Source organism: Stenotrophomonas koreensis (assembly GCF_001431525.1).
GTDB classification, from domain to species: domain Bacteria; phylum Pseudomonadota; class Gammaproteobacteria; order Xanthomonadales; family Xanthomonadaceae; genus Stenotrophomonas; species Stenotrophomonas koreensis.
Genome location: NZ_LDJH01000016.1, coordinates 1 through 48,071, shown reverse-complemented (window position 1 = coordinate 48,071; position 48,071 = coordinate 1). Strand labels below are relative to the sequence as shown.

Annotated in this window: 56 protein-coding genes and 1 tRNA gene; 29 read left to right on the top strand and 28 right to left on the bottom strand. The window is 66.5% G+C overall.

Going from position 1 to position 48,071, the window contains the following annotated elements:
- From purM to ABB25_RS10040, 5 genes are all read left to right on the top strand, one after another.
- A partial coding sequence (purM, locus tag ABB25_RS10060) for a phosphoribosylformylglycinamidine cyclo-ligase (RefSeq protein WP_057666402.1) occupies positions 1–701 on the top strand: 701 nt, incomplete at its 5' end.
- 11 nt (positions 702–712) lie between these two features.
- A complete protein-coding gene (locus ABB25_RS10055; protein WP_057666401.1) occupies positions 713–1,321 on the top strand; it encodes a DUF2238 domain-containing protein in 609 nt (202 codons plus the stop codon).
- A complete protein-coding gene (purN, locus tag ABB25_RS10050) occupies positions 1,318–1,977 on the top strand; it encodes a phosphoribosylglycinamide formyltransferase (RefSeq protein WP_057666398.1) in 660 nt (219 codons plus the stop codon). Before ABB25_RS10055 ends, purN begins: the two co-directional genes overlap by 4 nt.
- Before the next feature lie 33 nt (positions 1,978–2,010).
- On the top strand, positions 2,011–2,769 hold the full coding sequence (locus ABB25_RS10045; RefSeq protein WP_057666397.1) for a DUF3108 domain-containing protein: 759 nt from the start codon (positions 2,011–2,013) through the stop codon (positions 2,767–2,769).
- Between the two features lie 2 nt (positions 2,770–2,771).
- Complete coding sequence (locus tag ABB25_RS10040) at positions 2,772–3,455, top strand: DUF3108 domain-containing protein (protein WP_057666395.1); 684 nt, start codon at positions 2,772–2,774, stop codon at positions 3,453–3,455.
- Positions 3,456–3,517: 62 nt separating this feature from the next.
- On the opposite strand, the gene ABB25_RS10035 is transcribed toward ABB25_RS10040, so the two are convergent.
- Genes ABB25_RS10035 through ABB25_RS10025 form a run of 3 tightly spaced genes read right to left on the bottom strand, consistent with a single transcriptional unit; the run spans position 3,518 to position 5,358 of the window.
- Complete coding sequence (locus tag ABB25_RS10035; RefSeq protein ID WP_057666393.1) at positions 3,518–3,820, bottom strand: hypothetical protein; 303 nt, start codon at positions 3,818–3,820, stop codon at positions 3,518–3,520.
- Positions 3,820–5,094 (bottom strand): UDP-N-acetylglucosamine 1-carboxyvinyltransferase, encoded by a 1,275-nt coding sequence (gene murA / locus ABB25_RS10030; RefSeq protein ID WP_057666391.1) that lies wholly within the window; start codon positions 5,092–5,094, stop codon positions 3,820–3,822. Before murA ends, ABB25_RS10035 begins: the two co-directional genes overlap by 1 nt.
- 33 nt (positions 5,095–5,127) lie before the next feature.
- Complete coding sequence (locus ABB25_RS10025) at positions 5,128–5,358, bottom strand: BolA family protein (RefSeq protein ID WP_057666388.1); 231 nt, start codon at positions 5,356–5,358, stop codon at positions 5,128–5,130.
- Positions 5,359–5,410: 52 nt separating this feature from the next.
- Between ABB25_RS10025 and ABB25_RS10020 the strand changes: the two genes are divergently transcribed.
- The 14 genes from ABB25_RS10020 (at position 5,411) to ABB25_RS09955 (ending at position 16,797) form a co-directional block, all read left to right on the top strand.
- Positions 5,411–6,412 carry a KpsF/GutQ family sugar-phosphate isomerase gene (locus ABB25_RS10020; RefSeq protein ID WP_057666386.1) on the top strand — a complete coding sequence of 334 codons (1,002 nt, stop codon included), beginning with the start codon at positions 5,411–5,413 and terminating at the stop codon, positions 6,410–6,412.
- Positions 6,413–6,449: 37 nt separating this feature from the next.
- Positions 6,450–6,998: a KdsC family phosphatase gene (locus ABB25_RS10015; protein WP_057666384.1), complete on the top strand. Its 549-nt coding sequence runs from the start codon at positions 6,450–6,452 to the stop codon at positions 6,996–6,998.
- Complete coding sequence (gene lptC / locus ABB25_RS10010) at positions 6,995–7,558, top strand: LPS export ABC transporter periplasmic protein LptC (RefSeq protein WP_057666382.1); 564 nt, start codon at positions 6,995–6,997, stop codon at positions 7,556–7,558. Before ABB25_RS10015 ends, lptC begins: the two co-directional genes overlap by 4 nt.
- Positions 7,536–8,045 (top strand): lipopolysaccharide transport periplasmic protein LptA, encoded by a 510-nt coding sequence (gene lptA, locus ABB25_RS10005; protein WP_057666380.1) that lies wholly within the window; start codon positions 7,536–7,538, stop codon positions 8,043–8,045. Before lptC ends, lptA begins: the two co-directional genes overlap by 23 nt.
- A complete protein-coding gene (gene lptB / locus ABB25_RS10000; protein WP_057666378.1) occupies positions 8,045–8,764 on the top strand; it encodes an LPS export ABC transporter ATP-binding protein in 720 nt (239 codons plus the stop codon). Before lptA ends, lptB begins: the two co-directional genes overlap by 1 nt.
- 36 nt (positions 8,765–8,800) lie before the next feature.
- Positions 8,801–10,234, top strand: coding sequence for an RNA polymerase factor sigma-54 (locus ABB25_RS09995; RefSeq protein WP_057666410.1), 1,434 nt, complete (start codon positions 8,801–8,803; stop codon positions 10,232–10,234).
- A gap of 58 nt (positions 10,235–10,292) precedes the next feature.
- Positions 10,293–10,610, top strand: a complete 318-nt coding sequence (hpf, locus tag ABB25_RS09990) for a ribosome hibernation-promoting factor, HPF/YfiA family (RefSeq protein WP_057666376.1) — start codon at positions 10,293–10,295, stop codon at positions 10,608–10,610.
- 97 nt (positions 10,611–10,707) lie between these two features.
- Positions 10,708–11,658, top strand: a complete 951-nt coding sequence (hprK, locus tag ABB25_RS09985) for an HPr(Ser) kinase/phosphatase (RefSeq protein WP_057666374.1) — start codon at positions 10,708–10,710, stop codon at positions 11,656–11,658.
- Positions 11,655–12,527 (top strand): RNase adapter RapZ, encoded by an 873-nt coding sequence (gene rapZ, locus ABB25_RS09980; protein WP_057666373.1) that lies wholly within the window; start codon positions 11,655–11,657, stop codon positions 12,525–12,527. The genes hprK and rapZ overlap by 4 nt, the downstream gene beginning before the upstream one ends.
- Before the next feature lie 75 nt (positions 12,528–12,602).
- Positions 12,603–13,001, top strand: a complete 399-nt coding sequence (locus ABB25_RS09975; RefSeq protein WP_057666371.1) for a PTS sugar transporter subunit IIA — start codon at positions 12,603–12,605, stop codon at positions 12,999–13,001.
- Positions 12,994–13,260, top strand: coding sequence for an HPr family phosphocarrier protein (locus tag ABB25_RS09970; RefSeq protein ID WP_057666369.1), 267 nt, complete (start codon positions 12,994–12,996; stop codon positions 13,258–13,260). Before ABB25_RS09975 ends, ABB25_RS09970 begins: the two co-directional genes overlap by 8 nt.
- Before the next feature lie 55 nt (positions 13,261–13,315).
- Complete coding sequence (ptsP, locus tag ABB25_RS09965; protein ID WP_057666366.1) at positions 13,316–15,049, top strand: phosphoenolpyruvate--protein phosphotransferase; 1,734 nt, start codon at positions 13,316–13,318, stop codon at positions 15,047–15,049.
- A gap of 114 nt (positions 15,050–15,163) precedes the next feature.
- A complete protein-coding gene (gene mgtE, locus ABB25_RS09960) occupies positions 15,164–16,525 on the top strand; it encodes a magnesium transporter (RefSeq protein ID WP_057666365.1) in 1,362 nt (453 codons plus the stop codon).
- 5 nt (positions 16,526–16,530) lie between these two features.
- Entirely contained in the window at positions 16,531–16,797 is a 267-nt protein-coding gene (locus tag ABB25_RS09955) for a hypothetical protein (RefSeq protein ID WP_057666363.1), read from the top strand.
- 72 nt (positions 16,798–16,869) lie between these two features.
- Here the strand turns inward: ABB25_RS09955 and ABB25_RS09950 are convergent, their stop codons facing one another.
- The 3 genes from ABB25_RS09950 to ABB25_RS09940 are packed head-to-tail and all read right to left on the bottom strand — an operon-like array spanning position 16,870 to position 18,874.
- Positions 16,870–17,826, bottom strand: a complete 957-nt coding sequence (locus tag ABB25_RS09950) for an aspartate carbamoyltransferase catalytic subunit (protein WP_057666361.1) — start codon at positions 17,824–17,826, stop codon at positions 16,870–16,872.
- Positions 17,823–18,302 carry a Holliday junction resolvase RuvX gene (gene ruvX / locus ABB25_RS09945; protein ID WP_057666359.1) on the bottom strand — a complete coding sequence of 160 codons (480 nt, stop codon included), beginning with the start codon at positions 18,300–18,302 and terminating at the stop codon, positions 17,823–17,825. Before ruvX ends, ABB25_RS09950 begins: the two co-directional genes overlap by 4 nt.
- Positions 18,303–18,307: 5 nt before the next feature.
- On the bottom strand, positions 18,308–18,874 hold the full coding sequence (locus ABB25_RS09940) for a YqgE/AlgH family protein (protein ID WP_057666357.1): 567 nt from the start codon (positions 18,872–18,874) through the stop codon (positions 18,308–18,310).
- Between the two features lie 56 nt (positions 18,875–18,930).
- Between ABB25_RS09940 and ABB25_RS09935 the strand changes: the two genes are divergently transcribed.
- Positions 18,931–19,503, top strand: a complete 573-nt coding sequence (locus ABB25_RS09935) for a DNA-3-methyladenine glycosylase I (RefSeq protein WP_057666354.1) — start codon at positions 18,931–18,933, stop codon at positions 19,501–19,503.
- Here the strand turns inward: ABB25_RS09935 and ABB25_RS09930 are convergent.
- From ABB25_RS09930 to ABB25_RS09920, 3 genes are all read right to left on the bottom strand, one after another.
- The gene (locus tag ABB25_RS09930; RefSeq protein WP_083488238.1) at positions 19,466–20,140 is read right to left on the bottom strand and encodes a YitT family protein; all 675 of its coding nucleotides are present in this window, start codon (positions 20,138–20,140) and stop codon (positions 19,466–19,468) included. The two genes, ABB25_RS09935 and ABB25_RS09930, sit on opposite strands and share 38 nt — an antisense overlap.
- A 438-nt stretch (positions 20,141–20,578) precedes the next feature.
- Positions 20,579–21,709, bottom strand: coding sequence for a PilT/PilU family type 4a pilus ATPase (locus ABB25_RS09925; RefSeq protein WP_057666351.1), 1,131 nt, complete (start codon positions 21,707–21,709; stop codon positions 20,579–20,581).
- Positions 21,710–21,787: 78 nt separating this feature from the next.
- A complete protein-coding gene (locus tag ABB25_RS09920; protein WP_057666350.1) occupies positions 21,788–22,825 on the bottom strand; it encodes a type IV pilus twitching motility protein PilT in 1,038 nt (345 codons plus the stop codon).
- Positions 22,826–22,863: 38 nt separating this feature from the next.
- On the opposite strand from ABB25_RS09920, the gene ABB25_RS09915 reads away from it, so the two are divergent.
- The 4 genes from ABB25_RS09915 to ABB25_RS09900 all read left to right on the top strand — a co-directional run bounded on the left by ABB25_RS09915 (position 22,864) and on the right by ABB25_RS09900 (position 26,552).
- A complete protein-coding gene (locus ABB25_RS09915) occupies positions 22,864–23,601 on the top strand; it encodes a YggS family pyridoxal phosphate-dependent enzyme (protein WP_083488236.1) in 738 nt (245 codons plus the stop codon).
- 27 nt (positions 23,602–23,628) lie between these two features.
- On the top strand, positions 23,629–24,447 hold the full coding sequence (gene proC / locus ABB25_RS09910) for a pyrroline-5-carboxylate reductase (RefSeq protein ID WP_057666347.1): 819 nt from the start codon (positions 23,629–23,631) through the stop codon (positions 24,445–24,447).
- A gap of 180 nt (positions 24,448–24,627) precedes the next feature.
- Positions 24,628–26,103 carry a phosphatase domain-containing putative toxin gene (locus tag ABB25_RS09905; protein WP_057666345.1) on the top strand — a complete coding sequence of 492 codons (1,476 nt, stop codon included), beginning with the start codon at positions 24,628–24,630 and terminating at the stop codon, positions 26,101–26,103.
- Between the two features lie 41 nt (positions 26,104–26,144).
- Positions 26,145–26,552, top strand: coding sequence for a hypothetical protein (locus ABB25_RS09900; protein ID WP_057666344.1), 408 nt, complete (start codon positions 26,145–26,147; stop codon positions 26,550–26,552).
- 43 nt (positions 26,553–26,595) lie between these two features.
- Here ABB25_RS09900 and ABB25_RS09895 read toward each other — a convergent pair whose 3' ends face one another.
- The 14 genes from ABB25_RS09895 to ABB25_RS09830 all read right to left on the bottom strand — a co-directional run bounded on the left by ABB25_RS09895 (position 26,596) and on the right by ABB25_RS09830 (position 38,974).
- Positions 26,596–28,596, bottom strand: a complete 2,001-nt coding sequence (locus ABB25_RS09895; protein WP_057666342.1) for an esterase/lipase family protein — start codon at positions 28,594–28,596, stop codon at positions 26,596–26,598.
- The gene (locus tag ABB25_RS09890; protein WP_244477800.1) at positions 28,589–29,617 is read right to left on the bottom strand and encodes an Lnb N-terminal periplasmic domain-containing protein; all 1,029 of its coding nucleotides are present in this window, start codon (positions 29,615–29,617) and stop codon (positions 28,589–28,591) included. Before ABB25_RS09890 ends, ABB25_RS09895 begins: the two co-directional genes overlap by 8 nt.
- Positions 29,618–30,147: 530 nt before the next feature.
- A tRNA-Val gene (locus ABB25_RS09885) sits at positions 30,148–30,222 on the bottom strand.
- A gap of 64 nt (positions 30,223–30,286) precedes the next feature.
- The gene (locus tag ABB25_RS09880; RefSeq protein ID WP_057666340.1) at positions 30,287–30,640 is read right to left on the bottom strand and encodes a PilZ domain-containing protein; all 354 of its coding nucleotides are present in this window, start codon (positions 30,638–30,640) and stop codon (positions 30,287–30,289) included.
- Positions 30,637–31,593, bottom strand: coding sequence for a DNA polymerase III subunit delta' (locus ABB25_RS09875; RefSeq protein ID WP_057666338.1), 957 nt, complete (start codon positions 31,591–31,593; stop codon positions 30,637–30,639). The genes ABB25_RS09880 and ABB25_RS09875 overlap by 4 nt, the downstream gene beginning before the upstream one ends.
- Complete coding sequence (tmk, locus tag ABB25_RS09870) at positions 31,590–32,255, bottom strand: dTMP kinase (RefSeq protein ID WP_057666336.1); 666 nt, start codon at positions 32,253–32,255, stop codon at positions 31,590–31,592. The genes ABB25_RS09875 and tmk overlap by 4 nt, the downstream gene beginning before the upstream one ends.
- Positions 32,252–33,316 carry an endolytic transglycosylase MltG gene (mltG, locus tag ABB25_RS09865; protein ID WP_057666334.1) on the bottom strand — a complete coding sequence of 355 codons (1,065 nt, stop codon included), beginning with the start codon at positions 33,314–33,316 and terminating at the stop codon, positions 32,252–32,254. The genes tmk and mltG overlap by 4 nt, the downstream gene beginning before the upstream one ends.
- A 132-nt stretch (positions 33,317–33,448) precedes the next feature.
- The gene (gene fabF, locus ABB25_RS09860; protein WP_057666405.1) at positions 33,449–34,681 is read right to left on the bottom strand and encodes a beta-ketoacyl-ACP synthase II; all 1,233 of its coding nucleotides are present in this window, start codon (positions 34,679–34,681) and stop codon (positions 33,449–33,451) included.
- Positions 34,682–34,812: 131 nt separating this feature from the next.
- Positions 34,813–35,052, bottom strand: a complete 240-nt coding sequence (gene acpP, locus ABB25_RS09855) for an acyl carrier protein (protein WP_057636567.1) — start codon at positions 35,050–35,052, stop codon at positions 34,813–34,815.
- 146 nt (positions 35,053–35,198) lie between these two features.
- Entirely contained in the window at positions 35,199–35,942 is a 744-nt protein-coding gene (fabG, locus tag ABB25_RS09850; RefSeq protein ID WP_057666332.1) for a 3-oxoacyl-ACP reductase FabG, read from the bottom strand.
- A 52-nt stretch (positions 35,943–35,994) separates the two neighbouring features.
- Positions 35,995–36,942 carry an ACP S-malonyltransferase gene (gene fabD, locus ABB25_RS09845; protein WP_057666331.1) on the bottom strand — a complete coding sequence of 316 codons (948 nt, stop codon included), beginning with the start codon at positions 36,940–36,942 and terminating at the stop codon, positions 35,995–35,997.
- Positions 36,943–37,090: 148 nt separating this feature from the next.
- Positions 37,091–38,068, bottom strand: coding sequence for a beta-ketoacyl-ACP synthase III (locus ABB25_RS09840; protein WP_057666329.1), 978 nt, complete (start codon positions 38,066–38,068; stop codon positions 37,091–37,093).
- 93 nt (positions 38,069–38,161) lie between these two features.
- Complete coding sequence (gene rpmF, locus ABB25_RS09835) at positions 38,162–38,356, bottom strand: 50S ribosomal protein L32 (protein ID WP_057666327.1); 195 nt, start codon at positions 38,354–38,356, stop codon at positions 38,162–38,164.
- 108 nt (positions 38,357–38,464) lie between these two features.
- Positions 38,465–38,974, bottom strand: coding sequence for a YceD family protein (locus ABB25_RS09830; protein ID WP_057666325.1), 510 nt, complete (start codon positions 38,972–38,974; stop codon positions 38,465–38,467).
- A gap of 125 nt (positions 38,975–39,099) precedes the next feature.
- Between ABB25_RS09830 and ABB25_RS09825 the strand changes: the two genes are divergently transcribed.
- On the top strand, positions 39,100–39,672 hold the full coding sequence (locus ABB25_RS09825) for a Maf family protein (RefSeq protein ID WP_057666404.1): 573 nt from the start codon (positions 39,100–39,102) through the stop codon (positions 39,670–39,672).
- A 34-nt stretch (positions 39,673–39,706) separates the two neighbouring features.
- On the opposite strand, the gene ABB25_RS09820 is transcribed toward ABB25_RS09825, so the two are convergent.
- Positions 39,707–41,590: an ArnT family glycosyltransferase gene (locus ABB25_RS09820; protein WP_057666323.1), complete on the bottom strand. Its 1,884-nt coding sequence runs from the start codon at positions 41,588–41,590 to the stop codon at positions 39,707–39,709.
- Between ABB25_RS09820 and ABB25_RS09815 the strand changes: the two genes are divergently transcribed.
- The 4 genes from ABB25_RS09815 to ABB25_RS09800 all read left to right on the top strand — a co-directional run bounded on the left by ABB25_RS09815 (position 41,589) and on the right by ABB25_RS09800 (position 46,061).
- On the top strand, positions 41,589–42,542 hold the full coding sequence (locus ABB25_RS09815) for an AAA family ATPase (RefSeq protein WP_057666322.1): 954 nt from the start codon (positions 41,589–41,591) through the stop codon (positions 42,540–42,542). The two genes, ABB25_RS09820 and ABB25_RS09815, sit on opposite strands and share 2 nt — an antisense overlap.
- Before the next feature lie 14 nt (positions 42,543–42,556).
- Complete coding sequence (locus ABB25_RS09810) at positions 42,557–43,510, top strand: DUF58 domain-containing protein (RefSeq protein WP_057666321.1); 954 nt, start codon at positions 42,557–42,559, stop codon at positions 43,508–43,510.
- Complete coding sequence (locus tag ABB25_RS09805; protein WP_057666319.1) at positions 43,500–45,443, top strand: transglutaminase TgpA family protein; 1,944 nt, start codon at positions 43,500–43,502, stop codon at positions 45,441–45,443. The genes ABB25_RS09810 and ABB25_RS09805 overlap by 11 nt, the downstream gene beginning before the upstream one ends.
- A gap of 93 nt (positions 45,444–45,536) precedes the next feature.
- Positions 45,537–46,061 (top strand): Slp family lipoprotein, encoded by a 525-nt coding sequence (locus tag ABB25_RS09800; protein WP_057666317.1) that lies wholly within the window; start codon positions 45,537–45,539, stop codon positions 46,059–46,061.
- A 78-nt stretch (positions 46,062–46,139) separates the two neighbouring features.
- Here ABB25_RS09800 and ABB25_RS09795 read toward each other — a convergent pair whose 3' ends face one another.
- The 4 genes from ABB25_RS09795 to ABB25_RS09780 are packed head-to-tail and all read right to left on the bottom strand — an operon-like array spanning position 46,140 to position 47,931.
- The gene (locus ABB25_RS09795; RefSeq protein ID WP_057666315.1) at positions 46,140–46,490 is read right to left on the bottom strand and encodes a histidine triad nucleotide-binding protein; all 351 of its coding nucleotides are present in this window, start codon (positions 46,488–46,490) and stop codon (positions 46,140–46,142) included.
- Between the two features lie 44 nt (positions 46,491–46,534).
- On the bottom strand, positions 46,535–47,134 hold the full coding sequence (gene recR / locus ABB25_RS09790) for a recombination mediator RecR (RefSeq protein ID WP_057666313.1): 600 nt from the start codon (positions 47,132–47,134) through the stop codon (positions 46,535–46,537).
- Positions 47,135–47,188: 54 nt separating this feature from the next.
- Positions 47,189–47,509: a YbaB/EbfC family nucleoid-associated protein gene (locus ABB25_RS09785; RefSeq protein ID WP_057666312.1), complete on the bottom strand. Its 321-nt coding sequence runs from the start codon at positions 47,507–47,509 to the stop codon at positions 47,189–47,191.
- Positions 47,510–47,514: 5 nt separating this feature from the next.
- A complete protein-coding gene (locus tag ABB25_RS09780) occupies positions 47,515–47,931 on the bottom strand; it encodes a DNA polymerase III subunit gamma/tau C-terminal domain-containing protein (RefSeq protein WP_244477798.1) in 417 nt (138 codons plus the stop codon).
- Positions 47,932–48,071: the final 140 nt, after the last annotated feature.

Genomic DNA, 48,071 nt, shown 5'->3' with positions numbered 1-48,071 from the left:
TGGACACCGCCGCGGCGGTGGTCGGCGGTATCGCCGAGGGCTGCGTGCAGTCCGGCTGTGCGCTGATCGGCGGCGAGACGGCGGAAATGCCGGACATGTATGGCCCGGGCGAGTATGACCTGGCCGGTTTCACCGTGGCGGCGGTGGAGAAGTCCGAGCTGCTGGACGGCTCGGCCGTGGCCGAGGGCGACGTGCTGATCGGCATCGCCTCCTCCGGCCCGCATTCCAACGGCTACTCGCTGATCCGCAAGATCTACGAGCGCGCCGGCTCGCCGACCGATGTGGTACTGGAAGACGGCACCGCACTGGTCGATGCGCTGATGGCCCCGACCCGGCTGTACGTCAAGCCGGTGCTGTCGCTGCTGGCTTCCAACCGCAGCGACATCCACGGCATGGCCCACATCACCGGTGGCGGCCTGACCGAGAACATCATCCGCGTGGTTCCCGAGGGCCTGGGCCTGGCCATTGACGCGGCCAGCATCGTGCTGCCGCCGGTGTTTGCCTGGCTCAAGGACAACGGCAACGTCGCCGACGCCGAGATGTGGCGCACCTTCAACTGCGGCATTGGCTTCGTGCTGATCGTGCCGGAAGCGCGGGCCGCTGCGGTGGCTGCCGCCATCGACGCGCTGGGCCTGGCGCACCGCCAGATCGGCCGCGTCGTCGCCGACGCCGGCCAGGGTGAGCGCGTGCATATCGGGTGAAACACCCCGCGATGAGTGCTCCCAAGCGGCTGGCGTATGCAGCGGTACTGGCCGGGTTCGTGCTGAGCTGGCTGCAGCCGCTGTGGCCGCTGGAACAGGCCCTGCACAGCAGCCTGACGGTGCTCGGCCTGGCCCTGCTGTGGTGGGTGGACCGGCGCTGGCCACTGGGCAACGGCGCCTTTGTGCTGATCTGCGGCTTCATCGCCCTGCACTGCGTCGGCGCCCGCTGGCTGTATTCGGCCGTGCCCTACGAACAGTGGGCACAGCAGTGGCTGGAGTGGTCGCCCGGGGCCGCCTTCGGCTGGCAGCGCAACCATTTCGACCGCCTGATCCATCTGCTGTATGGCCTGTGCCTGACCCCGGCCCTGCTGCAGCTGGCGCGCCACGCCTGGCCTGCGCTGCGGCCCGGCCAGGCCTTCGCACTGGCGGTAATGGCGGTTATGTGTTCCAGCCTGGTCTATGAGTGGCTGGAATGGGGCATCGCCCTGCTGCTCTCGCCCGAAGCAGCCGAGGCCTACAACGGCCAGCAGGGCGATATCTGGGATGCCCACGCGGACATGGCCCTGGCCACGGCCGGCGCCCTGCTGCTTTGGCCACTGGCCAGGAAAATCAGTCAATGAATCAAGCCACGCGTATTGCCGTACTGGCCTCCGGGCGCGGCAGCAACCTGCAATGCCTGCTCGATGCGATTGCCCGCGGGCAACTGCCGGCGCAGATCGTCGGCGTCTTTTCCGACAAGCCCGATGCCCCGGCGCTGGAGAAAGTGCCGCCCCACCTGCGCTGGGCACGCTCGCCGAAGGACTTCGCCAACCGCGAGGCGTTCGATCTGGCCCTGGCCGAGGCGGTGAGTAGTTGCCAGCCGGACTGGGTGGTCTGCGCCGGTTACATGCGCATTCTCGGTGCCGGTTTTGTTGCCCGCTTCGACGGCCGCCTGATCAACATCCATCCGTCGCTGCTGCCCCTGCACAAGGGCCTGCACACCCATGCCCGCGCCATCGAGGCCGGGGATCGCGAACACGGCGCCAGTGTCCATTTCGTCGTGCCCGCACTGGATGCCGGCGCCGTACTGGCCCAGGCACGGGTACCGGTGCTGGCCGGGGACAGCGCCGACACCCTGGCCGCGCGGGTGCTGCAGGTCGAACACCCGCTGTTGCTGGCCAGTGTCCAGCTGCTGTGCAGCGGCCGGGTAACTGAACAGAAAGGGCAGATCCTGGTCGATGGTCACACCCTGTTTAAGCCGCTCACTCTAGATTCCGCCGGTCGGCTTGATGTGTGAAAAGCGCCGGCATTTTCCTTCTTCCTGCTGGCCATGACCCTGACCCGACTCCTGCTCATCGTGTGTTTGATCCTGCCGACGTGGCCTGCGCTGGCCGCTGCGGCCGCCGTCGAGCCGGCGCCGGATTGGCAGCCGATAACCAGCCTGACCCCGTTTGAAGGTACCTATCAGGCCTTCTACAAGGGCCGGCTGGCCGGTGATGCCACCCTGGCACTGGCCCGTGCCGGTGCCAACCGCTGGCAGGTGAGCCTGGAAGTGCGCGGCAAGCGCGGGTTTGCCGGCGTGCTGGGGCTGAACCTGCTGCAGACCACACTGTTCGAGCAGCACAACGGGCAATTGCGGCCGTTGACCCAGCACACCGAACGGCGCGGCCTGTTCCTGGGCAAGAAGGTCGAAGGCAGCTACGACTGGAACAACGGCACGGCGCAGTGGCGCGGGGATATCGACCGCCGCCGGCGCGCGCCGGTGGCCCTGCAGGCAGGCGATCTCAGCGCGCTGCTGATCAACCTGGCGATCATGCGCGATGCCGTTCCCGGGGCACAGATGCAGTACCGCTTTGCCGACCTGGGCCGCGTACGCCTGCACCAGTACCAGGCGGCAGCGCGCACCGAGATCACCGAAGTGGGCGAACTCAGCTACGACGCGTTGCGGGTCTGGCGCAGCAACAACAGCCCCGGTGATGCGATGGTGCTGTGGCTGGCCAATGGCGTCCCCACCCCGATCCGGATTGCCCAGCAGGAAGATGGCCAGGACACCATCGACCTGCAGCTGATCCAATACCAAGGAGAGTGAGCATGAACACCCTACGTCGCTTCATCCGCCCGCTTGCAGCACTGTTGCTGACTGCCGCCAGCCTGCCGGCACTGGCCATTGCACCGTTCAAGGCCGATTACCGCGCCAGCTACATGGGCCTGCAGGCCGATGGGGTGATGCAGCTGGAACGCCAGCAGGGCAACCGCTGGCGCTACAGCCTGCAGGTGCGCAACCAGATGGCCGACCTGCGCCAGAGCACGGTGTTTGACATCCACAACGGCCATTTGCGCCCACTGAGCAGCGAAGACAGTGCCAACCTGCTGATCAAGCGCCGCTCGATCCAGGCCGATTACGACTGGGCAGAGCGCCAGGCGGTGTGGCGTGGTGACCTGCGCGCCGACCGCCGCGGCCCGGTGGCCCTGCGCGAGGGCGACATGGATGCGCTGCTGATCAACCTGGCCATCGCCCGCGACCTGGCTGCCGGCAAGCCGCTGTCCTACCGCATGGTGGATGAGGGCCGCATCAAGCAGATGCGCTATACCATCGCCGGCAAGGAAACCCTGCAGCTGGATGGCCGCCAGGTCGAGGTGACCCGGGTTTCACGGGTGGATGGCAACAAGGAGCAGATCGCCTGGATCTCACCGGAGTATCCGGTGCCGCTGCGGCTGCTGCAGCGCAAGGACGGCCGCGACGAGCTGGACCTGACCGTCAAATCCGTTCACTGACAGGCGCTTGCCGCTGCCAGAAAAAAGCCCCCGCAATGCGGGGGCTTTTCATTGGCCGGTGCTCACGGCGCCGGCTGCAGCTGGGTACGGCAATCGACGCGGATGACCTCGTCATTGCGCGTCCAGACAAACCGCTGGCATTTGCGGCTGCCGTCTTCGGTATGTTCCACCCGCACCGCATGCACCGCCTGCCAGAGCTCGGCCCGGCTGGTCAGGCCATCGCCATCCCAGTCCATCTGCGCCTGCTTGACCCCGGCGGTGATGGCCATTCCGGTCCACCATGACCAGCCCAGCCAGGCCAGTACCAGCACCAGCAGGGCCAGCAAGGCCCGGCGACGCGGACTGAACGGAGCACGCCGGCGCATCAGGCCACTCGACGGATGTCAGCGCCCAGCCCACGGAGCTTTTCTTCGATGTTCTCGTAGCCCCGATCCAGGTGGTAGATGCGGTCGATCGAGGTCTCCCCCTGTGCCACCAGCCCGGCCAGGATCAGGCAGGCCGAGGCCCGCAGGTCGGTGGCCATCACCGGGGCCCCGGTCAGGCGCTCGACCCCGCGCACGATGGCGGTATGACCATCGACCTGGATGTCGGCCCCCAGCCGCTGCAGCTCATGCACATGCATGAAGCGGTTTTCGAAGATGGTTTCCTTGATCACGCCGACCCCTTCGGCCACGCAGTTCAGGGCCATGAACTGGGCCTGCATGTCGGTCGGGAAGGCCGGATGCGGTGCGGTGGTCAGGTTGACCGCATGTGGCCGGCGCCCGCCCATGTCCACAGTGATGCGGTCGTTGTCGACGCTGACTTCGGCACCGGCCTCGGTCAGCTTGGCCAGTACCGCTTCCATCGTGTCCGGGCGGGTGTTGCGCGCGGTGATCCGGCCACCGGTCATCGCCGCGGCCACCAGGAAGGTGCCTGCCTCGATCCGGTCCGGCAACACCGCATGGCGGCCGCCGTGCAGGCGCTCCACCCCATGGATGGTGATGCGCGCGCTGCCGGCGCCCTCGATCCGCGCGCCCAGGGCATTGAGGCAATCGGCCAGGTCCACCACCTCCGGCTCCATCGCGGCGTTCTCCAGCACCGTGGTGCCTTCGGCCAGCACGGCGGCGGCCATCACGTTCTCGGTGCCGGTCACGGTGACCATGTCAAAGGTATAGCGCCCGCCCTTGAGCCGGCCATCCACGCTGGCCTTGATGAAGCCGTTTTCGACCGTGATCTGCGCGCCCAGCGCCTGCAGGCCCTTGATGTGCTGCTCGACCGGACGCGAGCCGATGGCGCAGCCACCGGGCAGGGAAACCTCGGCGGCGCCAAACCGGGCCAGCAGCGGGCCAAGCACCAGGATCGAGGCACGCATGGTGCGCACCAGTTCGTACGGGGCGACGACCTGGTCCACGCTGCGCGGGTCAACCACGATCGCACTGCCGCGCGACAGGGTGCCCTGGTCGATGGCGACCTTGGCCCCGAGCTCGCTGAGCAGCTTGAGCGTGGTCACCACATCATGCAGGTGCGGCACGTTGGTGATTTCCACCGGCGCATCGGCCAGCAGGGTGGCGCACAGGATCGGCAGCACGGCATTCTTGGCGCCGGAAATGGTGACCTCGCCGTTGAGCGGGGCACCACCGTTAACAATGATTTTGGGCATGCGCGTATCGGTCGCAGATAGGGGGAGGACGCTTCAGCGCGCCTGGTCCGGGGTCAGGGTGGTCAAGGCCAGGGCATGGATTTCACGCCCCATCAGCTCGCCGAGGGTGGCATACACCATGCGGTGCCGCGCCAGCGGCAGCTTGCCGGCAAACGCAGCGCTGACCACCGTGGCTTCAAAGTGCACACCGTCATCGCCCTGGACCTGGACATGGGCATCCGGCAGGCCGGCCTGAATCAGATTGGCGATGGTTTCGGCGTCCACACGGCTTTCCTAATAAAATGGCCGTCCATTCTACTCTCCGGCCGCCGTCTCCATGACCGTCCCGTCCCTGAATCACCCCAGTTCCGTCGCGCCGTCGCTGGTGGACAGCGGGCAACGCGTGTTTGCCATCGAGCAAGCAGCCCTGGCGGCAGTCGCGGCCCGGCTCGGGCAGGACTTTACCCAGGCCTGCAACCACATCCTGGCCGCCTCCGGCCGGGTGGTCACCCTGGGCATGGGCAAGAGCGGGCACGTCGCGCGCAAGATCGCCGCCACCCTGGCCTCGACCGGCACGCCCTCCTTCTTCGTCCACCCCGGTGAAGCCGGACACGGCGATCTGGGCATGATCACCGAGGGCGATGTCGTGCTGGCGCTGTCCTATTCGGGGGAGTCCGACGAAATCCTGATGCTGCTGCCGATCCTCAAGCGCCAGGGCAACATCCTGATCGCAATGACCGGCCGTGCGCAGTCCAGCCTGGCCCAGGCCGCCGAGGTGCACCTGGATATCAGCGTGCCCGAGGAAGCCTGCCCGCTGCACCTGGCACCGACCTCCAGCACCACCGCCTCGATGGCGATGGGCGATGCGCTGGCGGTCGCACTGCTGGAAGCGCGTGGCTTCACCGCCGATGACTTTGCCCGTTCGCACCCGGCCGGCAGCCTGGGCCGCCGCCTGCTGCTGCACATCACCGATGTCATGCACAGCGGCGAGGAACTGCCGCAGGTGGATGTCCAGGCCAGCCTGAGCCAGGCGCTGATGGAAATGAGCCGCAAGCGGCTGGGCATGACCTGCGTGGTCGATGCCGACGGCCGCCTGGCCGGCCTGTTCACCGACGGCGACCTGCGCCGCGCGCTGGACAGTGACCTGGATGTGCGTACCGCGCGGATTGCCGAGGTGATGACGCTCAACCCGCGTACGATCGGCGCCGATCGTCTGGCGGTGGAAGCGGCACGCCTGATGGAGACCCACAAGATCAACGGCTTGATCGTGGTCGATGGCGACAACCGCCCGGTCGGCGCGTTGAATATTCATGACCTGTTGCGCGCACGCGTGGTTTAACCGCCCAATGCCCCATTCATCCCGATCCACCGCGCTGATGCCCTTCGACCCGCTGCACTCGCTGACGCCGGCGCTGATCCAGCGCGCCCGACGCATCCGCATGGCCTGCTTCGATGTCGATGGCACGCTGACCGACGGCCGGCTGTATTACGACCACCAGGGCAACGAGAGCAAGGCCTATTTCGTCCAGGACGGGCTGGGCCTGAAGCTGCTCCAGCGCCATGGCATCGTTGCGGTGATCATTACCGCGCGCAACAGCGCATCGGCGGCAAAACGCGGAGCGGACCTGAAAATCGAAACCCACACCGGCGTGCGTGACAAGCTGGCCCTGCTGCAGCAGCTGTGCCAGCGCGAAGGCATCGCCCTGGACCAGGTTGCCTTCATCGGCGACGACCTGCCCGACATCACCTGCCTGCGCGCGGCGGGGCTGTCGGTGGCTCCTGCCGATGCCCACCCGTGGGTGGCGCAGACGGTGCATTGGCAGACCGAAGCCTGCGGTGGCCGCGGCGCGGCGCGCCAGCTGTGTGATGTCCTGCTGGCCGCGGGCGGCCACCTGGAGGCGGTACTGGCCGGAGAGCAGCCATGAACAAGCGCACGCTGGTGGTCGGTGCACTGCTGCTGGCCACCCTGTGGTCAGGCTGGCAGGCCTGGAACAACCGTCAGTCCCCCCAGGCCGCGCCAGCCGCGGCCGGTGCGGACTACATCCTGCATGACTTCGAGATCATCGCGCTGGATGCACAGGGCAAGGAATCGCTCACCCTGCGCGCACCGCAGCTGGCACGCAGCAGCAAGGATGAAACCCTGGACATCAGCAAGCCACTGTTCCTGCTGCCGGACAACGCCGGCAAGCACTGGCAGCTGGCCGCTGCCACCGGCTGGGTCAGTGCCGATGGCGAGCAGATGATCCTGCGCGGCGGGGTCAAGGGCGACAGCCCCACCGATCCGGCCATTGTGCCCACCACCTTCCGCAGCGATACGCTGACCATCTATCCCCGCCGCAACCTCGCCCAGACCGAGGATGTGGTGGAAATGACCCAACCCGGGCTGAGCCAGCGTGGGGTCGGCATGCAGCTGGACACCGCCACACGTAATCTCCGCCTCCTTTCACAGGTCAAGACCCGCTATGAACCTTCCGCTGCCCGCTAAGCTTGGGTTGATCGCCCTGCTGCTGCCTGGCCTTGCGCTGGCCCGTTCCTCCGACCGCAACCAGCCGATGAATCTGGACTCAGACCGCTACGACTGCAACCTGGCCGATGAGAATGGCCGTTGCCGCTTCAGTGGCAGCGTGGTGATCGAACAGGGCACCCTGCACATCACCGCCGAGACTGCCGATGTCTATCGCAGCAACGGACAGCCGAGCCGGGTGGTGCTGAGCGGGAGCCAGGTCAAGCTGCGCCAACAGATGGATGACGGCACGCCAATGGCCGCCACCGCCGACTCCATGGACTACAACATCACCAGCGAGACCATCGTGCTCAGCGGCAACTACACGGTGGAGAGCCCGCGCGGCACCAACTCCGGCCAGCGCATGACCTACAACCTGGCCACCGGCAACATGAACAGCGGTGGCGACGGCAGCCGCGTGCGCACCGTACTGCAACCCAAGCAACGCAGCGCGCCGGAGGCCAAGTAATGCTGCGTGCCCATGGCCTGGCCAAGAGCTACAAGCAGCGCGAAGTGGTGCGCTCATTCGAGCTGCAGCTCGATGCCGGCGAAGTGGTCGGCCTGCTCGGCCCCAACGGCGCCGGCAAGACCACCTGCTTCTACATGATCGTCGGCCTGGTGGCCGCTGATGCAGGACGCATCGAGCTGGACGGCCGTGACATCACCAACGAGCCGATGTACGAGCGCGCCAAGCTCGGCGTCGGTTACCTGCCGCAGGAGCCGTCGGTGTTCCGCAAGCTCAGCGTGGCCGACAACATCGCCCTGGTGCTGGAACTGCGCCCGGACCTGGACGAGGCCGGCCGGCGCAATGAACTGGGCGCGCTGCTGGAAGAACTGCAGATCACCCATGTCGCCGACCAGCTCGGCGCCAGCCTGTCCGGCGGTGAACGGCGCCGGGTCGAAATCGCCCGCGCGCTGGCCGCCAAGCCGCGCCTGATCCTGCTCGATGAACCTTTTGCCGGGGTCGATCCGATCTCGGTGGGCGACATCCAGCGCATCGTCACCCACCTGAAAAACCGCGGCATCGGCGTGTTGATCACCGACCACAATGTGCGCGAGACCTTGGGAATCTGCGACCGCGCCTATATCCTCGCTGAAGGCGGCGTGCTGGCCCAGGGCACCCCGGCGCAGATTCTGGACAACCCGGACGTACGCCGGGTGTATCTGGGCGACACTTTCAAGCTGTAAACCTGCGGCCGACGTGGCGCGATGCATGGGGAGGCGATGAAAACCCGGCTCAACACCACCTTAAGCCAGCAGCTGGCGCTGACCCCGCAATTGCAGCAGGCCCTGCGCCTGTTGCAGATGTCGGCGACGGAACTGGAGCAGGAGGTCGCCCAGGCGGTGGCCAGCAACCCATTGCTGGAATGGGCCGAGGAGGCGCCGCCGCGCAGCAGCGAACCGGGGCCCGACAGTGCCGCCCCGGCCCCGGCCCCGGCCAGCCCGTCCGGCGAAGACACCGGCAACGATGCCGGCAGCAATGACTGGATGCCCGACCAGGGGCCCTGGGCGATCGGCAGTACCCATGATGATGAACGTGAACCGCCGGCCCTGCGTCTTGCCGGCGAGGGCCAGGACCTGACCGAGCACCTGCGCTGGCAGCTGCACCTGCTCAACCTGAGCCAGCGCGACCGCAGCATCGGCCTGGCCCTGATCGATGCCATCGATGGCGATGGCTACCTGCGTGAACCGCTGGAGGCACTGGCGCAGGCACTGCAACCGGAACTGACGGTCAGCTGCGAGGAAATCCTCGCGGTACTGCGCCATATCCAGGGCATGGAACCCACCGGCGTCGGCGCGCGCGACCTCGGCGAATGCCTTGCCCTGCAGCTGCAACTGCTGCCTGCCGATACCGAGGGCCGCGCGCTGGCCCTGCAGATCGCGCAGACCGCGCTGGCACGGCTGCCACGCGCCGGCATCGACGGTCTGGCGCGCGAACTGCGCCAGCCGGTGGAGGCGGTGGCCAGCGCGGTGAGCCTGTTGCGCCGGATGGAACCACGGCCTGGCCGCCACGTCGGCCAGGAAGATCCCGGCAGCTGGGTGCTGCCGGACGTGGTGATCTGGCGCCAGCGTGGACGCTGGCAGGCTGCCCTGGCCGGCCACAGTGGCCCGCCGGTGGTGATCCACCGTGGCTATGAGCAGATGCTGGGACATTGCAGCAGCAGCGATGCCAGCTACCTGCGCAGTCATCTGCAGCAGGCCCGTTGGCTGATCCGCGGCCTGCAGCAACGTGGCCAGACCCTGCTGCGCATCACCCGCCAGCTGCTGGTGCACCAGGCCGCCTACCTGGAATACGGCGAGCAGGCGCTGCGCCCGCTGACCCTGCGCGAAATGGCCAGTGAGCTGGAACTGCACGAATCCACCATCTCGCGTGCGATCGCCGGCAAGTACGTGCGCACCCCGCGCGGCACGGTGGCGCTGCGGGATTTCTTCAGCGCGGCGGTGGAAACCGGCAATGGCGAAGAGACTGCCAGCAGCGCCATCCAGGCCAGCCTGCGGCAACTGATCGAGGCAGAAAACCCGCGCAAACCGCTGTCGGATGCAAAGCTGACCGATCTGCTCAAACAATCCGGGGTAACAGTAGCGCGGCGCACCGTTGCCAAGTATCGTGAAGCCATGAACATCCCGCCGTCGCACGAGCGTGTACGCATCGGCTGACACCCCGGGCAACAGCGGCAGGTTCATGCGTCCATCCGAGTCAAACAGGAGGCAAGTGATGCATATCGAAACCTATGGCCAGCAGCTGGAAATCACCCCGGCCCTGCGTGAGTATGTGGAAACCAAGTTCCAGCGTCTGGCCCGCCACTTCGGCCACCACTGCGAAGTGCGCACGCAACTTTCGATCGACAGGCTGGAACACCAGGCCGTGGCCACCGTCAACCTGCCCGGACGCACCCTGCACGCCGATGCCAGCGCTTCGACCATGTACGCGGCCATCGACCTGCTGGCCGACAAGCTGGACCGCCTGCTGCTCAAGCACAAGGAAAAGAGCCAGAGCCACGACGGCACCAGCCTGCGTGACGTCCAGGAGTAAGGCTCCCCGCGCCGGTTGCTGATTCAGGACCGACACCTCGCCACCGGTCGCCTGTGTCTGACTGCAGGCGACCATCGCAACGATTGCTCCGGCCCGAATGAATACCCGTATTACCGCCCAGGAACTGTTCGAGCAGCAGAAAGAGAAACTTGCCCTGCGCTGGCTGGCCGGACACACCGGCGGGCAGCGTGACCTGGAGGCCGGCAATACCGTTTCCCGGCGCCCGTCACTGGCCGGCTACCTCAATGCGATCTATCCCAACAAGGTCCAGATCCTCGGCAGCGAGGAACTGGAATGGCTCGACTCGCTGGACCCGCGGCTGCGCTGGGAAACCATCGAAAAGATCATGCAGGCGCGCCCACTGGCGCTGGTGATCACCAAAAACCACAGCTGCCCGGAAGACCTGCGCGCGGCGGCGGACGAATCGGCCACCCCGCTGTGGGTCTCGCCGCGTCGTGGGCATGAACTGCTCAACCATATTTCCTACCACTTGGCACGAACGCTGGCCCCGCGCATCACCCTGCACGGGGTATTCATGGAGATCTACTCCATCGGCGTGCTGATCACCGGTGAGGCCGGCTCGGGCAAGAGTGAACTGGCGCTGGAGCTGCTCAGCCGTGGCCATCGGCTGGTCGCCGATGATGCCCCTGAATTCACCCAGATCGCACCGGATGTCCTGGATGGCACCTGCCCGGAGCTGCTGCAGGACCTGCTGGAAGTACGCGGCCTGGGCGTACTCAACATCCGCGACATGTTCGGTGACACGGCTGTAAAGAAGAACAAGTATCTTCGCCTGATCGTGCACCTGACCAAGCCAATGACCGAGCCCACGCCGCATGGTTATGAACGCCTGACCGGCGATTCGGGCAAGCGTCATGTCCTGGACCTGGACGTGCCCCTGATCACCCTGCCGGTGATGCCCGGGCGCAACCTGGCCGTACTCACCGAGGCGGCCACCCGCCTGCATATCCTGCGCACCAAGGGGATTGACCCGGCAGCCATGTTCATTGCCCGCCACAGCAACTTACTGGAGCAGCGCAGCTCATGAGTCCCCGGGTTTCTTTGATCATCGTCAGCGGCCTGTCCGGTTCGGGCAAGACCATTGCGCTGAAGACCTTCGAAGATCTTGACTACTACTGCAGCGACAACCTTCCCATTGGCCTGCTGCCGCAATTCGTGCGCAGCGTGCTGGGCAACCAGCCGGCCGAGGCTCCGGCACGCATCGCCATCGGGATTGATGCCCGCGCCGGCAATACGCCCGAACAACTGCTCAGCTGGCGGCGCGAGGCCATCGACAACGGGTTGGACGTGCAGTTGCTGTTTTTCGAGGCCGACCGCGACACCTTGCTGTCGCGCTACGCCGACACCCGCCGCCGCCATCCCCTCAGCCAGCTTGGGCTGTCACTGCCTGAAGCGATCGAGCACGAGCGCCAGCTCACCCTGCCATTGCGCGAGCATGCCGATGCGGTGATTGATACCACCGGCATGAATGTGCACCAGCTGCGGCGCAAACTGATCACCGAATTTGCGCTGGCCGCGCACGGCAAGGTTTCGCTGCTGTTTGAATCCTTCGCCTACAAGCGCGGGGTGCCGACCGAAGCCGATTTCGTCTTTGATGCCCGGGTATTGCCCAACCCGCACTGGGACCCGGACCTGCGGATGATGACCGGGCGCGATGCGCCGGTACGCGATTACCTGGACCAGCAGGAAGATGTGGCGCTGTACGCCGCACAGATCACCACCCTGCTCGATACCTGGCTGCCGCGGCTGCGCCACGAAACCCGCAGTTACGTCACCATCGCCTTCGGCTGCACCGGCGGCAAGCATCGCTCGGTGTACATGGCCGAACGCCTGGCCCGGCACGCACGCGAACAGGGCTGGAGTGATGTGGCCACGTTCCATCGTGAACAGCAGTAGCCAGGCCTTGCAACCGCACCGATCGGACCCATCTGGGTATAGGCGTTGATCACCGTGACCTGATAAGGTCTGAGCATGCGTTGTGGAATTCTGCTGGTAACCCATCCCGGCCTCGGCAATGCGCTGTTGCAGGTTGTCCGTCAGCTGTTGGGACCGGCGCCGCTGCCACTGCACTGCCGCTGCCTGGAGGTGGATTACCACGGAGATCCGCTGGCTGCCCTGCCCGTCGCGCTGGATGCCCTGGATGCACTGGACAGCGGTGGCGGAGTGTTGCTGCTGACCGACCTCTACGGCGCCTCTCCCAGCAACCTGGCCTGCCGGCTGCAGAGCCTGCACCAGCACTGTCGCCGGGTTTCCGGGTTGAACCTGCCGATGCTGATGCGCGTGATGAATTACCCCCACCTGGCGCTGGATGAGCTGACCCGGATAGCCGCCGACGCACCCACCTATGGAGCCATAGTCGACAATGCTTGAGCGTGAGCTGATCGTATCCAACAAGCTGGGCCTGCACGCCCGCGCCACCGCCAAGCTGGTCCAGACCCTTTCCGGCTTCGCCGCCAATGCCACGCTGGTGGCCAAGGGGCGCGAGGTCAACGCCAAGAGCATCATGGGCGTGATGCTGCTGGCCGCCGGCCAGGGCACACCGGTCACCGTACGGGTGGACGGCGCGGACGAGGCCCAGGCACTGGCCGCGGTGGTCGAGCTGTTTGAACGCAATTTTGACGAGGCGTAATGAGTAGCCAGGACGGGCTGCCTGCTGGTCTACGCCACTGCCGGGTCCTGGACTGATGGCCGGCGGGCACCGGCTGGCCGGCATGGGTGCCTCGCGCGGTGCCGCACTGGGGCGTGCGCGGGTGCGCCAGCCGCTGTTGCCGGAAACCGGCCGCGAGCGCATCGCTGCCAGCCGGGTCGAGGATGAGATCACCCGGCTGCACGTGGCGGTGGACAGCGCGCGCCAGGAAATGGCGCTGCTGCGCCAGCGCCTGCACGGGGCGATGCCGGCCGAAGTCGGTGAATTCCTCGACCTGCATACCTTGCTGCTGGATGATCCAGAGCTGCTGGCCGCGCTGGACGAACTGATCCGCAGCCAACGCTACAGCGCCAGTTGTGCGCTGGGAGTGCAACGGCAGCGGCTGGCCGCGCTGTTCGAGCAGATGGAGGATGACTATCTGCGCAGCCGGATTGATGACCTGGACCATGTCATCGGCCGCCTGCTGCAACTGCTCAACCCACAGCAACGCCCAAGCGCCGGCGTTGCCGGGGAAATCCTGATCTGCGAATCCATTGCCCCGGCCGAACTGGTGCAACTGCCGGCCAGTGGCGTGGTCGGCGTGGTCACCACCGGTGGCAGCCTGCTCTCGCACAGCGCCATCCTTGCCCGCTCGCTGCACCTGCCGCTGGTGGTGGGCGCCCACCAGGCGCTGCAGAAACTGCACAGCGGGCAACTGCTGATCATCGATGGCGACAGTGGCCAGATCACCCCCGACCCGGATGCCGAGCAGCTGCGCCAATACCGCCTGCGGGTGCGCGAGCTGGCCCGCGAACGGCGCGAACTGCAGCGCCTGCGCAGCAAGCCCAGCCGTACCCTGGATGGTTGTGACATCCGGCTGCTGCTCAATGCCGAAAGCAGCGAGGACTTTACCCAGGTCCACCGCCTGGGGGCGGCCGGGCTGGGCCTGTACCGCACCGAGTTCCTGTTCCTGCAGGGCAGCAGCCTGCCTGACGAACAGACCCAGTTCGAGCATTACCGCAATGCCGTGCTGGCGATGGCCGGGCGCCCGGCCACGTTCCGCAGCATGGACCTGGGCGCGGACAAGGCCGACCGTGCCGGGCTGGCGCCGACGCATGAAGAAAACCCGGCACTGGGCGTGCGCGGCATCCGCCTGTCGCTGGCCAACCCACAGGTATTTGATACCCAGTTGCGCGCGATCCTGCGTGCTTCCGGTTACGGTCCGGTGCGGCTGTTGCTGCCGATGGTCAGTGGCCGCGAGGAAGTGCTGGCGGTGCGCCGACGCCTGCGCTTGATCCAACGCCAGCTGCGGGACAGCGGCCACGCCGTCTCCGAACAGGTGGCGCTGGGCGCGATGATCGAGGTGCCTTCGGCGGCGCTGGCGGTGCATGGCTTCATCGATCTGATCGATTTCCTGTCGGTAGGCACCAATGACCTGGTCCAGTACCTGCTGGCCGCCGACCGCAACAACCCGAACGTTTCGGCTTACTACAACCCGCTGCATCCAGCCCTGCTGCAGCTGCTGGCACAGTTGCTGGACACCGGTGCGCAGGCGCAGATTCCGGTCAGCGTGTGCGGTGAAATCGCCGGGGATGCGCGCCTGACCCCGTTGTTGCTGGCGCTGGGCCTGCGTGAGTTCAGCCTGCATCCGAACACCCTGCTGGAAGTGCGCCAGAGCATCCGCCAGTGCGACCTGGACAAGCTCACCGCCGCACGCCCGGCCCTGCTGCGCGCACGTGACCGCCGCGGCATTGAACGCTGGTTGCGCGCACACACGCCGGCCAGCCACTGAACCCAGCCAGGGCTGGGCAGGCTGCGCCAGCCGGAGGATAATGCCGGCAGCAAGTCCTGTACCGATGCCGCAGCCTGATCCCTGTCGGCCCACGATCCACTCCGGGAACCGCGCATGGCCGAAGCTGTACGCCACGACAAAACCGCACGCCAGCTGCGAATGCTTTCCGATGCCCTGGACAGCGGTCGCCTTGGTCCGGTCCGTCGTCTCATCAATACCCTGGCCCCGGCCGAGATCGGCAACCTGCTCGAATCCCTGCCGCCGGGCAAGCGCGAGGTGGTCTGGGGCCTGGTCGACGCCGAAGATGATGGCGAGGTGCTGCTGCATGTCGGCGACGAGGTGCGCGAGAGCCTGCTGGCCGAGATGGACCCGGACGAAATTGTCGCCGCGGTCGAAGACCTGGACATCGACGACCTGGCCGACTTGGTCGAGGACCTGCCCGATACGGTCATCGATGAAGTGCTCAAGTCGATGGACCGCGAGAACCGCGAGCGTCTGGAGCAGGTGCTGTCCTATGCCGAGGACACCGCCGGCCGCCTGATGAACCCGGACGTGGTCACCGTGCGCGCCGATGTCAATGTCGATGTGGTGCTGCGCTACCTGCGCCTGCGCGGCGAACTGCCCGACCACACCGATCATCTGTTCGTGGTCAGCCGCCGCCACCAGTACCTGGGCCGGGTATCGCTGGCCTCGCTGGTGACCCACGAGGACACCACCGCGATCAACCGCCTGATCGACGATGAGCAGCCGGCCATCGACGTCAACGAGAGCGCCGAGGAAGTGGCACGGCAGTTCTCCGACCATGACTGGGTCTCGGCACCGGTGGTGGATGAGAACAACATCCTGCTCGGCCGCATCACCATCGATGACGTGGTCGACATCATCCGTTCGCAAGCCGAGCACCAGGCGCTGGGCGCGGCCGGCCTGGACGAGGAGGAAGACCTGTTCTCGCCGATCAAGCGCGCGGTGCGTGGCCGGATTGTCTGGCTGGGCATCAACCTGGCCACCGCGTTCCTGGCCGCCACGGTGATCGGCCAGTTCGAGGTGACCCTGGAAAAGGTGGTGGCCCTGGCCATCCTGATGCCGATCGTGGCCGGCATCGGTGGCAATGCCGCGGTGCAGGTGCTGACCCTGATGGTGCGTGGTCTGGCCCTGGGCCAGGTCGGCTCCAGCAATGCGCGCATCCTGTTGTGGAAGGAGCTGCGGGTTGCACTGATCAATGGTGTCCTGATCGGCGGCATCGTCGGCCTGATTGCCTGGGCCTGGTTCGGCAGTGCCCTGCTGATGCTGGTGATTGCCCTGGCGCTGATCATCAACTTCTGTGCCGCGGCGCTGGCCGGGGTGCTGCTGCCACTGCTGCTCAAACGGATGAATGTCGATCCGGCCGTCGCCGGCACCGTGGTGGTCACCGCGGTGACCGATGTGATCGGCTTTTTCTCCTTCCTCGGCCTGGCCACCGCCATCTTGCTGCAGTAACGACGATGACCCGGATGATCGACAACTACTTCAGCGCCTGGCGTGACCAGCGCCAGGCCTGCCCGGCCTGCGAATGGGAAGGCGACAGCGTGGGCATGAGCCTGGAGCCGCACCGCGAGCAGAGCGAATACAGCTGCCCGCAATGCGAGTGCCTGCTGCTGGTGGTCAGCCACCCGGACCTGGCGCAGGTCCAGGCCGCCGCCGCTGCCGGGCATGCCGAGGCCATTGAACAGCTTGCCCTGCTGGAAGCATTCGCCAGCCGCGGGCACTGACACCCTCCGCCCGGCAATGACAAAGGCGCCTGTCGGCGCCTTTGTACTGTGTGCGCAGCAGCGGCTTCCCGCTCAGCCCAGCAGGGCCTGCAACGCGGCCATGCGTACGGCCACGCCGTTGGCTACCTGGCGAAGGATCCAGGATTGGGACCCATCGGCGACCTCGTCGGTGACCTCCACCCCGCGGTTGATCGGGCCCGGATGCATCACGATGGCGCCGGAGGCGGCCCGGCGCAGGCGCTCGGCAGTCAGCCCCCAGCGCGCGTGGTAGGCCTCCAGCGACGGCACCAGGCCCTCGCTCATGCGCTCGTGCTGCAGACGCAGCATCATCAGCACATCGACCCCGTCGAGCATCGCATCGAAGTCATCGCCCACGGTGCAGCCGGCCAGTACCGGGTCATCGGCCCCGGGCAGCAGGTTGGCCGGACCACAGACGCGGATTTCTCCGGCCCCGAGGGCGCGCAGCGCGTGCAGATCGGTACGCGCCACCCGCGAGTGCTTCACATCGCCGACGATCATTACCTTGAGCGCGGAAAAATCCGCGCCCTTGGCCTGGCGGATGGTCAGCATGTCCAGCAGGCCCTGGGTCGGGTGGCCGGAACGGCCATCACCGGCATTGAGCAGGCAGGTGCCGGGCTGGACCACGCCGGCCAGGCGCGCCACCGCGCCGTCGTCGGGGTGGCGGATGACGAAGCCGCGCACGCCCATCGCTTCCAGGTTGCGCAGGGTGTCGGTATCGGTCTCGCCCTTCTTGGCCGAGGAGGTGGAGGCATCGAAGGACATCACATCGGCCCCCAGACGCTGGGCGGCCAGGGTGAAGGAGGAGCGGGTACGGGTGGACGGCTCGAAGAACAGCGTGCACACGGCCGTACCGGCCAGGGCCTGACGACCGTCCTGCGCGCGCCCGATGGCGCTGTCGTGGCAGGCCTGGGCCTTTTCCAGCAGATCCTCCAGAACGGGACGGGGCATCCCCTCCAGGGTGAGCAGGTGACGAAGGCGGCCGTTTGAATCCAATTGCTGGGCAGTCATGTTGGGACGTGGGGAGCCAGGGAAACCGGGGTGGCATCGCCGGGGGCATCGAGCCAGCGCTCGATGATCACCGCCGCGGCGACCGCGTCGAGGCTGGCCGCATCGCGCCGGCGCTTGTGCCCGGCGGCGCGCTGCTGCGCGAAACGACGGGCCGCCTCGATGGAGGAAGAACGTTCATCCACCAGCACCACCGGCAACGCATAGCGGGCCAGCAGCTGGCGTGCAAAGGCGTGGGCACGCTTGCGGTTGGGCTGGTCCTCGCCTTCCAGGGTCAGCGGGTCACCGACCACCAGGCCCTGTGGCCGCCATTCGGCGAGCAACCGGTCCAGCGCCGCCCAGTCAATCCCGGCGGCGGGGATTTCCACCACCGCAATGGCACGCGCCGACAGTGCAAACGCCGAGCCGATGGCCACCCCGATGCGGCGTGAGCCGACATCAAACCCCAGAACCGTGGCATCGGCGGCGATCGTGCCCATGGTTTTCAGGCCCTGCCGCTGTAGTCGGTCAGGTGGGTCATGTCCACGCCAAGCAGGTTGGCCGCGCCATGCCAGCGCTGGGCCAAGGGCAGATCGAACAGGATCGAGCTGGCCGCCGGCACGGTCAGCCAGCTGTTCTCGGCCAGCTCGGCCTCCAGCTGACCCGGCCCCCAGCCGGCACAGCCCAGCGCCACCACCACATTGCGCGGGCCATTGCCCTGGGCCATCGCCTGCAGGATGTCGCGCGAGGTGGTCAGGTACAGGCCATCGGCCACGGTCAGGCTCGAGCCCCAATCGCGCGCGTCATCGTGGATGACAAAACCACGTTCGCTGTGCACCGGGCCACCATTGAGCACCGGCACCGCCTGCAGCGCAGGGTCATCACTGTCGATGCCGATTTGGGCAAAGACCTCGCCCAGGGTGTACTCCGAAGGCTGGTTGACCAGCACCGCCATCGCCCCTTGCGCATCATGCTGGCAGATCAGCGCCACGCCACGGGCGAAGGGCTCCTGCTGCAGCGAGGGGGCTGCGACCAGGAGATGGTTGGCCAGATGGAGCGAAGAAGCAGACATGGGTTCATTCTATCGTCTTGCGATGGCTTTCGGCCGTACCCAGGGGCGGCAGACTCATGTCCAGTTATTGTCAGATTGCTCCCGGCCATGCCCTGCATGGCCCCTACCATGACCACGAATATGGCTTTGTCCAGCACCAGGAGCCGGTGCTGTTTGAACGGCTGGTGCTGGAAATCAACCAGGCCGGCTTGAGCTGGCAGACCATTCTGGCCAAGCGTGCGCACTTCCAGCGTGCCTATGACGGCTTTGATGTCGATCGCGTGGCCGCTTACGGGCCGGCCCAGGTGCAGCGGCTGCTGGGCGATCCGGGCATCATCCGCAACCGGCTCAAGATCGCCGCCGCCATCCACAACGCCCAAGTGATTCAGCAACTGCGCCTGAGCCACGGTGGTTTCCACGCCTGGCTGCAGCACCACCACCCGCTGGACAAGCCGGCGTGGGTCGCGCTGTTCCGGAAAACCTTCCGCTTTACCGGCGGGGAGATCACCGGCGAATTCCTGATGAGCCTGGGCTGGCTGCCGGGGGCGCATGTGCCGGAATGCCCACAGTACGCACGCAGCATTGCCGCCGGTGCTCCCTGGGCGCAGACGCTCAGCAGCGCCCGTGATAACGCCCGGGACGATGGTTGAAGCCGAGCACGATACCGATCAGCACCGCGCCGATCACCGAGTAGGCCACGTTGCTGGCCGGAAGCACCAGCAAGGCCACTGCCATCAGCAGCAGGTCGTAGACCAGCTGGAACACGCCGGCATTCCAGCCACGCGACTGCTGCAGGTAGATCGCCAGGATGCCGATCCCGCCCAGTGACGCGCGGTGACGGATAAAGAACAAGATCCCCAGGCCGGTCAGGCAGCCGCCGATCACCGCCGACATCAGCGCGCTGTCACCACTGAAGGTGATGTCGATCCATTGCGGCAGCAGGTCGGTCAGCGCCCCGCAGGCGGCAACGGCAAGAAAGGTCTTCAGGGTGAATTCCCAGCCCATGCGGCGGATCGAAAGCCAGTAGAAAGGCAGGTTGCCGAGCACGAACACCAGCGAAAACGGCCAGTCGAACTGGTAGTGCAGCAACAGCGACAGCCCGGCCATGCCGCCGACCAGCAGGTTGTCATGGGCCAGGATCGCCAGGCCCATCGAACTGACCAGGGTCGCCAGCAGCAGGCCCTGGAGGTCATCGATCACGCCATGACCGCTGCCAGGCACCTGCACACGGGAGATCGGAGTCGAAGCAACGGCCGGATCGGCGGCCGGAGGAACGGACGCGGGCATGCCAGCAGGATCGTACGCGGGGGGATGGGTATTAGACACAATTGCAACCAATTTTGCTGCACTCGCACATTAACACCTGGCGCCGCCCGCCGCCCTCATCGACGGCTGCCTTTATTCCCGGTGCCACCAGCGAATGCCCTGCCCTGCACTGGCGTGGCGGCCTTCGCCCCAGGAGCGGCGCAAACCGCGCAAGCTCATGCCCTGCGCGGGCTTGCAGACGGCGGTGCCGCTGCGATGGCGCCGCTGCGATGCGGTGAACTGTCCCGCCGGCAGCGATGACCCGGCGCTGGCCACCCCCTGGTACCACACGCCGGCCGGCCGCTCACTGCCACAACAAAAACGGCGCCGGGCAGGACCCGACGCCGGTAAACACATCGAAATGAGCCGGCCGATCTGGGCAAGCGGCCAGGGCCGCAAGCCAGCGGACAATCGGCGCCGTCAGCGCAGCTCGGCGATCTCCACCCCGTCCATGCCCTGGGCCAGGGTCTTGGCATCGCCGCCCTGGGACAGCTTGATGCGCAGGCGCACCTCGTTCTGCGAGTCGGCAAAGCGCAGCGCGTCGTCGTAGCTGATCTCGCCGGCCTGGTACAGCTCGAACAGGCTCTGGTCGAAGGTCTTCATGCCCAGCTGGACCGATTCCTTCATCACTTCCTTGAGCTTGTGGATTTCACCGTCGCGGATGTAGTCCTGCACCAACGGGGTGCCGAGCAGGATTTCCATCGCCGCCTTGCGCCCCTTGCCGTCGGGGGTGGGAACCAACTGCTGGGCGACCACGCCCTTCAGGTTCAGCGACAGATCCATCAGCAGCTGGTTGCGGCGGTCTTCCGGGAAGAAGTTGATCATGCGGTCCATCGCCTGGTTGGCGTTGTTGGCATGCAGGGTGCACAGCACCAGGTGGCCGGTTTCGGCAAAGGCGATGGCGTGGTCCATGCCCTCGCGGGTGCGCACCTCGCCGATCATGATCACGTCCGGGGCCTGGCGCAGGGTGTTCTTCAGTGCCGCCTCCCAGCTGTCGGTATCGATGCCGACCTCGCGCTGGGTGATGATGCAGCCGGCGTGCTTGTGCACGAATTCGATCGGGTCCTCGATGGTGATGATGTGCCCGGAAGAATTCTGGTTGCGGTAGCCGATCATCGCCGCCAGCGTGGTCGATTTACCGGTACCGGTGGCACCGACCAGCAGGATGATGCCGCGCTTGGTCATCGCCAGCGATTTGATCACCGGCGGCAGGTTGAGCTCTTCCACGGTCGGGATGCGCGTTTCAATCCGGCGCAGCACCATGCCCACCTGGTTGCGCTGGTAGAAGCAGCTGACACGGAAGCGCCCCACCCCGGCCACGCCGATGGCGAAGTTGCATTCGTGGGTCTTTTCAAACTCCTCGCGCTGCTTGGGGTTCATCACGTTGAGCACCAGGTCACGGCTTTGCTGGGCCGTGAGCGGGGTCTGGGTGATCGGGCTGATCTTGCCGTGCACCTTCATTGCCGGCGGCATGCCGGCGGTGATGAACAGGTCCGACGCCTTCTGGTGCGCCATCAGCTTGAGAAAGGAAGTGAAGTCGAGGCTGCTCATGGGCTACTCCGGCAAGTGACTGCAATAACGGCGCTGCCAACCAGGTGCCTGCACCGCCAGGTGCAGGCCCTGCCTGGCTCATTCAAAGATGCGCTTGTCCTTGGCGTACTCGCGGGCCTGGTTGCGGGTGATCAGGCTGCGCTTGACCAGGTCCTGCAGGTTCTGGTCCAGGGTCTGCATGCCCATCGCCTGGCCGGTCTGGATCGCCGAGTACATCTGCGCGACCTTGTCCTCGCGGATCAGGTTCCGGATGGCCGGGGTGGCCACCATGATCTCGTGCGAGGCAATCCGGCCGCCGCCAACCTTCTTCAGCAGCGCCTGCGAGATCACCGCGCGCAGAGATTCGGACAGCATCGAGCGCACCATCGGCTTTTCGCCGGCCGGGAACACGTCGATGATGCGGTCGATGGTCTTGGCCGCCGAGCTGGTATGCAGGGTGCCGAACACCAGGTGGCCGGTTTCGGCGGCGGTCAGCGCCAAGCGGATGGTTTCCAGGTCACGCAACTCGCCGACCAGGATGATGTCCGGGTCCTCGCGCAGGGCCGAGCGCAGCGCCTCGTTGAAACCGTGGGTATCACGGTGCACTTCGCGCTGGTTGATCAGGCACTTCTGCGGGGTGTGCACGAATTCGATCGGGTCCTCGACGGTGAGGATGTGGCCGTATTCGTTCTTGTTGATGTGGTCGATCATCGCCGCCAGCGTGGTCGACTTGCCCGAGCCGGTCGGGCCGGTGACCAGGATCAGGCCCTGCGGCTGCTCGATCAGCTCACGGAAGATCGGCGGGCAGGCCAGGTCTTCCAGGGTCAGCACCTCGGAGGGAATGGTACGGAACACCGCACCGGCGCCGCGGTTCTGGTTGAACGCATTGACACGGAAGCGCGCCAGCGAGGGAATCTCGAAGGAGAAGTCGACCTCGAGGAATTCCTCGTAATCACGGCGCTGCTTGTCGCTCATGATGTCGTAGACCAGCGCGTGCACCTGCTTGTGGTCCAGCGCCGGGATGTTGATGCGACGGACATCACCATCCACGCGGATCATCGGCGGCAGGCCTGCAGACAGGTGCAGGTCGGATGCTTTGTTCTTTACCGAGAACGCCAGGAGTTCGGCGATATCCATGTGTTTTGTATCCCCTGTATAGCCGTTGGCTGGAAGGAATGGTCCCCAGGCGGCAGTATAGCCTCCTTCCGGAAGCTGGAAATAACGTGTCCCTCAGTTCTCTGTCTTCGATCCAGGCCCAGCTGGCGCAGCTGGCAGCGGCCACCGGCCGGCCGCCGGCACGGTTGTTGGCGGTGTCCAAAACCCAGCCGGCCAGTGCGATCGCCGCGCTGGCGGCGCAGGGGCAACGCGCCTTCGGTGAAAACTATGTGCAGGAAGCGGTGGACAAGATCGGCGAGCTGGCCGGCCTGGGCCTGGAATGGCACCTGATCGGCCACCTGCAGTCCAACAAGGCCGACCTGGCCGCCCGGCATTTTGACTGGGTGCAGAGCGTTGACCGCCCCAAGCTGGTCGCCGCGCTGGCCCGCCATCGTCCGCCCGCGCTGCCGCCGCTGAATGTCCTGATCCAGGTCAATATTGATGACGAGGACAGCAAGCATGGCTGTGCTCCGGAGCAGATCCTGCCGCTGGCCGAGCTGATCGCCGCCCAGCCACGGCTGCAGCTGCGCGGGCTGATGGCCATTCCGCGCCCGCACACCGACCCGACGCAGTCACTGCCGGCGTTCCAGGCCATGGCCGCGCACCAGCGTGCGTTGCAGGCGCGCTACCCGCAGGTGGATACCCTCTCTCTGGGGATGAGCGCCGATTTTCCCCAGGCCGTCAGTACCGGTGCCACCCTGGTGCGGGTCGGCAGCGCGCTGTTTGGCGCCCGCCCTCCCAGGGCCACCTCGGCCTGAGTCATCCGCACCCACAAGGAACCTGTTATGTCCCCTTCGCGACTGGTCAGTTTCATCGGCGGCGGCAACATGGCGCGCAGCCTGATTGCAGGCCTGATCCATTCCGGCACCGCTCCCGCGGCCATCGAGGTCATCGAACCGCAGGCCACACTGCGTGAGAGCCTGCACCAGCAGTACGGCATCACGGTGGCTGACAGCATCGCCAGCGCCCGGCTGGATGCCGGCAGCTGGCTGCTGGCGGTCAAACCACAGGTGATGGCCAGCGTCTGCAGCGAACTGGCCGCACGCCTGGCCCCCGGCAAGCTGGTGATTTCCATTGCCGCCGGCATCACCACGGCCCGGCTGCAACAGTGGCTGGGCGCGCATGCGCTGGTCGTGCGCGCCATGCCCAATACTCCGGCGCTGCTCGGTGCCGGCATGACCGGCCTGTATGCCGACCCCAGCGTGCCGGCAGCGCAGCGGGCACTGGCCCAGCGCATCCTGCAGGCCGCAGGCCAGGTGCGCTGGATCGAGCACGAGACGCTGATGGATGCGGTCACTGCCGTCTCCGGCTCCGGCCCGGCCTATGTCTTCGCCCTGGCCGAGGCCATGGAGGCGGCGGCGGTGGCACAGGGGCTGGATGCGGACAGCGCCCATCAGCTGGTGGTGCAGACCATCATCGGCGCCGGCCGGATGCTGGCCGAAACCGGGCAATCCCCGGGCCAGCTGCGGCAGGCAGTGACCTCGCCCAACGGCACCACCCAGGCGGCCCTGGAAGTATTGGCTGAGGGGGGATTGGGTGGATTGATCGCCCGTGCCGTCGAGGCCGCCAGCGAACGCGGCCGCCAGCTGGCCGGGGCAGGCTGAGCATCGCAACGGCAGGCTGCCGCATTTCCCACCGCGCATGCCGCCTCTCAAGGGCGTGCGCGCCGAACGCGATATAATCCAGCCCGACCAGGCTTTTCTGTTTTGAAATCCTGTTGCACGGCCAGTACAGGAGGCTGCCAGGAGGTTGGCAGCGGCAAGAACCACGTTTCGGGATTGTCAATGACCCTACATTCTGCATGCCCCGACGGTGCCTCCAGCGCACTGTCAGGACAGATTGATTTTGTCGATTGGGGCATCCAATTCGGCACGCGCACGATTCTTGCCCGGATCACCCTGGCCATCCGTGGCCCCGGGGTGACCGTGCTGATGGGCCCGGGCGGCACCGGCAAGTCCACCCTGCTCAAAACCCTGGCCGGGCAACATGGCGCCCATGCACTGAGCAGCGGCAGCCTGCTGCTCGATGGCCAGCCACTGCACACCGCCGCAAAGCTGCCGGCGCTGGCCCAGCAGCATCCGCGCGAGCTGGATTTCAGTGTGCTCGATACATTGATAGCCGCCCAGCGTGGCAGCGGCGTGACACAGACCCCGGCACAGATGCGCCAGCGGGCACTGGCCGTGCTCGAGCACTACGGCCAATCGGCACTGATCGCACAGCTGGAACAGCGCCTGTTCGACCTGCCACGCGAGCAGATGCGCTGCGCGCTGATTCTGCGTGCGGTACTGACCGGCAGCCCGGTGCTGCTGATTGATGAGCCCACCAGCGACCTGGAGCCGGCACAGAGCGCGGTGGTGCTGGCGCTGATCCAGGCCCTGGGTGCCACGCATACCTGCCTGGTGGTGCTGCACAACCAGCAGCAGGCCCGTGGGATTGCCGACCGCCTGGTGCTGCTGGCCGGCGGCCGGGTCCAGGTGAGTGCCGAACGCGACGCCTTCTTTGCCAATCCCGACAATCATCCGGTACTGGCACAGTTCCTGCGCACCGGCAGCTGCCATGTGCCCGCTCCGGACAGCCGCCCCGAAGAACTGGAACCGGCCATCGTCAGCGCCATCGGCACGCCGAGCACGCCGGGCACGGCAACCGTGCCGGCGGCGCAGGCCCCGCCCGCGGCCGATGCCCCCGCACTTGCTGTCACGCCGGCCACTCCCGGCCCGATCCTGCCCAGCGCACCGCTGCCGTTGACAGCCAGCGCGCCAGCGGCGGCAACGGCGCCGGCCAGCCGCGGCCCGAATGGCTTCCACTGGCTGGTGCCGGGCAAGCTGGCCGGTTGCCCGATGCCCGGCGCGGTACTGCCGCTGGAACATGATCTGGCCCTGCTGCGCAGTGTCGGCGTCAGTGTGCTGGTCAACCTGACCGAAAAGCCGATGACGCAGACCGCCATTCCCGCTGCCGGGCTGCGCACCCTGCACATGCCGGTGGAAGACCGCCATGCACCGCCACTGATGTGGATGAAGATGCTGCTGGTCAAGATCGAGCGTCTGATTGATCAGGAAGAAGTGGTTGCCGTGCACTGCCTGGCCGGTCTTGGCCGCACCGGCACGGTGCTGGCCAGCTGGCTGATCCGCCAGGGGCTGACCGCCGATGAAGCGCTGCGCCGCCTGCGCCTGATCGAGCCGGGCTTCGTGCAGTCGGCCGCACAGGAGCAACTGCTGCACGAGCTGGAAACCAACCTGCTCATCCGCGCCCCCGAGCTCTGATCCACACCTCATCCCCCCCGTTTCCAGAAGGACGCTCCCCGATGTCACTTGACTCCATCATTCAAAAATCCGTTGCCTCCATTCCCGAATGCCTGGCCGCCGGCTACGTCGATATTTCCTCCGGCATGCTGCTGTCGGTGCGTACCGTGGATTCGCATCCGCGCGAGGTACTGGACCTGGTCGCCGCGGCAACGGCCGACCTGTACGAGGGCCCGAACGTGCGCATGATCGAGCAGCTGTTCCGCCGCGCCCGTGGCCTGCCCGAGGGTGAAGGCGCGCACTATTTCCAGGAAATCATCGTCAACAGCGAAAACCTGATCCACGTGTTCATGCGTGGCAAGCGTTACCCCAGCTATGTAATGGTGTTTGTCTGCCGGCGCACCGCCAACCTGGGCATGGCACTGACCAAGGCCCGCCTGGCGATGCCGGAAATCGAAGCGGCGGTCTGAATCCAGCGGCCGCGGCACCCGCCGCGGCCTGGGTGGCCAGGCCTTACCGCCCTGCGCCGGGCAGGCCCGCTGGCAGGTCACCGTTTTCTGCCAGCTCCTGGTGCAGGATGCGCCGCACTTCCAGCACGGCCTCCGGGGTTTCCTGCACGCTGTGCCAGGCCGTGATCACCTTCTCTGATTCAGCGCCTGCCAAGTGGGCGCTCCAATAAGGCACCAGCCCATCATCGGACTGGGCCAACGCCACCGCCGGGTCGCGGCGGGCAATGATCGAGTGATAGGGCAGCCCGCGGCGCACTGGCAGGCCTGCCGCAACCCGGATGAATGGGTTGCTCGCCTTGAGGTTGTCGATGCTGTTGGGCAGCTTGGGCCTGGCCGGCGGGTCATCACTGTCGGCCGTGGCATCCGGGTCGGCCAGCAGCTGCACCACATCGGCAAAACCGCCAAGAATTGTCAGCGGCAAGCGCACGAACTTGCCAATGAAGTTGCCCAGGCCACTGGTGGCGATATCCGTCCCCTGGTGTGGCGTGGCGATGAAAACCGCACGGCTCACATTGGCCTCGGGCTGATAGCGCAGCAGCGGCGCCAGCCGCCGCTGCGCCTGCTGGCGACGATCCCCGCGCAGCTCAAAGCCCTCCACCACCGAAGACAGCAGGGCATCGCCAGGCGTGCTGAGCATCAGGCGGGCCAGCACCCCGCCCATCGAGTGCCCGACAAACACCATGTCCTGGCTGGCAACGGCAGTACCCTGCGGGTCGAAGTGGGCCAGGGTGCGATTCAGTGCCCGCGAAATGGTGTAACGGTTCAAACCGATCGGGGCATTGGTCGGGTAATACACCGACCAGACCTGGTAATGCTCACGCAATACCTTGTCCCCGGTCACTTCATTGACCAGGTTGACCCAGGCCTCCGGACTGCTGGCCAGCCCGTGCAGCAGGAAGATGATCCGCTTGTCAGGGTCATACGGCTGCATCAGGTAGATATGCGGCCGGGCTATCCCCTGGCCGCGGCCGAACAGGGTGCGCAGCGACTCCACCGCAAAGCCCGAGTTGGCCAGCCACAGACCGTAGGCGGCGGTGTAATTGGCCGCCAGCGGAACGCTATGGCCCTGCAGGATGATGCTGGCGGTGCGCTCGGGGGCATAGACCTCCAGGTCGAGCTCGCGCGAGGCCAGCACCTGTTCCAGCGTATTGCCGGCAAAGCGCAGCACGGCGGTGGCATTGACCGCCGGCATCTCACTGAACACCGGGATGTCCTCGACCCGTCGCGGCCCTTCTTCCGGCTCGGCGGCGTCCATCGGCAGCGCCAGCTGCGGCGGCTCCATCTCCACCACCAGCTCGGCACCAAAGCCATCACGGCGGTAGCTGCTGCGCAGGCCGGCAAAGCTGATGCTGGAAGCGGCCATCATCGCCCGCGGGACACTGCGCAGGCCCAGTTGGTCATAGCGCGCGGTAATTTTCCAGCCCTGTTCGGCCAGCTGCAGCTGGGTGCCGCTGCCGCCGTTGGCCGCCTGTTCGCGGGCGCGTTCAAACAGCACCGCGGTGACCTGCTCCACCGCGGTGTTGTAGTAATCGCGCACCTGCAGCTGGCGGTCCTCCAGCGCCCGCTGGGCGGGGCTGCGCCCGGAAAAAAACAGGTAGGCGTAGGCATGGCGTGCCGCTTCCAGCCAGGCCTGGTGACTGGCAAGCGAAGCGGTGACACCGGCCTTGCGGTCTGCCTGGACCTGGTTCAACGCAACCAGCGTCCACAACTCGGCCAGTGCTGCCAGGCGCACCTCGGTATCCACCCCGGGGCGCTGGCTCATCGGGGTGATGCAGTCACTGGCCTGCTGGCCGCAGAGCGCCGGATCGATACCAATCACCTGCAGGGCTTCCCGGGTGGCAGCGCCCAGCTGGCCACTGCTGAGCACATCGGCACGCTTGGCCACGGTGAAATCCGGCGTCGCTACCGTGCGCAGCTTGACCATGGCACAACCACCTGCCAGGGGCAGCAACAGCAACAGCAGCACCAGACGCAGCCATGGTTGCTGCCTGCAGTGTCTATTCATCGGTCTCTCCCTGATCAATTCCCGGAACACCCTGGCGGATGCGTTGCGAAAACAGCGTGCTGCCGCCATCGGCGCGGGCGCGCTGGGTAATGCGCCCGCGCTGTTGCAGCTCGGCCTGCTCATGGCCCGGCGCCAATGCCCCCAGCTGCTGCAGGTAACCGGCAAGATAACCGGAGGCCAGCAGCCGCCAATCCAACGGCAGGTCGGCATTGATGCTGCGCGCCAGCGCCCAGACAATCGTGGTGCAGTTGCTGGTCAGGCTGTTGTAGAAGGCCGGCTGCCGATCCAGCTCCTGGGCCTTGCGCAGATAGGCCACGAACAGATCACGCAGCGCCTTTCCCCGCAAGCCACTGACCCGGTACAGATAGACTTCTTCGCCGCGGGCATTGGTCCGGGTGGCGACGATATCGCGCTCGTCGGCAGCGACCAGGGTCATTTCATAGCGACGGAAAAAACCGGCCAGCGCATCAAACGACTCCCCCTGCTCCTTGCGGATCTCCAGCGAGAACACCAACTGGCGGCCATCGGCAAAGCCAAACGAAACCAGCGTGTGTGCAATCACCGGACCCATCCAGTAAGACAGCAGCACATCGGCACTGCGCAGCTGGTCCAGGTCATAGCGGCGCTGCTCCCAGGCGATGTCGTAGTCCTGTTCGCTGCGCCAGGTGAAATTGCGCACGTTGTCCAGCACCACATGGCGGCCATCGAAAGAGCGCACCTGGAGGCGCCGGGCGACGTCATCGGCCCAGGCACGGTCCTGCGCCGGGGTGATCTGGTTCCAACCGATGCCCAGCGCCAGCAGGCCGAGCATGAAGGCCAGGCCAAGCCGCCCCTGCCAGCGCTGGCTGGCGCCTGCCAAGGCCAGCAACAATCCAACCGACAGCGCGGACCAGCACAGCAACAGCAGCCCGCCGGCAATGCCGGAAAGATGGAAATGCAGCACCCCTGCGCCCCACAGCGCCACGGCAGCGACCAACAGCATCACCAGCACCTGCACCAGCCATCGTCCCATTCGTCGCATCGGTTTGATCCAGTCGCCCATCATCCAGCCAGGAACAGCATCGTGCCAGCTCCATCGCCGAATCGGCAAAAGCTTCACCATCGGGCCACAGTCAAGCCCTTGGCAAGCCCAACGCGCAGCGCCAGATCGACACCCGCGGGAGTGCCGCTGCAGGCAGTACAGCCAGGGAAACGGTGGTGAGCGTGGCGGCGTGGCGAGGCCGCAGCAGACAACGGCCCTCGTCTTCGGCGCTCGGATCGATCCCGAGGGGAGCCGATGGCTCGGGCCGGGGACAGAGAGGGTTCTGGCCCCACCCAGCGTTTGATCCAGCCCCGGCGCATGCCGGGCCCATTGCGCAGCGTGGCGGCAACTGCGGCCTTCAATCGTGGAGCCGCTGCTGGCGAACCCGGAACAGCCACGCCTGGACAGGCGACAGCGGGGCCGGCATTGCACCCGGAGCACAGCGCCACCTGGGCTGTGCATGATTCATGCCCCCCGCCATTGGCGGCAACAAAAAAGCCACTGTTTCCAGTGGCTTAGTTCGTTTCGCGTGGTGGGCGATACAGGGTTCGAACCTGTGACCCTTGCCGTGTGAAGGCAATGCTCTACCGCTGAGCTAACCGCCCGTGTCGCGATGGGCAAATTATAGAGGCTACTGGAAGAAGGTCAACACTTTTGTGAAAAATTTTCTTACATAGTCTGTGTCGGCTTGTCGGCGCCGAGTGCGCCGGCCAGCAGGGTCTCGATCTTGTTGCGGATCGCCTCGCCCTCGGGGCCATCGGCCAGCTGCACACCGATGCCGGCCGAACGGTTGCCCTGTGCGCCCATCGGCGTGGTCCACACCACCTTGCCGGCCACCGGCAGGCGCTCGGCCGAATCCGGAAGGGTCAGCAGGACGAAGACTTCATCGCCCAGGAAATAACGCTTGGCGGTGGCAACAAAGATGCCGCCATTTTTCACAAACGGCATGTAGGCCGCATACAGGGCCGGCTTGTCCTTGACCACCAGCGACAGGATGCCCTGGCGCGCGTTGAGTGCACTCATTGTTTCTTCCCCTCGGGCAGCCCGGCTGCAGCAGCCGGCCACCCCATCAGCAATTCAACCAAGGCCAGATCCGCACGTACGGTGGTGCGCAGCAACTGCGCGCAGGCATTGGCGGCATCAAACCAGGCCGCCAGCTTGGGCAATCGCGCTGGCGCGGTCAACCCGTGCTCGCGCGCATGTTCCAGGGCCAATTCGGCGGCATGCCGCAGGCGCAGTGCCAATTGCCCATCGCCACTCCAGCGCGCAGCCAGCTCGGCGGCACGGGCCTGGCCCCGGGCCAGACGCTGCAGCTCGCCAGCCACCTCAGTGCGCAGCGCCCAGCCGTCGCCGGCCAGCCATTCATCGGCCAGGCCCGGATGCCCGCGCGCGGCGGCCAGGGCGGCAGTGGCCTGCTCGGCCGGGTGCCCCTGGCTGGCCAGCCAGGCCAGCGCCTGCTGCCGCGGCGGCAAACGGAATTCCAGCTTCTGGCAACGGCTGCGGATGGTTGCAGGCAGCCGCGCGGGCTCATTGGCCAGCAGCCAGACAAAACGTCCGGGTGACGGTTCTTCCAGGGTCTTGAGCAGGGCATTGGCAGCGGCCGTATTGATCGCCTCGGCCGGCTCGATGATGACCACCTGGGCCAGGCCGTATTGCGGGGTCAGCGCCAGTTGCTGGCTGACCTGGCGGATCTGCTCGATCACGATCTCGGTGCGCAGCTTGTCACCGGTCTTGTTGGCAATGAAGGAAACCAGCTGCAGGTCCGGGTGGGTTCCGGCATCGAGCAGCTGCGCGCTGCGCGCTGCCGCCGCCGGCGCGCCCTGGCACAGCAGGTGCCGCGCCATCTGCAGGGCCACGGCACGCTTGCCGATGCCTGCCGGGCCGGTAAACAGCAGGCCATGCCCGAGCCGGCCTGCCTGCCAGGTGCTGATCAGCTGGTCGTAGACGGCCTGCTGCCACGGGGTCAGTGCACTCATCGCCGGACCTGCGCCAGATAGGCGTTCACCGCCCGGGTTACCTCGGCCACCATCTGCTCCAGCGGCACGCTGGCATCGATGCGGACAAAACGCTGCGGGTCAGCCGCCACCCGTGCCGCAAAACCGGCGTGGACCCGCTCGAAGAATGCATCGTGCTCGCGCTCGATCGCGTCCGGGACACCACCGCGCCCCTGTACCCGCGAACGGCCCAGGGCCACCGGCACATCCAGCCACAGGGTCAGACCGGGAACAAAGCCGACCACGCGCCGTTCCAGATCCGCGATCCAGTCCACCGGCAGGCCACGGCCGCCGCCCTGGTAGGCAAAGCTGGAATCGGTGAAACGGTCACACAGCACCCAGTCGCCGCGCTGCAATGCCGGGTTGATCACCTCGGCCACATGCTGGGCGCGGGCGGCGAACACCATCAGCAACTCGGCCGATGGATGCAGCCGCTCGTCGGCATCGTCCTGGCGGCTGCTGTGCAGCACCATCGCACGCAGCTGCTCGGCCAGCGGCGTGCCTCCCGGTTCACGGCTGACCACCAGGGTGCAGCCGGCGGCCTGCAGGCAGTCACGCACAGTCGCCAGCGCGGTGCTTTTACCGGCGCCCTCGCCCCCTTCCAGGGTGATCAGATGGGCGCGGCGCGGAAGAACGTCATTCATTGTGGCAAGGCATTGGATTGGCGCGCCTGGCGCAGGCGCTGCAGGTAACCGGCCACAGCCACCTGGTGCTGGGCATAGGTGGACGAAAAGACATGGCCGCCGCTGCCGTCACCGATGGCAACGAAATACAGCGCATCACCCTCGGCCGGATGGGCCGCAGCCTCCAGGGCAGCCCGTCCGGGCATCGCGATCGGGCTCGGCGTCAGGCCGCTGCGGGTGTAGGTGTTGTAAGGGGTGTCGGTGGTCAGGTCGACCTTGCGGATATTGCCGTCATAGGCCGAACCCAGGCCATAGATCACCGTCGGGTCGGTCTGCAGGCGCATGCCCAGCTTCAAGCGGCGTACGAACACCCCGGCAATCTGCGGCCGTTCGGCGGCCAGTCCGGTTTCCTTTTCGATGATCGAAGCCAGGGTCAGCAGCTCGTAGGGGCTGTCCAGCGGCAGGCCCTCGGCCCGGCCCTGCCACGCCTGTTCCAGCGCCTGCGCCATCGCCTTGTGCGCGCGCCGCAGCACATCCAGATCGCTGTCACCACGCTGGTAGACGTAGGTCTCCGGCAGGAAGCGGCCTTCCGGATGCTGCCCTTCAAACCCCAGCGCCGCCATCAGTGCGGCATCGTCCAGCTCGGCGGTGGTTTGTTCCAGCGGCGTGGCGCGGGCAAGTGCGGCGCGCAGCTGGCGGATGTTCCAACCCTCCACGATGGTGAGCCGGTGCTGGACCACCTTGCCATTGCGCATCCGCAGCAACAGCTCGGACACGGTCAGCGGCTGGGTCAGGTCGTATTCGCCGACCTTGAGCTTGCCGGCCGCATCGAGCTGGCGCGCCAGCAGCTGCCATTGCTGGTCCCGGCCGTTGTCGATGCCGGCGGCACGCAGTTTGGCCAGCACCCGGCTGAAGCTGTCGCCCGGCTCGATGATCACGCTCTCGGCACGCGGCTGCAGTAGCTGCCCTGCAAACACCTTCTGCGCCTGCCAGCCCCAGCCGATCAGTACGGCGGCCAGCAGCAACAAGGCCAGCACCAGCAACAGCACAATGCGTAGGCAACCGCGTTTACGGGGGGCCATCAAGCGCTCCAGGGCAGTAGGAAGTGCTACAGGATACCGCGCCGCCCGCCGGGATCGCAGACACCGCGACGGCCACCGGCCACTGATGGCGGCCGGTGGTGTCCTGGGCGGATGAGCCTCCGTCGCCGGGGCTTACAGCCGCTTGAACAGCAGCGAGCCGTTGGTACCACCAAAGCCGAAGCCGTTGGAGAGCACGGCATCGACCTGCTTCTGGCGTGCGGTGTGCGGCACGTAATCCAGGTCACAGCCCTCGCCCGGGTTGTCCAGGTTGATGGTCGGCGGAATCACCCCGTGCTGCAGCGCCAGCACCGAGAAGATCGCCTCCACCCCACCGGCAGCGCCAAGCAGGTGGCCGGTCATCGACTTGGTCGAGCTGACCATCAGCTTGTAGGCGTGGTCGCCGAAGGCAGCCTTGATCGCATCGCTCTCGCCCAAGTCGCCCAGCGGGGTCGATGTGCCATGGGCGTTGATGTAACCCACCTGCTCGGGAGCAACCCCGGCATCACGCATGGCCAGCTGCATGCAGCGCTTGGCGCCTTCGCCGCTGGGTGCGGTCATGTGGTAGGCATCGGAAGTGGCACCAAAACCGGCCAGCTCGCAGTAGATGCGTGCGCCGCGCGCCTTGGCGTGCTCGTACTCTTCCAGCACCAGGATGCCGGCACCGTCGCTGAGCACGAAACCGTCACGGTCGCGGTCCCACGGCCGCGATGCCTGTACCGGTTCGTCGTTGCGGGTGGACATGGCCTTCATCGCGCAGAAACCGGCCATGGCGGTCGGCGCCGAACCGCGCTCGGCACCGCCTGCGACCATCACATCAGCATCGCCGTACTGGATCATGCGCATCGCCGTACCGATGGAGTGGTTGGCGGTGGCACACGCCGACACCGGCGAGAACGTCGGCCCCTTCAGGCCGCGCAGGATGCTCAGCTGCCCGGGCAGCATGTTGATGATCGTGCTGGGGATGTAGAACGGGGAAATCTTGCGCGCCCCGCCCTCCAGAAACTTTGCCGTCTGCTCCTCGATACCGAGCAGGCCGCCAATGCCGGCGCCGATCAGCGCACCGATGCGCTCGGCGTTGGCCTCGTTGATTTCAAGCCCTGAATCATCCAGCGCCATGAAGCTGGCGGCCAATCCGTAGTGAATGAACGGATCCATCTTCTTGGCATCCTTGGCCGGAATACCAAAGCTGGCCACGTCAAATCCTCGGATCTCACCGGCAATGCGGGTGCTGAACTGACTGGCGTCAAAGCCGGTGATCGGGCCAATCCCCGAGCGTCCTGCGGTGATGCCTTCCCAGCTGGTGGCCAGATCATTGCCCAGCGGGGAAATCATCCCCATGCCAGTCACGACGACGCGACGACTCATGCTCATTTCTCCTGACCAGCACCTGGCTGGTGGCGATACTCGAGTATTAAAAAGGGCCGCAATGCGGCCCTTCCTGGTACGACCCACAGGCCGGCGCGCAAGGCGCACCCGCCGGCGGGAAACGACCGCGATCAGGCCTTGACGTGGGCCTTGACGTAGTCGATGGCGGCCTGGACGGTGCCGATCTTCTCGGCTTCCTCGTCCGGGATTTCGCACTCGAACTCTTCTTCCAGGGCCATCACCAGCTCAACGGTGTCCAGGGAGTCGGCACCCAGGTCATCGACAAACGATGCGGTGGTGGTGACTTCCTCTTCCTTGACGCCAAGCTGTTCGATGACGATTTTCTTGACGCGCTCTTCGATGGTGCTCATTGGGTATCGCTCCAGATGGAGTAGTGGTTCAAAAGACGCCACCATGATGGTGGCCGTTGGATAGTGTAGTGGAAACTTCCGGGACAAGTGTCCCTGAAAAAAACCACATAAATCAAACAATTAAAACAACAGGCCTGACCTTCCGGTCACGCCATGTGCATCCCGCCGTTGACGTGCAGGGTCTCGCCGGTGATGTAGTTGGCAGCCGGTCCGGCCAGGAAAGCCACTGCATCGGCAATGTCCTGGGCCTGCCCCAGCCGGCCCAGGGCGATCTGCCCGAGCATGGCCTGCTTGGCCTCTTCGGGCAGGTCGCGGGTCATGTCGGTTTCGATGAAGCCCGGCGCGACCACATTGACGGTAATCCCGCGCGAGCCGATTTCCTTGGCCAGCGACTTGGAAAAGGCAATGATGCCGGCCTTGGCGGCAGCATAATTGGCCTGCCCGGCATTGCCGGTGGCGCCGATGACCGAAGCGATGTTGATGATCCGGCCCTTGCGTGCCTTCATCATCCCGCGCATCACCGCCTTGGACGAACGGTAGACACTGGTCAGGTTGGTATCGATCACCGCCTGCCAGTCTTCATCCTTCATCCGCATCAACAGGTTGTCGCGGGTGATCCCGGCGTTGTTGACGAGGATGGAGATGCTGCCAAATTCCTTGCCGATGGTCTCGATCAGCGCTTCGATCGCGCCCGCCTCGTTGACCTGCAGCACACGACCGTGGCCACCGCAGGCAGCCAGACGATCGGCAATGGCCGCAGCACCGCTCTCGGTGGTGGCGGTGCCGATGACCACGGCGCCCTGCGCGGCCAGGGTGTCGGCGATGGCCGCGCCAATGCCACGGCTGGCACCGGTCACCAGGGCGATTTCACCTTGTAGGGGCTTGCTCATTGAGTTGCATCCTTAAACTTGAACCAGACCGATGCGCAGCGCGCAGCAGCCATTATCCACGCGGCCACTGGGCCAACGCGGCATCGAAATCGGCCAGCGTGCCCAGCGCGCGGGCATCGATGGATTTATCGATGCGCTTGATCAACCCGGAAAGCACCTTGCCCGGACCACATTCGGCCACGCAGGTCACGCCCATGGCTGCCAGCTGCTGCACGCAGCCGGTCCACTGCACCGGCAGATACAGCTGCTTGACCAGCGCCTGGCTGATGGCGTCAGCCCCCTGGTGGACGGCGGCATCGACGTTGTGCACCACCGGCAATGCCGGCGGGTGCCAGGCCACATCGGCAATGGCCGCAGCCAGCTGATCGGCCGCATCCCGCATCAGTGGGGTGTGCGAAGGCACGCTCACCGCCAGCTTCACGGCCTTGCGCACGCCACGTTCGGCCAGCAGCGCCAGCGCCCGGTCCACCGCGGCGGCATCACCACCGATGACGATCTGGCCGGGAGAATTGAAATTGGCCGGCACCAGCACCTGGCCCTGCGCCGCCTGCTGGCAGACTTCGGCCACCAGCGCATCGTCGGCACCGAGCACCGCTGCCATGCCGCCGACACCGGCCGGGCAGGCCGCCTGCATCAACTGGCCGCGCAGGCGCACCAGGCGCGCGCCATCCTGCAGGGACAGCGCACCGGCAGCGACCAGCGCCGAGTACTCGCCCAGGCTGTGCCCGGACAGCACCGCCGGCTGGGCACCGCCCTGGGCCTGCCACAACCGCCACAGGGCGATCGAGGCGGCCAGCAGTGCCGGCTGGGTGAACTCGGTCTGTCCCAGCTGCGCTTCCGGCCCCTGCTGCGCCAGCGCCCACAGATCCACGCCTGCACCGGCAGAAGCTTCGGCGAAGGTATCGATGATCGACGGGTGGGCAGCAGCGATATCAGCCAGCATGCCCAGCGACTGGGAACCCTGGCCGGGGAAGACGAATGCGAAAGTGGAATCGGTCACAGGCAATCAACGGATCTACAACGGTCGGGCCGCATCATAAGCGTGAACGGCACAATCCGTCTGTACCGGCGCGTATGCAAACTGACAAAGTCAAAAACAAACGCGCCCGCCGGCAGTCACCGGCGGGCGCTGTGGGCAACCCGGCAACTCAGTAGCGCAGCAGCGCCGAGCCCCAGGTAAAGCCACCGCCAAACGCTTCCAGCAGCAGCAACTGGCCACGCTGGATGCGGCCCGAACGCACGGCCGTATCCAGCGCCAGCGGGACCGAAGCAGAGGAGGTGTTGCCGTGCTTGTCGACCGTGACAACCACCTGTTCCATCGACATGTCCAGGCGCTTTGCGGTGGCCTCGATGATGCGCAGGTTGGCCTGGTGCGGCACCAGCCAATCCAGATCCGCCTTGCCCAGGCCATTGGCCTGCAGGGCTTCATCAACCACCGAATCCAGCGCCTTGACCGCGTACTTGAACACGTCATTGCCCTTCATCTTGATGGTACCGCTGGAGCCGACACCCTCACCAAAGCCGGAAGACACACCTGCCGGGGTCCACAGCAGCTCCTTCTTGCTGCCATCGGCATGCAGGTGGGTGCTCAGGATGCCGGTATCGCCGTCAGCCACCAGCACCACCGCGCCGGCACCGTCGCCGAACAGCACGCAGGTGGTGCGGTCAGACCAGTCGATGATACGGGTGAGGGTTTCAGCACCGATCACCAGCACTTTCTTCGCATCACCACAACGGATGAACTTGTCGGCCACCGACAGCGCATACAGAAAGCCCGAGCAGGCCGCGTTGACATCCAGCGCTGCCGAACCGACGGCCCCCAGCCGCGCCTGCACCAGGCAGGCGGTGGACGGGAAGATCAGATCCGGCGTGGTGGTACCGACGATGATCATGTCCAGCTCATCGACGCCGATCCCGGCAGCCTCCAGCGCCCGCAACGCCGCCTCGTAAGCCAGGTCGCCGGTGGTCTGTTCGTCGGCAGCGATGTGGCGCTGGGTGATTCCCGTGCGCTCACGAATCCACTCATCGCTGGTTTCAACGGTCCTGGCCAGCTCCTCGTTGCTCAGCACCTTCTCGGGCAGGTAGCTGCCAGTGCCGGCAATTCGCGCATAAATCCGTTCGCTCATCGGGTTACCTCAAAACAGAAAAAGGGGCGCCGAAGCGCCCCTGAAGCATAAGGCGCAAGGCCACCGCCATCACAGCAGTGGCCTTGTGACCCATCAGTCTTCGCTGACAGCCGAAGCCTTGGTAGCAATCACCTTCTTGCCACGGTAGAAACCGTCAGCAGTGACGTGGTGACGGATGTGCACTTCACCGGTGGTCGGATCGGTGGACAGCTGCTTGGCGCTCAGCGCGTCATGGGCACGGCGCATGCCGCGACGGGAAGGGGTGACTCGGGATTTCTGCACAGCCATGGGATAGCTCCAAACTCGGTTCGATATGTTTCGTCGTTTCGTTGCACACAGACGCCAGCGCCCGGTACCACCTTCGCTTTCGCCGCAGCCGCCGACGACGACCGGCTGCTATTGTTTCTTGAGAGAGGCCAATGCTGCAAATGGGTTGACCTTGGCGACCTCTTCGGTCGTGGCCTCCCACTCACGCTCAACGGCTTCACTGCCCGGCGACACCGGCACCAGCGGAACCGCCAGCACCAGCTCATCCTCGACCAGATCCAAGGGCTTGAGATAGCCATCTTCGGCCACCAGCAAAGCCTCGTACCCTTCCGGCAATGCGGCTTCATCAGCCTCATCACGGATCAGCCCGAAACGCTGGACCATGGAAATCGGGTGCAGGTAACGCTGCAGGGTGCGCTGACAGATCAGCGGCAACTCGGTTTCCAGGGTCAATTGAACATAGGACACCCGCAGGGTCTCGTCGCGACCAAATTCCAGCGCGTAATCGCACTTTCCTTCGAAATCAACAAGCAACCCCTGCAGACGGGTCAATTGCGCCAGTGATACCTGGCCATCCAGACGCTTGCGCGCCGAGACCATCCGCCAGGCATCCAGCGATTCGGGCACGTTCGCGGACATAAGCCGCAGAATGGTAGGGCCCCAACCCCGTGCTGTCAAACCCGTTGTTGGCACGCGGTCAGGCGCTTGCCAGCCTGCTATCGGCTGCGCAGACTGCCCCGCCGCCCTGCCGGATGAGCCCGCCGATGCCTTCGTTGATTCTTGCCTCCACCTCGCCCTACCGCCGGGACCTGCTGCAGCGGCTGGGCGTGGATTTCCAGTGCGTCCGGCCCGAGGTCGATGAAACCCCGCACCCCGGCGAAACGGCGGATGCGCTGGCCCGGCGTCTGGCGTGCGAAAAAGCCCTGGCCGTGGCCCGCCAGCATCCAGGCCACTGGGTCATCGGCTCGGACCAGTGCGCCGGACTGGACGGCCGCATCCTGGGCAAACCCGGCAGCGAGGCCGCCGCCTGCGCGCAGCTGGCAGCGATGAGCGGGCGACGGGTGGATTTCCACACGGCCGTCTGCGTGGCCCGCGACGAGCAGCTTTTCCAGGCCTGTGACCTGACCTGCGTGCATTTCCGTACCCTCGATGCGGCGGCTGTTGCACGCTATGTCGCCCGGGAACAACCCCTGGACTGCGCCGGCAGCTTCAAGTGCGAGGGCCTGGGCATCAGCCTGTTTGAAGCCATCGACAACCACGACCCCACTGCGCTGGTCGGACTGCCGCTGATCGCCACCTGCCGGCTGCTGCGCCAGGCAGGCTTCGTGCTGCCCTAACCGACCACCACAGGCCAGCGCGCAAACGTAGCGGTCAGCGCCGCAGCTCGATCCGCTGCTGTGCCCAGTCCTCGCTGCTGCCGTCATTGCCGTGCAGGCGCAGGCCCAGCCAATGGGTACCTGCGGGCACTGCCGACAGATCCAGCTGCGCCGCAAAGCCCACATGCGGATGCTGCGGGTCGTTGCTGGCCGGCCATACCGCGCGCACGTCAAGCGCACGGCCATAATCGGCCAGCTGCAGTGGCTGCCCGTCCAGCAGCACTTCCACACTGCGCAGGCCAACCCCGTCCTTGAAGGCCCAGCCAGTTACCTCAAGCCGATCGCCCACCACCTGCCGCGGCAACGGGGTATCGACCCAGGCGATGGCCGGGGTCACGCACGGCCCGGGCTGCGGCGCCGACAGCGCAGGCAGGCGGAACAACAAAAACCGCTGGCGGCCATGGTCAATCGACACGGTCGTCGGACCGGGCAAGGGACCAAACCACTCACACAGCTGGTGGTAGCGCGCCAGCAGGTCACGAAAGCGCTGATCGGCCGGATTGACCACCAGCAGCTGCGGTACCTCGCTGCGGCCATCGCCGATCAGGCCCCACAGCGCCAGTTGCGCGGTACGCCCGTGGCGGTCATTGAGTGCATGCGGCAACACCGCGATGTCGGGATCACCCAGCTGGAAACCCAGTTCGGCACCGATCTTGAAACTGCCGGCCAACAGCCGGCTGCCTTCGGGCATCTGCGCCAGCTCATCGCGTACCGCCACGGCCAATGGCTCCCAACCGATGAAGTTGCGCGGATAGAACTTGTTGTCGGCCAGGGACTGACGCAGGCCCGGACTGCCGGCCATCGCGTAATAACCCATCGCCGCGACCAGGCCCATGGCCATCGTCGCCCACAGGAGGCGCCGCCACCGCGGCGACCAGCCTGCCAGCAGCGCCGGTGCGGCCACCAGCAACGCCAGGTAACCCGGCAAGGGCCAGTGGAAGCTGATGCGCTCGATATCGGTAAAGAACCCCAACGTGAAAATCATCGCGGTGGAGACGCCGCCGGCCAGCGCGAAATAGCGCATCGGCGCGCTCCAGCCGGGCTCTCGCCCACCCCGCCAGGCCACCAGCCAGAGCAGGCCGCACAGCAGCGGGGTCACCATCAGCGGCTGGATCAACAGAAAGAACAGGCCTTCCAGATGAAAGCGCCATGGGTGACGGTCAAGCAGCTGGAAGCGCAGGCCGGCATCGTGGTTGTCGGCATTCCAGGCCAGCAGCGGCAACCACGCCACCACACCGACGCTCAACGCCATCCACACCCGGCTGTCGCGCAGCAGGCGCCGCCCCTGCGGCAGCAGCAACAACGCCATCAGACCCATGCCGATGACGCCCAGAAAGCGGTAATGACTCAACGCGCCCAGGGCCAGCCCGAAGGCCAGCTCCACCGCGTTGAAGGCGTTGACCTGGCGCAGCAGGCGCGCCACGGCATGCAGGCACAGCACCGCTGCCAGGGCCATCGGCACATCCGGCACGGCCAACAGCCCCAGGGTGCCGGACAGCGGCATCAGCAGGCACAGCACCCCGGCCTGCCAGCCGGCGACCTCGCCGAACCAGCGCGCGGACATGCGCACCACAAACCAGGGAATGATGGCGGCGATGGCCAGGAACGGCAGCCGCAGCGCCAGCACGTGCTGCCCGCCGAGCTCGACCCCCAGGCGGGTCAGCCAAGCGGTCAAACCCGGCAGGTCCGAGTAGGCCGGGGCCAGGCGCTGGCCTTCCTGCCAATAAAAGGCCTCATCGACGAACAAGGGCAACTGGGAAGCAACGAGCAGTTTTATTGCCGCAGCCGATGCCCACAGCAACAAAAAACACTTCCGCCACCACGACTCGGCCTCGACCACCGCTACACTCCCAGTGCTTCCGTTAAGCGAGCTCCCCATGCCCGAAGTGCGTTCCTTCCACGACATCGTAACTGAACAACAGCAATTTGCCCTGGCCAGAGCGCTGGAACAGGTCAATGCCCTGGTCGTGGGCAAGCCCCAGCAGATCAAACTGGCCTTTGTCGCGCTGCTGGCAGGCGGTCATCTGCTGCTGGAAGACCTGCCCGGCCTGGGCAAGACCACGCTCGCCCATGCCCTGGCGCAGACCGTCGGCCTGGAGTTCAAGCGCGTCCAGTTCACCACCGACCTGCTGCCGGCCGATATCCTCGGGGTATCGGTGCATGAGCCACAGCGTGGCCAGTTCGTGTTTCATCCCGGGCCGATCTTTACCGGCGTGCTGCTGGCCGACGAGATCAACCGCGCCCCGCCACGCACGCAGAGCGCGCTGCTGGAAGCCATGGCCGAGCACCAGGTCACCATTGACGGGACAAGCCATCGCCTGCCCGAGCCGTTCTTTGTGATTGCCACCCAGAACCCGACCGATCTGAGCGGCACCTTCCCACTGCCCGATTCGCAGCTGGACCGTTTCACCCTGCGCCTGAGCATGGGCTACCCCAGCCCGGCGGCCGAGCGTGCGCTGCTGCGGGGCGAGCACCGCCGGCAGATGATTGCTGCCTGCCAGCCACAGCTGGACCCGGCCAGCGTCAGCGCGCTGCGCCAGGCGGTGTTGCAGGTCCATGCCAGCGACGCCCTGCTGGACTATCTGCAGGCGCTGCTGGCCGCCAGCCGCCAGCATGCCGATATCGCCACCGGCCTTTCCCCGCGTGCCGGTCTGGCACTGCTGCAGGCCGCGCGCGCCCACGCACTGCTGCGCAACCGCAGCCATGTGCTGCCGGACGATATCCAGGCCGTGTTCGTGGCCCTGGCCGGCCACCGTCTGGTCGCTGCCGGCGGCGAGCACAGCGGCCAGGCGCTGGCGCAGATGCTGCTGGCACGGGTGGCAGTGGATTGAACCCTCGCCCTGCCTTGCACCCGTACGTCCTGCAGCTGTCACGCAAGCTGGGCCGGCTCAAACGCCAGCCCCTGCCCTGCGCGGTCAATGCCCGGCGCATCTATGTGCTGCCCACGGGGGTGGGCCTGTTTTTTGCCACCCTGGTGCTGGTGATGAGCCTGGGCGCACTGAACTATGGCAACAACCCGGCATTGCTGCTGGCCCTGTTGCTGGCCGGTGCCGGGCTGGCCAGCGCCCTGAGTGCCCACCTACAGCTGTCCGGCGTGGTGGTGGCCGGCATCCAGGCCGCACCGGCCCGGGCCGGCGAACCGGCGCAGGTGCACATCCAGCTCGAACATGCCGACCCGCGTCGGCGCGAGGGCCTGCGCGTGCAATGGGATGATGGCGCCGCTGCCACGGCAGCCCCTGCAACCACGGCCGACAGCCACCAATTGCAGGCCATCTGCTCGCTGCCCGCGGTCAAGCGCGGCCTGCACCCCCTTCCGCCACTGACCCTGAGCACCACCCAGCCGCTGGGTCTGGTGCTGGCATGGACCCGGCTGCACCCCCACCGGCAGTACCTGATCTACCCGGCGGCAGAACACAACGGCCCGCCCCTGCCCACGCCCCCCAGCGCCAGCGGCAACCGGCCTGATCAGGCCGGCGAGGACGACCTGCTGCGCGATTACCGACCCGGTGACAGCCGCGCCCGCATCGCCTGGAAGGCATCGGCACACCGGCAAAGCCTGCTGGTGCGCCAGCCCACCGGCGGCGGGCCCACCCCACTGGCACTGGATTGGCAGCAGCTGGGCCACCTGGCATACGAGGCCAGGATCAGCCGCCTGGCCCACTGGATGGAACTTGCCGCCCACAGCCAACGCCGCTGGAGCCTGCAGCTGCCCGGCCAACCGGCCCTGGGCCCGGGCAGCGGACACGATCACCTGCAAGCCTGCCTGCGCGCCCTGGCGTTGATGCCCGATGAACGCTGACAACCTGCCCCTGCCGCTGCGCTGGCCGGTACTGGCCACCCTGGGTATCGCCCTGCTGCCGTTGCTGCTGCAGCTTCCCCACCTGCTGGCCATACTGGTGGCTGCCAGCTGGCTGCTGATCAGTGGCGCCAGCCTGCGCTGGTCATTGCCCTCGGTGCTGCGCCTGTTGCTGGTGGTACTGGTGCTGGCCACCATTGCCCAGCAGATGGGCCTGCGCCCCGGACGCGATACCGGCTGCGCCCTGCTGGCCGCCATGCTGGCAATCAAGGGCAGCGAACTGCGCAACCTGCGCGATGCGCGCAGTGCCATCGGCTTTGCCCTGTTTGCGCCCTTTGCCGCGTTCCTGCTCGATCAGGGACCACTGAGCCTGCTGCTTGGGCTGCTGGCGGTACTGGCGGCCCTGGCCAACCTGGCACGGCTGGCCCGCTGGTCGGTGGGGCTGCCCAGCCAGGCCGCACTGCCGCAGCTGCGCCAGGTGATGCTGCTCCTGTTGCTGGCACTGCCGCTTGCCCTGGCCGCGTTCTGGTTGCTGCCGCGCCTGGATGGTCCGCTTTGGGGCCTGCCCGAGCGGGCGGTGGGCCGGCCCGGCCTGAGCGACACACTGCAGCCGGGCAAGTGGATCGACCTGATGGCCGATGACAGCGCCGCCCTGCGCGTGCGCTTCGATGGCCCGGTTCCGGCACCCGAGCAGCGCTACTGGCGCGGCCCGGTGATGTCGCAGTTCGATGGCAGCAGCTGGTCACGCGCCAACCTGCCCGGGCAGGCGGCCACACCACGCGACAGCGTCGCGCAGTGGCGCTACGTCATTGACTACGAGCCGACCGACAAGCGCCAGCTGGTGGCCCTGGACCTGCCGCTGGCCGCCCCCGCAGGCAGCCACCTGGATGGCCAGTACAGCCTGCGCAGCGAACGCCCGCTGACCGGCCTGACCCGCTGGGCACTGGCTTCCAGCCCGGCGCAGGCCGATACCAGCGCATTGAGCGACGCACTGCGCCGGCATTACCTGGCGTTGCCGGAAGGGTACAACCCACGCACGCTTGCGCTGGGCCGGCAATGGCAGCGCGAAGCCGCCGGGGATGGCGAGAAGATCGTCCAGCGCGCCCTGCAATGGGTACGCCGCGACTTTGCCTATACCCTGGCCACACCGCTGCCCGGACGCCACCTGGCCGATGAATTCCTGTTCGATCAACAGGCAGGCTTCTGCGAACACTTCAGCTCGTCCTTTGCCATCCTGCTGCGCAGTGCCGGCGTCCCCACCCGGGTGGTCACCGGCTACACCGGAGGCGTGCGCAACCGCTATGGCGACTACTGGGTGGTACGGCGGATGGATGCGCACGCGTGGAATGAAGTGTGGCTGGCCGGCCGTGGCTGGGTACGCGTGGACCCGACCGCCGCCGTCGCACCCGAGCGCATCTACGACACCCTGGAACAACGGCTGGCCGATGGCGAGGTGGCCACAGAAGGCCTGCTGCCGGCACTGGGCCTGCGCTGGCAGGCGCTGCGTGAAGCCGGGGACTGGCTGCGGCAACGCTGGAACCAGCAGGTGCTTGGCTACGACGCCGCCGCACAGGCGCGCCTGCTGCGGTATTTCAACCTGGCCGATGCGCCATTCGCACGCAGCCTGCTGATGCTGGCGTGGCTGCTCGCCAGCGGGCTGGCCGTTGCCTTGATGTGGCAGCTGCTGACCCGCAGCAAGGCGCCAGCCGATCCACTGCTGGCCGCCTGGCAGCGCCTGGGCCAGCGCTATCGCCACCTGGGCCTGGAACCGGGCCGCAACGAAAGCGCCCAGGCCTGGGCGGCCCGTGTCCAGCGACAGCTCGGCGACAGCCCGCTGACGGAGCTGGCGCGACGCTACAACGCCAGCCGGTATGCCGGCCAGGCCGACCCGCCGCTGCTGGCGCAGCTGCGTCGTCACCGCCCCAAACGCAGCTGAACAACCCACGACCAGGCCCGCTGCCACGCCCCCGGACAGCGGGCTACACTTTCCTGCGTCATGCGGCCGTTGCCGCGCTCCTGGAGCTGACAGATGAACATCCGCTTGTTGCTGCCTGCACTTGCCAGCGTGTTGCTGGCTGCCTGCGCCACTGCACCGAAGCCGCTGCAGGGCCAGTTTGCCCCGATCACTCCCCAGCAAGGCCTGACACAGACGGCCCAGGGCCAGAGCGTACGCTGGGGCGGACGGGTCATCGAGACCCTTCCCGGCGCCGACCAGACCTGCTTCCAGATGCTCGCCCGCCCACTCAACAGCCTGGGCCGGCCGACTGCGCGCAACAACGACGCCAGCGACGGCCGCTTCCTGGCTTGCCGCAGCGGTTTCTATGACCCGGCCGTTTTCCAGCCGGGGCGCGAGATCACCTTCATCGGCCGCCTCGACGGCCAGCAGAGCGTCAAGATCGGCGAGTACGAATACACGCTGCCACGCCTGGCCGCCGATGTAATTTACCTGTGGCCGGAACAGACCCAGTCCAACCTGCCACCGCCCTACCCGTACTACGGCCCATGGGGCCCGGGCCCGTGGGGCCCGCGCTGGGGCTGGTACGGCTGGTGGTAACCGCCCCACCGACAAGCACCTGAGACAACAACGGCGCCTGCAGGCGCCGTTGTTGTCCCAGCCGTCACTGGTGGCGGCTCAGACGCCAAAATCGCCCAGGGCAGCGCCGGCAAGCAGGTGCATGTGGATATGGAAGACGGTCTGTCCGGCATGCTCACGGCAGTTCATCACGATACGATAGCCATCCTCGGCCAGACCCTGTTCACGCGCATACGCCGCTGCGGCCAGGGCGAGCCGGCCAATCAACGGCGCCTGCTCGGCACGCAGGTCATCCAGGGTCGGGATGATCTGGTTCTTCGGAATGAACAGCACATGCACCGGCGCCTTCGGTGCGATGTCCTTGAATCCGAGCACCTCGTCGTCTTCGTAGACGATGGTGGCCGGTATTTCACGACGGATGATCTTGCTGAAAATGGTTTCCTGGCTCATGGCGACCTTGGACAATCAACGATCATCCAAGCTTAGCCGATGACTCAGCGCGGGACTTCAGCGCGGCTGCCAAAGGCATGGGACAGGGTGCCGCGATCGACATATTCCAGCTCACCGCCCAGCGGCAGGCCCTGGGCCAGACGGCTGGGTTGCACGCCATGCCGGCGCGCCAGCTGCGCCAGGTAATGCGCCGTGGCCTCGCCCTCCACCGTGGCACTGGTGGCGATGATCAGTTCACTGATCTCGCCGGCCGCCAGACGCTGTCCCAGGTGCTCCAGTCCCAGCTCCTGCGGCCCGATGCCGTCCAGCGGCGACAACCGGCCCAGCAGCACGAAGTACAGACCACGAAAGCCGGTGGCCTGTTCAATGGCCAGACGGTCGGCGGGCGATTCCACCACGCACAGCTGGCTGCGCTCACGCCCACTGGACTGGCACACGCGGCACAGCGGGTCCTGGCTGAAATCGCGGCAGCTCTCGCAGCGGCCGATCACCTCCACCGCCTCGGCCAGCAGACGCGCCAGCTCGGCCGCCCGTTCACGGTCGCGCTCGAGCACGTGGTAAGCCATGCGCTGGGCACTCTTGGGGCCGACACCGGGCAGGATGCGCAGGGCCGCAATCAGTTGATCAAGTAACGGTGCGCTCACGGGAACACTCAAGGACCGGCGCGCAGGCGCAGCACCTGCGCACCGGAGGGTGGATCAGAACGGCAGCTTCATGCCCGGCGGCAGCTGCATGCCAGCGGTGGCCGCGCCCATCTTGCTCTTGGACTCGGCATCGATCTTGTTGGAGGCGTCGTTGAAGGCGGCAGCGATCAGGTCCTCGACCATTTCCTGGTCAGACAGGATCGACGGGTCGATCCGCACCTTGCGGCATTCCTTGGTGCCGGTCAGGGTAATGCTGACCATGCCACCACCGGCGCTGCCGGTGACTTCCAGCTTGGCCAGGTCTTCCTGGGCGCGCTGCAGGTTTTCCTGCATCTTCTGCGCCTGCTGCATCAATTGGGCGATATTGCCACGCATAGTTCTTACTCTTGGTAGGGTCGAATGGTGTCCGGCACCAGGCGTGCGCCCTGCTGTTCAACCAGCTCACGCACGTACGGGTTGGCGGAAAAAGCGGTCTGTGCCGCCGTTTGACGCTCCTCACGCTCACGCTCCTGGCGAGCGTGCAGGGTTTCGGCCTGCGTCTGGCCACTGCCGAGCACGATCCGCGGACGCTGGCCCAGATGGTCGGCCAGGGCCTGTCCCAGCTGCTCCAGCGAGCGATCGGTCTGCAGGTAATCAAAACCGTCGGCCAGCACCAGGCGCAACACGCCTTGCCCATGGCCGGTGAAGGCACAGTTGGCCGCCAGCTCACGTGCCGGGCCGCTCAAACCGCTGGAGGCGACAAAATCCAGCCAGTCCTCGGCATTGACCAGCGCGTGGCCCGTGGCGGCTGGCGACACGGCGGGCTCAACGGCGGCCGGTGGCGGCACTGAACCGCCCGCAGCAGCGGGCAAACCCTCCATGTCCGCAGCGGCGGCCTGCCCGGCCGGGACCTGCGCCTGCCCACTGCCGGGCGGATCTGCGGGTGCGGGTGCGGGTG

What these genes read in the sequence shown, in the direction of transcription:
- proC (WP_057666347.1), top strand. Translation starts at nt 23,629, where the DNA reads ATGTCCCCTTCGCGACTGGTCAGTTTCATCGGCGGCGGCAACATGGCG.
- purN (WP_057666398.1), top strand. Translation starts at nt 1,318, where the DNA reads ATGAATCAAGCCACGCGTATTGCCGTACTGGCCTCCGGGCGCGGCAGC.
- ABB25_RS09975 (WP_057666371.1), top strand. Translation starts at nt 12,603, where the DNA reads ATGCGTTGTGGAATTCTGCTGGTAACCCATCCCGGCCTCGGCAATGCG.
- rapZ (WP_057666373.1), top strand. Translation starts at nt 11,655, where the DNA reads ATGAGTCCCCGGGTTTCTTTGATCATCGTCAGCGGCCTGTCCGGTTCG.
- ABB25_RS09970 (WP_057666369.1), top strand. Translation starts at nt 12,994, where the DNA reads ATGCTTGAGCGTGAGCTGATCGTATCCAACAAGCTGGGCCTGCACGCC.
- tmk (WP_057666336.1), bottom strand. Translation starts at nt 32,255, where the DNA reads ATGAATGACGTTCTTCCGCGCCGCGCCCATCTGATCACCCTGGAAGGG.
- ABB25_RS10040 (WP_057666395.1), top strand. Translation starts at nt 2,772, where the DNA reads ATGAACACCCTACGTCGCTTCATCCGCCCGCTTGCAGCACTGTTGCTG.
- lptC (WP_057666382.1), top strand. Translation starts at nt 6,995, where the DNA reads ATGAACAAGCGCACGCTGGTGGTCGGTGCACTGCTGCTGGCCACCCTG.
- ABB25_RS09880 (WP_057666340.1), bottom strand. Translation starts at nt 30,640, where the DNA reads ATGAGTGCACTCAACGCGCGCCAGGGCATCCTGTCGCTGGTGGTCAAG.
- ABB25_RS09905 (WP_057666345.1), top strand. Translation starts at nt 24,628, where the DNA reads ATGACCCTACATTCTGCATGCCCCGACGGTGCCTCCAGCGCACTGTCA.
- ABB25_RS09890 (WP_244477800.1), bottom strand. Translation starts at nt 29,617, where the DNA reads ATGCGACGAATGGGACGATGGCTGGTGCAGGTGCTGGTGATGCTGTTG.
- acpP (WP_057636567.1), bottom strand. Translation starts at nt 35,052, where the DNA reads ATGAGCACCATCGAAGAGCGCGTCAAGAAAATCGTCATCGAACAGCTT.
- ABB25_RS09815 (WP_057666322.1), top strand. Translation starts at nt 41,589, where the DNA reads ATGCCCGAAGTGCGTTCCTTCCACGACATCGTAACTGAACAACAGCAA.
- ABB25_RS09830 (WP_057666325.1), bottom strand. Translation starts at nt 38,974, where the DNA reads ATGTCCGCGAACGTGCCCGAATCGCTGGATGCCTGGCGGATGGTCTCG.
- ABB25_RS10045 (WP_057666397.1), top strand. Translation starts at nt 2,011, where the DNA reads ATGACCCTGACCCGACTCCTGCTCATCGTGTGTTTGATCCTGCCGACG.
- ABB25_RS09820 (WP_057666323.1), bottom strand. Translation starts at nt 41,590, where the DNA reads ATGGGGAGCTCGCTTAACGGAAGCACTGGGAGTGTAGCGGTGGTCGAG.
- ABB25_RS09900 (WP_057666344.1), top strand. Translation starts at nt 26,145, where the DNA reads ATGTCACTTGACTCCATCATTCAAAAATCCGTTGCCTCCATTCCCGAA.
- ABB25_RS09950 (WP_057666361.1), bottom strand. Translation starts at nt 17,826, where the DNA reads ATGACTGCCCAGCAATTGGATTCAAACGGCCGCCTTCGTCACCTGCTC.
- ABB25_RS09915 (WP_083488236.1), top strand. Translation starts at nt 22,864, where the DNA reads ATGGTCCCCAGGCGGCAGTATAGCCTCCTTCCGGAAGCTGGAAATAAC.
- ABB25_RS10055 (WP_057666401.1), top strand. Translation starts at nt 713, where the DNA reads ATGAGTGCTCCCAAGCGGCTGGCGTATGCAGCGGTACTGGCCGGGTTC.
- ABB25_RS09930 (WP_083488238.1), bottom strand. Translation starts at nt 20,140, where the DNA reads ATGCCCGCGTCCGTTCCTCCGGCCGCCGATCCGGCCGTTGCTTCGACT.
- fabG (WP_057666332.1), bottom strand. Translation starts at nt 35,942, where the DNA reads ATGAGCAAGCCCCTACAAGGTGAAATCGCCCTGGTGACCGGTGCCAGC.
- rpmF (WP_057666327.1), bottom strand. Translation starts at nt 38,356, where the DNA reads ATGGCTGTGCAGAAATCCCGAGTCACCCCTTCCCGTCGCGGCATGCGC.
- murA (WP_057666391.1), bottom strand. Translation starts at nt 5,094, where the DNA reads ATGCCCAAAATCATTGTTAACGGTGGTGCCCCGCTCAACGGCGAGGTC.
- ABB25_RS09895 (WP_057666342.1), bottom strand. Translation starts at nt 28,596, where the DNA reads ATGAATAGACACTGCAGGCAGCAACCATGGCTGCGTCTGGTGCTGCTG.
- ptsP (WP_057666366.1), top strand. Translation starts at nt 13,316, where the DNA reads ATGGCCGGCGGGCACCGGCTGGCCGGCATGGGTGCCTCGCGCGGTGCC.
- ABB25_RS09785 (WP_057666312.1), bottom strand. Translation starts at nt 47,509, where the DNA reads ATGCGTGGCAATATCGCCCAATTGATGCAGCAGGCGCAGAAGATGCAG.
- ABB25_RS09940 (WP_057666357.1), bottom strand. Translation starts at nt 18,874, where the DNA reads ATGTCTGCTTCTTCGCTCCATCTGGCCAACCATCTCCTGGTCGCAGCC.
- ABB25_RS09995 (WP_057666410.1), top strand. Translation starts at nt 8,801, where the DNA reads ATGAAAACCCGGCTCAACACCACCTTAAGCCAGCAGCTGGCGCTGACC.
- mgtE (WP_057666365.1), top strand. Translation starts at nt 15,164, where the DNA reads ATGGCCGAAGCTGTACGCCACGACAAAACCGCACGCCAGCTGCGAATG.
- hpf (WP_057666376.1), top strand. Translation starts at nt 10,293, where the DNA reads ATGCATATCGAAACCTATGGCCAGCAGCTGGAAATCACCCCGGCCCTG.
- ABB25_RS09840 (WP_057666329.1), bottom strand. Translation starts at nt 38,068, where the DNA reads ATGAGCGAACGGATTTATGCGCGAATTGCCGGCACTGGCAGCTACCTG.
- ABB25_RS09920 (WP_057666350.1), bottom strand. Translation starts at nt 22,825, where the DNA reads ATGGATATCGCCGAACTCCTGGCGTTCTCGGTAAAGAACAAAGCATCC.
- ABB25_RS10035 (WP_057666393.1), bottom strand. Translation starts at nt 3,820, where the DNA reads ATGCGCCGGCGTGCTCCGTTCAGTCCGCGTCGCCGGGCCTTGCTGGCC.
- mltG (WP_057666334.1), bottom strand. Translation starts at nt 33,316, where the DNA reads ATGGCCCCCCGTAAACGCGGTTGCCTACGCATTGTGCTGTTGCTGGTG.
- ABB25_RS09955 (WP_057666363.1), top strand. Translation starts at nt 16,531, where the DNA reads ATGACCCGGATGATCGACAACTACTTCAGCGCCTGGCGTGACCAGCGC.
- hprK (WP_057666374.1), top strand. Translation starts at nt 10,708, where the DNA reads ATGAATACCCGTATTACCGCCCAGGAACTGTTCGAGCAGCAGAAAGAG.
- lptA (WP_057666380.1), top strand. Translation starts at nt 7,536, where the DNA reads ATGAACCTTCCGCTGCCCGCTAAGCTTGGGTTGATCGCCCTGCTGCTG.
- lptB (WP_057666378.1), top strand. Translation starts at nt 8,045, where the DNA reads ATGCTGCGTGCCCATGGCCTGGCCAAGAGCTACAAGCAGCGCGAAGTG.
- fabF (WP_057666405.1), bottom strand. Translation starts at nt 34,681, where the DNA reads ATGAGTCGTCGCGTCGTCGTGACTGGCATGGGGATGATTTCCCCGCTG.
- ABB25_RS09825 (WP_057666404.1), top strand. Translation starts at nt 39,100, where the DNA reads ATGCCTTCGTTGATTCTTGCCTCCACCTCGCCCTACCGCCGGGACCTG.
- ABB25_RS09875 (WP_057666338.1), bottom strand. Translation starts at nt 31,593, where the DNA reads ATGAGTGCACTGACCCCGTGGCAGCAGGCCGTCTACGACCAGCTGATC.
- ABB25_RS10015 (WP_057666384.1), top strand. Translation starts at nt 6,450, where the DNA reads ATGCCCTTCGACCCGCTGCACTCGCTGACGCCGGCGCTGATCCAGCGC.
- ABB25_RS10020 (WP_057666386.1), top strand. Translation starts at nt 5,411, where the DNA reads ATGACCGTCCCGTCCCTGAATCACCCCAGTTCCGTCGCGCCGTCGCTG.
- ABB25_RS09800 (WP_057666317.1), top strand. Translation starts at nt 45,537, where the DNA reads ATGAACATCCGCTTGTTGCTGCCTGCACTTGCCAGCGTGTTGCTGGCT.
- ABB25_RS09925 (WP_057666351.1), bottom strand. Translation starts at nt 21,709, where the DNA reads ATGAGCAGCCTCGACTTCACTTCCTTTCTCAAGCTGATGGCGCACCAG.
- ABB25_RS09935 (WP_057666354.1), top strand. Translation starts at nt 18,931, where the DNA reads ATGTCCAGTTATTGTCAGATTGCTCCCGGCCATGCCCTGCATGGCCCC.
- ruvX (WP_057666359.1), bottom strand. Translation starts at nt 18,302, where the DNA reads ATGGGCACGATCGCCGCCGATGCCACGGTTCTGGGGTTTGATGTCGGC.
- ABB25_RS09795 (WP_057666315.1), bottom strand. Translation starts at nt 46,490, where the DNA reads ATGAGCCAGGAAACCATTTTCAGCAAGATCATCCGTCGTGAAATACCG.
- ABB25_RS09805 (WP_057666319.1), top strand. Translation starts at nt 43,500, where the DNA reads ATGAACGCTGACAACCTGCCCCTGCCGCTGCGCTGGCCGGTACTGGCC.